The sequence below is a fragment of the Faecalibacterium prausnitzii genome (genome assembly GCF_003287495.1).
Lineage (GTDB): Bacteria > Bacillota > Clostridia > Oscillospirales > Ruminococcaceae > Faecalibacterium > Faecalibacterium prausnitzii_I.
Genome location: NZ_PRLE01000001.1, coordinates 283,188 through 340,858 on the forward strand (window position 1 = coordinate 283,188; position 57,671 = coordinate 340,858).

Genomic DNA, 57,671 nt, shown 5'->3' on the forward strand with positions numbered 1-57,671 from the left:
GTGATCCTTGACCATGGTATAGGGCATGAAGACATAGCTGCGGATCTGGTGGCCCCAGGCGATCTCATTCTGGACGCCCTTGATGTCCTCGATCTTGTCCATGTGCTGCTGCTTTGCGATCTGATACAGCTTCGCTTTCAGCATTTCCATCGCGTAGTCACGGTTCTGGAACTGGCTGCGCTGGGTCTGGCAGCTGACCACGACGCCGGTGGGCTTGTGGATCAGACGGACCGCGGAAGAAGTCTTGTTGATGTGCTGGCCGCCGGCACCAGAGGAGCGGTAGACCTGCATCTCAATGTCCTCGGGGCGGATGTCCACCTGGATGGTGTTGTCCAGCTCAGGCATCACTTCCAGCGAGGCGAAGCTGGTCTGGCGGCGGGCGTTGGCGTCAAACGGAGAGACGCGCACCAGACGGTGGACGCCGTTCTCGCTCTTGAGCAGGCCGTAGGCGTTTGCGCCCTTGACCATCATGGAAGCGCTCTTCATGCCGGCCTCGTCGCCGTCCTGATAGTCCAGCACTTCCACGCTCATGCCATGGGCAGCGGCCCACTTGTTGTACATACGGTAGAGCATCTCGGCCCAGTCCTGTGCCTCGGTGCCGCCGGTACCGGCGTGGAACGTCAGGATGGCGTTGCTGTGGTCATACTCGCCGTTCAGCATGGTCATCAGCTGCAGCTCGTCCACAGCCTTGCCCACGGCATTGACAGCTTCCTCCGCCTCGGGCACCATCTCGGGGTCGTACTCCTCGTCCAGCATCACCAGCATGGTCTCGGCGTCGTCGTACAGGCCCTGCAGTTTTTCAAAGCGATTCAGCTTGCCTTTCAGGTCGCCGACTTCGTCAAACACCTTTTTGCTCAGCTCGGCGTCATCGTAAAAGCCGGGGCGGGACATGGTATGCTCCAGCTCCTGCACACGCTTGCGGGAAGCATCAATGGCCAGAGCCTCTTCCAGATCCTTGACAGCGGTACCGTAATCGGCCAGCTGCACTTTCAGTTCGTCAGTGGTAATCATGGTCTAGTCCTCTCCTATATATTGAAACCGGTAAAAGATACAGTTTATACACAGATACTTCATTAGTATACCGAGAATCCATGGTAAAGTAAAGGGGAAAATTTACTATCATGCTGGAAATTTGAAGATTTTCACCTTTTCTTTTCCCTTTTGGGGGAGTATAATAACAGCAACTACCTTATTTTATGGGAGGAACTTATGCCGAAATATTATGGCTGCCCGTGTGAGGGCTGCGGCCAACCGCTCACCCTCCGGGACGACATCGTTGTCTGCCCCGACTGCGGCGCGCCTTATCACCGCACCTGTTACGAGAAACTGGGCCGCTGCATCCACAGCCCGGCCCACGCAGCAGGGTACGAATGGAAATTCCCGTACCAGGAAAATGAGCTGCGCACCTGCCCCAGCTGTGGCGAGCGCACCCTGCGCAGCGAAGAACACTGCCGCTGCTGCGGGGCCAAGCTGCCCCCGGAGGGTGCGGAGCAGCCCAACGACCGCGCGGAAGAAGAGCAGAATTTTGATTATGCCAGCTTCTACCGCCAGTTTGAGGAGGGCAATGTGCCCGACCCGCTCAAGGAGGCTTATCAGGCCGCCTTTGGCAAGGAAGAGCAGATGGACGGCATCTCCTGCAAGGACTGGAATGCCTACATCGGCCGCTCGGCTCCGTCTTACATGACGACCTACAGCCGGATGGAGCTGACCCACAGCAAGATTGCCATGAGCTTTTCCGCCCTGCTGTTCGGCCCGTTCTATTTCTTCTACCGCAAGGCATGGAAGCCCGCCTTTGGTTTCCTGTTTGCCGAGCTGCTGCTCTCAGCCCCTTACTTTATTGATATGCTGCAGATCACCGGCAGCAGCCTCTCCCCCGGCCTGAGCAATTCAGCTTTGCTGATGCTCTCGCGGGTGTGCTCGTTCCTGGGCTTTCTGCTGATGGTGCTGCGGGGCATGTACGGCAAATGGCTCTACCGCAAGAGCGCGGCCGCCCGCATCCGCCGCATCCAGAACGAGTTTCCGGATGCCGAGCAGCGTCGGGCCGTTCTTAGCGCACAGGGCGGCACCAGCCTGGCCGCCGTGTTTGGCAGCCTGGCTCTGCTCTTCGTTCTGGGCAGCGCTTTCACCCTGTTGCTTGGACCCAATATGCAGGCCCTGCTTGACATCGTTTCCGGCTGAGATCTCAGCTGCGCATTATAGAGAATTGTGAAGGAGTCCAAATCATGAAAAAAGTCACGAAAGCCGTCATCCCGGCTGCGGGTCTGGGCACACGCGTGCTCCCCGCCACCAAGGCAATGCCCAAGGGGATGCTCCCCATCGTGGACAAGCCTGCCATCCAGTATCTGGTGGAGGAAGCCGTGCGTTCTGGCATCACCGATATTCTGATCATCCTGGGCCGCAACCAGAGCATCATTGAAGACCACTTTGACCGCAGCCCTGAGCTGGAGGAAAAGCTGGCCGCTCCTGGCAAGGAGAAGATGCTGGAAGAGTGCCTTGGCATTGCCAACATGGCCAACATCTACTTTGTCCGCCAGAAGCAGACTCTCGGCCTCGGCCACGCTGTCAGCGTCGCCAAAGCCTTTACGGGCGATGATCCGTTCGTGGTCCTCTACGGCGACGACGTCATCTGGGGCGAAGACCCGGTCTGCGCCCAGCTCATCCGTGCTTACGAAGAGTTTGGCCGCCCCTGTGCCGGTGTCAGCGCGGTGCCCTGGGCCGATGTGAGCCGCTACTGCAGCCTGAAGACCACCCCCATCCACGACAACTACTTCTTTGTGGATGACATGATCGAGAAGCCCAAAAAGGGCCAGGAGTTCAGCAACTACTCCATCCTGGGCCGCGTGCTGCTCACCCCGGAGATTTATGACATCCTCGCCCATACCAAGCCCGGTGCCGGCGGCGAGATCCAGCTGACCGACGCCATGGCCGAGTACGCCCGCAACCACGGCGGCATGACGGCAGTGGAGTTCACCGGTAAGCACTACGACATGGGCAACAAGCTCAAGGTCGTGGAGGCTCAGGTAGAGCTGGCCCTGCAGCACCCGGAGATCGGCGAGGCATTCCGCGCTTACCTGAAAGAGTTCTGCAAGACGCTGTAAAATTTCTGATATCGAAAAAATCCTCCGACACGGGTCGGAGGATTTTTTCTTATGCTTCTTCTTATGCTTCTGTTATGCCTGGCTCGGGTGAGGCTGCGGGGGCATTTTGGTAAAGAGGGCCTTGAGCACCAGCGGCGTCAGGACCGAGGAGACCACGATGAGCAGGATGACGGCAGTGAAATAGACCGGGTCCACCACGCCGACCTCCAGGCCTTTCTGGGCCACGATCAGGGCCACCTCGCCGCGGGTCATCATGCCGACACCCACCTTGAGGGAATCGCCCCAGCTGAAGCGGCAGAGCTTTGCGGCCAGACCGCAGCCGATGATCTTGGTGATGAGGGCGATGACCACAAAGCAGACGCTAAACAGCAGGATTTCTGCCGTCAGGCCGCTGATATCGGTCTTCAGGCCGATACTGGCGAAGAAGACTGGCGCAAACAGCGTGTAGTTGCTGATATCCACCCGGCGCTCCACATAGGGGGCATCCTGAATGGAGCAGAGCACGATGCCTGCAATGTACGCGCCAGTGATATCCGCGATGCCGAAATACTGCTCCGCAATATAGGCCATCGCAAAGCAGAACGCCATGCTGACGATGGTGATACGCTGGGTGTGGGGGTTGCGGTTGTCCAACCACTTCATGGCACGGTGACACACCACACCAATGATGATGGCTGCCACAAAGAAAAGCACCGTGTTCAGCAGCACCTTGCCAAGGCCTGTGCCCGTGCCGGAGCTGGCCCCCAGCACACAGGTCAGCACCACGATGCCGATGACATCATCAATGACAGCGGCACTGACGATGGTGGTCCCGAGAAAGCTCTTCAAATGGCCCAGCTCCTGCAGGGTGGCCACTGTGATGGACACGCTGGTGGCTGTCATGATGGTACCGATAAAGAGTGCCTTATAGAACTCCGGGCTGCCCACGGCAGAAAAACCGTAGAACAAGCTGTACAGCAGCGTACCGCCGCCCAGCGGGACCGCCACGCCCACACAGGCGACGAGGGTCGCAATGGGGCCGGCCCGCAGCAGCTCTTTCAAATTGGTGCCAAGGCCCGTGGTGAACATCAGCAGCACCACGCCGATCTCCGCAAAGATCTCAATGGTATCGCTGGTGTGCACCAGGTTGAGCAGACAGGGCCCGATGAGCAGGCCCGCGATGATCTCGCCTACCACCTGCGGCGCTTTGCATTTGCGGGCCACCAACCCGAAAAACTTGGCGCTGATCATGATGATGGCGAGGTTCCGGAAGACAGAATACATGGATTTAACCTTCTTTCACACACTTTTACTCCGGCAGGGCAGCCCGGCCGCGCGCCGGTGGAGCACCACTCCTCCCTGCCCTGCCGGTTCCTTATTATAACGCTTTTGTTTGTTAAAATCAAAACAAATTTCAAAAATCCGGCAAAAAGGCGGTTAAAAATTGCATCGTGCAGGTTTCCCTATTTTTATGCAAAATTATGATACAAAACGCTTGACAATTCCGTCCGTACTTGCTATAATAAATTGCTGTCTGAACAGACACGCCGCACGGAGCGCGATGCCGCGCTCCGTGTACCCTTGGCCTCAGGACCCTGAGGCCCTCAAGTCCAAAAGGAGGTGCTACAAAATGGCAAAGTACGAAACCATGCTGATTACCAGCGCCGCTCTCGACGAGGAGGCAACTTCCGCTCTGGTCGGTAAGTTCAAGTCCCTGATCGAGGCTAACGGTACGATCGATTCCATCGACGAGTGGGGCAAGCGCCGTCTGGCCTACCCCATCAACGACGAGGAGGAAGGCGTCTACACCGTGATCAACTTCACCAGCGAGCCCAGCTTCCCCGCTGAGCTGGACCGTGTGTACAAGATCACTGAAGGCGTTATGCGCAGCCTGATCGTTGCCCACGAGGAGTAATCTTTTCGTGACCAAAAAGGAGTCCGTATTATGTTGAATGTTGTTGCCATCATGGGCCGCCTTGTGGCCGACCCTGAGCTCCGCACCACCCAGAGTGGTATCAATGTGGTCAGCTTCCGCATTGCATGTGACCGCAACTTCGCCCGCCAGGGTGAACAGCGTCAGGCCGATTTTATCGACATCGTCGCATGGCGTCAGCAGGCCGAGTTTGTCTCCAAGTATTTCCAGAAAGGCAGTCTGATTGCCATTGAAGGCTCTCTGCAGACCCGCCAGTATCAGGATAAGAACGGAAACAACCGTACCGCTGTGGAGGTCGTTGCCAACAACATCAGCTTTGCAGGCCCCAAGAGCAACAATCAAGGCGGCGGCAGCTATCAGAACGCTGCTCCGTCCTACCAGAACCAGGCCCCTGCCCGTCCGGCTGCTGTGGAGGCTGCTCCCAGCTACTCATCCGGCAGTGCAGATGATTTCGCTGTGATTGATGACAGCGATGACCTGCCGTTCTAACACACAAAACGGTCTACCGTAAAAAATCCAACAGGAGGTAATAAGCAATGGCTTTTGAAAGAACCGAAGGCTCTCGCCCCGCGCGCCCCATCCGCCGCGGCCGCAAGAAGGTTTGCAGCTTCTGTGTCGATCGCATCGACACCATCGATTACAAGGACGTGCCCCGTCTGCGTAAGTACGTTTCTGAGCGTGCAAAGATCATTCCCCGCCGTGTTACCGGCACTTGCGCTTATCATCAGCGCGCACTGACCGTGGCTATCAAGCGTGCTCGTCACGTTGCTCTGATGCCCTACGTCAGCGACTAATCTTTGATTTAAAAAATCAACCAACCCTTTCAAAATAATCAGCAATCAGCAAAGCCCGTTTTCCTGCCGACACAGGAAAACGGGCTTTTTCGTTTGCCATTTTTGTGGTATACTGAGCTCAAAAGCTTATTTTGCGGTATTTTGCAAAGGAGGAATTTTTATGAATCTTTCTTCTCATTTCCGCCGCGCGGCGGTGTTGGGGCTTTCCCTGCTGCTGGCCGCCCAGCTGGGCGTGGGAGCCTGTGCGGCCTCTGTTTTTGATGCGGCCTACTACGCTGAAACCAACCCGGACGTTGCGGCCGCCTGCGGCACCGACGAGGCCTCCCTGCTCCGGCATTACCTTTCCAGCGGCCAGGCGGAGGGCCGCAAGCCCTCGGCCCGGGGGAAGGCCGGTGATAGCCTGAAACTGACGAATGAGCAGATCGCGCTGGTATGGTCCCCTGTCCCCCTCAAGGATCTAGCCAATTACAAGAGCCTGAAAAAGAAGATGACCGATGAGCAGTACCAGGCCGCCTATCAGGAAGCCGTCAATCTGGTGCTGCCCGTAGCTCTCAGTAGCCGCGAAGAGCAGCTGACCTACATTGCCGCGGCCCTGCGGGAACGGTTTGACAGCGGCATGAGCTACTCCATGGACGCCGACCACTACAATGATCCCTATGGCTATTTTGTGCTGGGCTCTGCCTCCTGTGCCGGCTGCACCCGTGCCACCGGGCTCTGCCTGAACGTGCTGGGCATCCCCTACGAGCATGTCAACGAGAACCAGTACAGCCACCAGTGGTGCCGTGTGCCTGTGGGGGACACTTACTGGATCTGCGACGCCTACGGCCTCTACTGCGGTCCGGAGCCCGCACCCTACCAGCATCCGTATTTCCAGTAATCGCCTGATTCTGACACTACAAAAGCCGCCCGGTTTTTACGCCGGGCGGCTTTGCTCTTTTGGTACTCTCTCTTTCTCAGACGTTTGCCGTCTCGTGGCTCAGCCGGGGCGCGCCGCCTGCCAGCTCCTCCGCGGTCAGGGGCTTGACGGGCTCCTGTACCGGATTGTTGAGCCGCTCCTTCGCCACGGCCAGCATCAGCTTGATGCGGTTTTCCTGGTTGACCTTGGTGGCGCTGGGGTCGTAATCAATGGGGGTGATGTTGGACGCAGGATACAGGGCGCGGATCTTGTTGACCATGCCCTTGCCCACAATGTGGTTGGGCAGGCAGCCGAACGGCTGGGCACAGACGATGTTGCCGTAACCGCCCTGCACCAGCTCGATCATTTCCGCCGTCAGCAGCCAGCCCTCGCCCATCTTGGCACCGAGGGAGATAACGCCCTTGGGCTTCTCCACCAGTTCCTTAAAGGGGCCGGGAGCGTAGAAACCGGCGTCTGCCGTGGCTTTGAGCATGGAGCGCTCAATGCCGTCCAGATAATTGAGGAACTGGTCAATGACCACTTTGGTGCCCAGTTTGCCGCCGTACAGGACATGATCTTCGCCCATGTTAAAGGCACAATACTGCACAAAGCCCATCAGACCCGGGAAGTTGACTTCGCAGTCCTGGCTCTCCAGGAACTTCTGCAGGTCGTTGTTGCCCAGCGGGCTGTACTTGACGTAAATTTCACCGACCACGCCCACCTTGACCTTGGGCACCCGGGTAACCGGGATGGCCGCAAACTCGCGGGCGATGAGCGGGAACGTGTGCTTCATCTCCTTGGCGGTAAAGCCCTTGCCGGCCAGCAGGACACGGCCCAGACGCTCCACCCACTTGTCCACCAGCTTGTCCGCACTCCCCTTTTCGTTCTCATAGGGGGCGGTCTGGTTGCGCAGGGCGCAGAGCATATCGCCATAGAAGATGCAGGCCAGCGCGCGGCGGGCCAGCGGCAGAGTCATCTGGAAGCCGCTGTCTTTTTCCAGACCCGAGAAGTTCAGGCTGGCCACCGGGATCTCCGGGTAGCCTGCCTTGACCAGTGCCTTGCGCAGCAGGTGGATGTAGTTGGAAGCACGGCAGCCACCGCCCGTCTGGGTGATGAGCAGGGCCGTATGTTCGAGATCATATTTGCCGCTGTTCAGGGCATCCAGGAACTGGCCGATGACCAGCAGCGCCGGGTAGCAGGTATCGTTGTGGACGTACTTCAGGCCCAGCTGTGCCACAGCGCTGCCGCAGTTGCCCAGGATCTCGCACTTGTAGCCATCGTATTCCAGTGCATATTTCAGCAGCCGGAACTGGGTGACGGCCATGTTGGGGATGAGAATGGTATGGGTCTTCTTCATCTCCGGGGTAAATTTTGGATATTGATATTCCATAGGTTATCTCCTGTCCTCATCGCGCTCATCCAGAGCAGCAAACAGGCTGCGCAGGCGGATGTTGACCGCGCCAAGGTTGGTGATCTCATCGATCTTGAGCTGGGTATAGAGCTTGCCGCCCTCCTGCAGGATCTCGCGGGTCTCGTCGGTGGTAATGGCGTCCACGCCGCAGCCGAACGAAACCAGCTGCACCAGATCCATGTCTTTCTGGGTGGTGCAGTACTTGGCCGCTGCATACAGGCGGCTGTGGTAGGTCCACTGGTTCAGGACGCTGGTGGGGAATTTCTCCACCCGGTTGGAAATGCTGTCCTCGGTGACCACTGCCGCGCCGTGGCGGGTGATGAGGTGGTCGATCCCGTGGTTGACCTCCGGGTCCACATGATACGGACGGCCCGCCAGCACGATGATCCGTTTGCCCTGACGGCGGGCTTCGTCAATGATCTCGCTGCCCTTGACCCGAATTTTTGCCATGTGGGCCTCGTACTCAGCGTAGGCTGCATCGGCTGCCTCCTGCACCTCTTTCTCCGAGATGCCGCCGAAGTACTTGGGCAGAACATTTTTCGCCATCTTGTGGACGAAATCTTTCGGGCGATGGATGCCGACGTAATCGTAAATGAACTTCTTGCCCTCCAGCTCCGGGCAGTTGCCTGCCAGAACCTCGGGGTAGTAAGCCACCACGGGGCAGTTATAATGGTTATCCCCCAGCCCCTCATCGACATTGTAGGTCAGGCAGGGGTAGAAGATGGCATCCAGCTGCATCTGGCTCAGGGCCTTGATGTGGCCGTGGCTGAGCTTGGCCGGGAAGCAGGCCGTATCGCTGGGGATGGTCGCCTGACCGGCCAGATAGAGGCCGCGGCTGGACACCGGGCTGGTGTGGACGGCAAAGCCAAGCTTGGTCCAGAACGCGTACCAGAACGGCAGCAGCTCATAGAAGCCCAGGCAGAGCGGGATGCCGATGGAGCCACGCTTGCCGGGTACCGGCTTGTAGCTGGCCAGAAGCTGCTGCTTATAGGCGTAAAGGTTGAGGCTGTTGTCCTCACTCTTGCCCGTCACCGGCTTATCGCAGCGGTTGCCCGAGATGAATTTGCGGCCATCGGCAAAGGTATTGACGGTGAGCTGGCAGTGGTTGCCGCAGCCGCCGCACTTGACGCTGACCACTTTCTGGTCAAAGTTCTTGAGCTCGGCCTGGCTCATCATATCGGAGACCGTTTTGCCGTTCTTTTTGCTCTGGCGCAGACCGAACAGTGCCGCACCGTAAGCGCCCATCAGGCCCGCGATGTCGGGACGGATGACCTCGACGCCCATTTCTTTTTCAAAGGCACGGAGGACGGCTTCGTTATAGAACGTACCGCCCTGCACCACGATCTTCCGGCCCAGCTCCTCGGGGCTGGAAGCGCGGATGACCTTGTACAGCGCGTTTTTGACCACGCTGATGGACAGACCGGCCGAAATGTTCTGGATGGATGCACCATCTTTCTGGGCCTGCTTGACCGAGCTGTTCATAAACACGGTGCAGCGGCTGCCCAGATCCACGGGGCGGTCAGCAAACAGGCCGAGAGCGGCAAACTCCTTGACGTCATACCCCAGCGCCTGGGCAAAGGTCTGCAAAAAGCTGCCGCAGCCGGAAGAACAGGCTTCGTTCAGGAAGATGTTGCTGATGGCACCATCCTCGATCTTGAAGCACTTCATATCCTGGCCGCCGATGTCGATGATAAAATCGACATCCGGCATAAAGTATTTGGCGGCTGTAAAGTGGGCCACCGTTTCCACCAGACCGTAATCACAGCGGAACGCGTTTTTCACCAGCTCCTCGCCATAGCCGGTTGTGGTCACACTGGCCACCTGCAGGCCCGGGTGCTCCTTGTAAATTTTGAGCAGCTGCTCCCGGATCAGAGGCAGCGGGTTGCCGAGGTTGGGCTGGTAATTGGTGTACAGGATCTGGCTCTTCTCGTCCACCACCACCAGTTTGACGGTGGTGGAGCCGGAGTCGATGCCGATATGCACCGGGCCGCACTGGGCGCTGAACGGCACCCGGGGCACGCTGTGGGACATGTGCCGGGCATGGAACGCCTCGTACTCTTCCTTGTTGGCAAAGAGGGGCGGCTCACTGGCATAGGTTGCCGTGGCGGCGTACTCATCCAGCGCCTTGGCCACCTCCGAGAGGTTGAACGCCTTATCCGCGTAAAGGGCGGCACCCAGCGCCACATACAGCAGGCTGTTCTCAGGGCAGGTGCCCGTTACGCCCAGCGCTTCATCAAAGCTCTTGCGCAGCACGGTGCTGAACGTCAGCGGCCCGCCCAGATACAGGATGTTGCCCTGGATGGGGCGGCCCTGTGCCAGGCCGGCAATGGTCTGGTTGACCACTGCCTTATAGATGCTGGCCGCGATATCTTCCGTCCGGGCACCCTGGTTGATGAGGGGCTGGACGTCGCTCTTGGCAAACACGCCGCAGCGGGAAGCGATGGTATAAGTACGCTGTGCCTGCTCGGCTGCTTTGTTCATCTCATCGGCGCTCATTTTCAGCAACGTTGCCATCTGATCGATGAACGCACCCGTGCCGCCGGCACAGCTGCCGTTCATCCGCACCTCGGTGCCGTTGGTCAGGAACAGGATCTTTGCATCCTCGCCGCCCAGCTCGATCACGCAGTCCGTCCGGGGGACAAACCGCTTGACAGCCACACGGGTGGAGAAGACCTCCTGCACAAAGGGCACCTTGCAGCTGTCGGCCAGGCCCATGCCTGCCGAGCCGGAGATGCTGAGCAGGGCGGTCTGCCCGTGCAGCTGCTCGGTATCAATGCGGCGCAGCAGTTCCTGCGCCTTTTCCAGAATATGACTATAGTGTCGCTCGTATGTCGAATACACCAGCGCATCGTTTTCATCCAGCACCACGCACTTGATGGTGGTGCTGCCGATGTCAAGACCTACTCTCACAGTTGTTTTTCCTCCTTGAAGGATCGTGCTCCCCTGCCCTGCCCCGATGCGTGCAGGGGCAAAAAACAGGGAGGAGCCGAAGAAACACTCTCCGGCCCGCATACGGGGGTATTATAAACCAAATGGGCGGGACATTCAATCCGCAGGTTTTATTTTACACGTTAAAAATAGTAATTTCGATGCAAAAAGTTAAACATTTTGTGAATTTGCCAAAAGTGGCAGCCCATTTTTCGGCATTTTGGCAAAAAATTTTTACCATTCGCTTTTTGCATCGTTCCAATCGAAACTTTCCTGCCCACATTGATTATACTTTAACATAAAGCGAGTTCTTTTTGAATTTTTCGCTGGCTAAGATTTGGTGAAGAAAGATGGAAGAGATTGATGGGACGATCCTCCCGGGTGGTGTTCTCGGCAGTCTGGCAATGGCAGCCCTCTTCGGCGCGGGTGCAGCCAAGCGCGTGGAAACGAATCAACTTTTTATTTTACAGTTTTCCCCGTTTTTCCGCAACGCTCAAAAAGGGCAGGCGCGCGGCCTGCCCTTTTGTGGTTCTGAGTTTTTATACGCGATGCTTTGCCCGCAGCAGCAAGGTCTTCCAGCTGGGCATCTCATTGCGCAGGGTGTCCCAGGCAGGCATCGCCGTCCGGGTAGTGGCACGGATGGCCTCAAACGCCTCATCGTGGTAGTGCATCTCTTCCACGGCATGCATGGCGTGGTCGCTGGCACACAGGCGGCCCAGCGGCGTTTTCGTCATCATCAGCATCATTCTGTCCATCTTTTTGCGGCCGGGGGTGCAGGCCTCGTAGTAGCTGGTGTTCTCCGCGTCGTTTACCGGGACGCCTGCCGCCTTGAGCATCATGCAGCCCTCCCACGCCGCGTCGAGCATGAGCTTGCGCTGCTCGGCGGTGGCCTTGGTCAGGTCGCCATTGCAGGCGTAGCAGACATAGCACACGGGCAGGATCAGGGCCAGGTGGCACTTGAGCCACTCGTCCATATCGCTGTAGAACGTCAGCTTGTACTTGACGCCCGCAAACGCCGCCTGCAGCCGCTGGCGGAATGTACCGGACAGCGGCGCTGTCGCGCCGCCTACCGTCATGCCAATGCCCGCGTGGACACTGATGACCTGGCCGTTCTCCCGGCGTCCGCCGTTGTTCTGGAAGCCGAACGCGATTTTATCCGCCGGGCGCTGCATGGCCTGCAGGACAGAGCGAGCATGGGGCTGGTTGCCCACAAACACAAAAAACTCGCTCTTGTTCTGCTTGAGGACGGGCAGGATCTCCGGCAGCTGGCCTGCCTGCACCGTGACAAACACGATGTCATAGCTTTCCTCCGGGGCCAGCGTTTCAATGGTCGGCACACGGTCCACAGTCGTTTTGAGCTGGGCCCAGTGGCGGATGGTGAGGCCTTTCTGGTCGATTCGCTCTTTCCACTCGCCCCGCGCCAGCAGAGTCACCGTGTTTTTCTCGTTTTGTGCCAGCCGGTGGGCCAGCTCACAGCCCTGCACGCCTGCACCGTACACTAAGATCCTCATGGAAACGCACCTCCTGCAATGAAAGATGGTTATTTATGGAACAACGAGCTCAAAAAACCTTTTTTCTCATAGGGATGGCTCCGGGCACCTTTGACGGTATAGCCTGTCTCGGCAATGGCCGCCTTGAGGGCGTCAATGTCCAGCTCCTGCTCCGAGAGGATGACCGTCTCGCCCTTGGTGTGGGAAGAGGTCACCTTTTTGACATCCGCCGCCTTGCGGACCGTCTCATTGACATGGCTCTCGCACATGCCGCACATCATGCCATCTACTTTTAAAATCGTCTCGATCATCTGACGAAACCTCCAAGAATTTTTTGCCTCTGCCGCAGCTTTTGCAGATTGCACAAAGGCAGCAGCTTAAATTTAGGCATTTTGTTAGCAGGAGCTAACCAGCAAACCAAACAAATCGCTGTCCGGAAGCACACCGGACAGCGGCCCGCCCCGCGGCGGGATCAGAGCCTGATCTCTGCTTTTATCATACCACAGAGATGGGGAATGCGCAAGCGGTGCATACCGATCCACAGCGTAAAAATCGTCTCTTGTCAAGGGCAGTGAAACGTGGTACAGTAAACGGGCAATCGCTTCCATTTTATCGGATATGATTTTACGAGGGGTTTTATGAAACAGAACAATCGTTTTTGCGTGCTGGCACTGACCGCTGTGCTGGCACTGACTCTAACCGCCTGCTCCGAGACGACTGACGGCTCCGCCGCATCGGGCAGCACCCAGACCACGCAGCCTGCCCAGAGCACCGCCCAGCAGGACACTTCCGCCGGGACTCCCTCTGCCAGCCAGCAGACCGAGGTGCTGGGCAGCCTGACCTCCTCCGAGCTGCAGGAACTCGTCTCCGGCAGCACCACACTGGAGCAGCTGACCCAGCAGCGCGCCGAGGCTGCTGACCCCGGCACGGGGAGCACCACTGCCCTGCCGGAGTATGAGCAGCAGCTGCAGGCTCTCATCAACCAGCTCTACGCCGTCAAGGCCCGGGCCGAGAGCGGCCTGAACAACACCATCCAGTCGGCCACGGCAGAGTACAAGGCTCTGCCTGCCGCCAAGCAGACCAAGAGCCGCAAAATCGCCATCGTGATGGGCAAGGCCAGTGAGCTGAAAGCCATGGAGGCTTCCTGTGACAAAGAGGTGGACGACATCGTAAACCAGATGCGCGCCCTGCTGACCCAGAACGGCCAGAGCACCGCCCTGGCCGACGAGGCATTGGCTGCCTACAAGGCCCAGAAGAGCGAAATGGTCTCTTCCCTCACCAGCAAACTCTACGGCTGAGTGCCGAACGCGTTTCCCCTGCAATTTGTGCCGGAATATCCCCGGTACCCGTTGCAGGGGTTCTTTTTTGCCCGGAGAAATTCTGTTCCTGTCAGGCAGCCGCATTTTACAACTCCGGTCAGGCTTCTGTTCCACCCCTGCACGGTATCCGCTCCAAAATCATCGCCAGAGTTTTACTTCCGTTTGTAAATTTCGCCAATCTTTTGCATATTCCGGGTTTTTTTCCAATTTTGCTTGAATTGTGGGGACATACCGTTTAAAATTAGATGGGGTGTTAGAGCCTTTGTCTTTCTGCGTCAATTTTTAGAGAGGCGAAAGGCATGTTCCCACGTAATTTCAACTGAGAAAGGCGATGAGACAAATGGAAATGGAAGAAGAAGTGATCGACCTGAGCGAGCTGCTGCGGCTTTTGTGGAGCCATGTGCTGCAGATCGTGGCGGTGGGCCTTGTGGCGGCGGTGATCAGCTTTCTGGTATGCACGTTCGCGCTGACGCCCCGGTATCAGGCGTCCGTCAACATGATCGTCAATACCCGGCAGGATAACACGACGACCATGAGCACTGACAACATCACCTCGGCAAAAAACATGATCGACACCTATGCAGTCATCATCAAGAGCAACCTCGTGCTCAACGATGTCATCCAGCGGATGGGCCTGGACATGACCTACAGCCAGCTGGCAGACAGCATCACGGTGGGCAGCGTCAACTCCACCCAGATCATGGCCATTACGGTGACCAATGAGAACCCGGGCCTGGCGGGCAAGATCGCGCAGACGATCGCGGAGGTCGCGCCGGACGTGATCGTGGAAAAGGTCGAGGCAGGCTCCTGCAAGGCAGTGAGCGACGTGGAGATCGGCACCACGCCTGTCTATCCCCAGACCAAGAAGACCATGCTGCTCTGCGCTCTGGCCGGTATGGTAGCGGCCTGCGCTCTGCTGGTGGTCAACCACCTGCTGCACAACTACATTGTAGACGACGAAGATGTTCAGAAGAAGCTGGATCTCCCTGTTTTGGGCTTTATCCCTGAGGTGTGATGTAAGATGTGGAATCCGTTCAAACCGAAAATTGAAAACTCTGACCCCGGCCAGCGCTCCCTGCAGCTGATCTCCCAGAAAGGAATGCCCTTTGCGTATGTGGAAGCTTACAAATCCCTGCGCACCAACCTGAACTTTCTGACCAGCTCCACCGGAGCCCGCGCCATTGTGGTCACCAGTACCATGCCGGAAGAGGCCAAGAGCAACGTCTCGGTCAACCTGGCCCTGACCCTGGCCGAAGACGGCAAAAATGTAGCCCTGGTGGACTGCGACCTGCGCAAGCCCGTGCTGCACAAATACCTGAAAGCCGGTCACAATGTGAAAGGCGTTTCCAATATTGTCTCCAACCAGTGCAAGCTGGAAGAGGCTCTGCTGCGGCTGGAACAGCTCAAGATCACGTTCCTGCCCGCCGGCACGCCCCCTCCGAACCCCTCGGAGCTGCTGGGCTCGGCCCGGATGCAGCAGATGATCCAGCAGCTGCGCGCCACTTTTGATTATGTCATCTTTGACGCGCCTCCCATCTCCATGGTGACAGACGCGGCGGTCATCGGCAATCAGGTGGACGGTGCTCTGTTTGTTGTTCGTTCCAGCTACGCCCCGGCCGAGTCCGTGGAGGCCGCTGTCAAGAAGCTGAAAGACACCGGCGTAAAAGTGCTGGGTGCCGTGCTGACCCGCTATGACGCCAAGACGGCGCTCAAGGGCTCCAACTACGCTTACAACTATTATAGCTACGGCTACTCCTACGGTACCCCCCAGACGGATCCGGCGGCATCGCAAAGCCCGGAAAAGCGAAAGCACGCAAAGCCAGCCGAAAGGGTAACGAACCATGACTGATCTGCACTGCCATATCCTGCCCGGTATTGACGACGGTGCCAAAGATGTCTCGGTCTCGCTGGAGCTGCTCCACAAGGAGTATGAGGACGGCGTGCGCAACATCGCGTTCACCAGCCATTTCAACAGCGAGCGCACCACGGTGGAAGCTTTTCTGGAAAAGCGTGCAGCCGCCTACGCGCGGCTGACCGAGGCACTGAAAGAAGAGCCGATGGACTTCCGGTTCAAGCTGGGCAGCGAAGTTTACTTTTCTCCCAAGCTCTGTGAGCTGGACGCCAAGGCCCTCTGCATGGGCGACACTGCCTACATGCTCATTGAGTTTCCCACCACCCATAAGCCTCATTTTATCAAGCAGACCCTGTACGCTTTGCAGGAACAGGGCATCCTGCCGCTGATCGCGCACATTGAGCGTTACCCCTATGTGCTGGACGACCCCACCCTGCTGTATGAGTGGGTGGCCGCCGGTGCTTACGCGCAGATCAACGCCGGGGCCCTGCTGCAAGATGCAAAGCTCCGCAAGAAGCTCTGCAAATTCATCTCGTGGGGGCTCGTGCATGTGCTCTCCACGGACACCCACTCCCCGGACAAGCGCCCGCCCCGGATGGCGGAGGGCATCCAGATGCTGCAGAAGACTCTGGGCACTGAGATCGCTGACCGGATCGTCCGCAACGGTGACGAGCTGTTTGACGACCAGGAGCTGGACATCATCTCCCCGCACCAGCCCAAAAAGATGCTGGGCATGTGGATTTGATCATCTTTTGTCTTTGATTGAAAATCCGATATTTTTATTATAAACTTTGAAAAAGAGGAATTTTATTATGAACTATCCTGTTGCTTATGCCGTAATCCCCGAAGAAGAAAAGACCTACATCGTCGGCAGCGGCGATGTCCAGTACGAGAAGCTGTTCAACTACTTCATCGGCGACTTCCTGCGTGACACCGTCAAGAGTGACGTCCGCAACGCCATCTGGAACAGCGCCAAGCAGAGTTCTTTCACTCCCATTGCCAACTGGTTCAAGAACGTGGACGACATGGGTGTCATTGCACACCTGGGCTATTTCTACGGCTTCTGGCACATCTGGAGAGACGTTAAGGGCTACCTGGGCTAATTAAAAAGTAACGTATATGCAAAAGAAACAAATTTTTCAGCTCGTGCTTCTGGCTGTGGGCGCGGTCCTGGCTGCCGTGATCGGCTTCTGGCTCGTGCCGGTGAGCAATTACATCAAGGCCCGCACGGCTCCGTTGGATGAGACCATCCTGGAAGCCGAAAGCAGCACGCGGGAGGTGGTCACCATCTCGGATACCGAACTTTCCCAGCTCATCAGCGGTGAGCTGACCCTGGATGCACTGGCCGACCTGCCCGGCGTCATCACCATGGAGCCCGTCGGCACCACGGCAGATGCCGCCCAGAGCGGCGGCGCGGCCAATCGCTCCCCTGCGGACGAGACTTCCGCTTCTGCCATTGCAGAGAGCGAAGCTTCTTCGGACGCTGCTTCCCGTGAGGCACAGGCCGATGCAGAAACGCCCGCCCAGAGCAGTGCTGTCTCCGGCAGCACCGGCACTTCCGGCAATGCCAGCCTCTCGGAGGCCGCCTATGAGGGCGAAGTCAAGGCACTGGTCCAGCAGCTCTATGCCGTGAAAGGCCGGGCGGAAGGCGGCCTGAATGCCTGCATTGCTTCCGCCAAGGCAGAGTATAAATCTCTGCCGCCGGAGCAGCAGACCCGCAGCCGCAAAATTGCCATCTGCATGTCCAAAGCCGGCCAGCTCTCGGCCCTGCAGGCCTCCTGCGACAGTGAGGTCAACCGCATTGTGAGCCAGATGCGCTCGGTGCTCAAGGCCAACGGCCAGAGCACCGCCCTGGCAGACCAGGCCATGAGCAGTTACAAGAGCCAGAAGAGCGCCCGGCGGGCGGCTCTGATGAGCCAGCTTTACGGCTGAGCCGCTTTTTGATCACCCTTTGGAGGAACCAGCGTGGAACAACTCACATTTTCGCAGCACGCTGCGGCAAACGGCGGTTCCCTGCCCTGGCAGGACGCTGTGCGCCTGACGCTGCTGACCATCCAAACCATTTCGGCTCAGGCAGACCCGGAAACCACCTATCTGGATGTCTGCCCGGAGCAGATCGTACTGAGCAAAGACGCCCGGGAAGTGCTCTCCTGCGGTAAGCCCCACTCCCTGAAAGAGTGGGACGCCGCCGATGCCGCCAACCCGCAGCTGCTGCCCTGGGAGTTTTGGAACGCCTGGAGTGCCCGCACCCCGGCTGCTCAGGTCTACCCGGTCGCGGCCTGCCTGTTCGGCGCTCTGAGCGGCCACCTGCCCATGGCGGCCAAAGCCCGGCTGAACGGTGCAGCGCTTCGCACCCTGCCCGACATCCCGGACGCGCTGAACAACGTGCTCCAGAAAGGCCTTGCTCTGAACGCAGCCGACCGCTGGCCGTCGCTGGAGGCATTCCGGGCGGCTCTGGTCGATGCCACCAAAATCGAGATCGCGGTGGATGACACTCCTGAAAAAACCGACGACGCCCCCGCCCTGCAGGCAGGCCAGCTGGACCTGAGCAAGGTACGCACCGTCGATGCACCCAAGGGACCGCAGGCGGTCTACAAACCCACGGCCCAGAAAAGATCCGTCAAGCTTGGCCCCCTGCTCCCGGTGGCTGTCCTCTCGGTTGCGTTCCTGGGCGGCCTGCTGGCCTATCAGTTCACCCTGCGGGGTACCCCGACGGCGGAAGAGCTCTTCCTGCCCACGGCAACGGCCAAGACTTCCAGCAGCTCCAAAGCCGCGGAATCGGAACGTGAAGCCGCTTCCAGTGCGGCAGAGAGCGAAGCAGCTTCTTCCAGTGAGGCTGCTGCCTCCTCCCCCGCCGCCAGCGAAGCTCCGGCCAGCGCTCCCTCCACCAAGCAGGAGGAGCCCGCCAGCAGCGCGGCTTCTTCCAAGGCGGCATCCAGTGCAGCCAGCAGTTCCAAGGCCGCCAGCGCTTCCAGCAAAAAAGAGGAGAAGCCCGCTTCTTCGGCCAGCAGTGCATCCAGCACGGCTTCTTCGGAGGCTGCTGCCAGCTCTGCCGCCCCGGAAAACGTGACCCAGACGCTGACCCTTGCCGACGGCAGCAAGTTTGTGGGCAAGGTGGACGGCTCCAAGCAGACCGGCACCCTGACCAAACCCAACGGCGATGTCTATACCGGCACCTTTACGGACGGCAAACTGGAGGGCAAAGGTACTCTGAAAACCGCCAGCGGCAACAGCTATGACGGCAATTTTGCAGGCGGCCAGCCCAGCGGCTCCGGTACCATGAAGTATGCCAACGGCAGCACCTACACGGGCAGCTGGGCCGATGGCCAGCGCAGCGGCTCCGGCACGGTGAATTACGCCAACGGGGATCAGTTCTCCGGCAGCTTTGCCGCCGACCTGCGGGACGGCAGCGGCACCTACACCTGGGCCAACGGCACCACCTACCGCGGCACCTGGAAAGCAGGCGAAGCGCGGAAAGGCGGCACCTACAGCTATACCGATGCAGGCGTGAAAGAGGGCCTTTCCGCAGGCGGCAACCTGACCATGCAGGATTGAGCGCCCTGCCCTCTTGACAAATCGCCTCGGCTGTGATATTCTAAAGCTCCTAAAATATCGTGTGGATTTTTACAGTATCAAGCTATTTTTCGCCACACAATGGTGCAAAAGCCATTGTGTGGCTTTTTTGCGTCCAAACCTCTGCAGCCCCCACCCGATGAAAGGAGATCTCTTCCGTGAACAACACCTTTATGAAAGAGCGCCCGGTCTTCCCGCTTTTGATGTCCATGGCGCTGCCCAATGTCATTTCCATGCTGGTCAACTCGCTGTACAACATTGTGGACAGCCTGTTTGTGGCCCGCATCAACGAATCCGCCATGACGGCCCTCTCGCTGGTCTTCCCGGTGCAGAACCTGCTCAACGCCATTGCCATCGGCTTTGGCATCGGCATCAATGCACTGGTGGCCCTCTGCCTGGGTGCCGGGGAGCACGAAAAAGCCGATCAGGCCGCTACCCACGGCATGGCGTTTTCCCTGCTGCACGGCATCCTCGGCTCGGCCATTGCCATTGCCATCATGCCGTCTTTCCTGGGGCGCTTTACAACGGATGCCGAAGTGCTCTCCATGGGCCTGACCTATTCCCACATCGTGTTTGGCTTTGCCACGGTCAACATGGCCTCCCTGGCTTTTGAGAAGATCTTCCAGTCCGTGGGCCGGATGAAAGTGACCATGGTCGCCCTCATCGTGGGCTGTGTGGGCAACATCATCCTGGACCCGCTGCTCATCTTTGGCATCGGGCCGTTCCCTGCCATGGGCATTGCAGGCGCGGCGCTGGCCACCGGTATCGGCCAGGCACTGAGCACGGGTGTCTACCTCGTGGTGTACGCTTCCACGGAGCTGCCCGTCCGGCTGCGCCGCGCCTGCCTGAAGCTGGACAAAGAGCTGGACACCCGGCTCTACTCCATCGGCATCCCGGCCATCCTCAACCTGGCGCTTCCCTCTCTGCTGGTCACGTTCCTCAACAGCCTGCTGGCCGCGTTCTCGGGCAGCTATGTGGTGGTGCTGGGCATCTACTACAAACTACAGACATTCCTCTACCTGCCCGCCAACGGCATCGTGCAGGGAATGCGTCCCCTCATCAGCTACAACTACGGTGCCGGGGAGCACAAACGGGTACGCCAGCTCTACCAGATCACCCTCATCCTGAGCGCCGCCATCATGGCAGCGGGCACCCTTGGCTGTCTGGTGGCCTCGGAGCCTCTCATGCGGCTTTTTACCTCTACCCCGGAGACGGTGGAAGCCGGAAAAATTGCTCTGCGGATCATCTGCCTGGGCTTTGTGATCTCCGCCATCTCCACCACCTCTTCCGGCGCGCTGGAGGGTCTGGGCAAGGGCACGCAGTCGCTGGTGATCTCCCTGTGCCGCTACATCGTCTTCATCATGCCGCTGGCCTGGGTGCTCTGCCGACAGTTTGGCCCTGTGGGCGTCTGGAACGCGTTCTGGGCCACGGAAGTGCTCTCCGCCATCGTTTCCCTTATCGTCTACAAAAAGAGCGTCTGACACGTTTTCCGTATCCGCAAAAAAGGCTCCGGGCCTGCACTCCCCTTTCACAGGGAGGCAGGCCCGGAGCCTTTTCCATTTCAGCCCAAGGGCTGGTTTTTATTTGGTGTGCTGCTCGGTGCTCTGGTCATCCGATTCAATCGGCGTATCCAGTTCCTCCACGGGGGCAGCGTTCTTTTTGGCCTTACGGGCCTTACGCTTGTGGATCAGCTTCCGTGCGAGGAATGCTGCCACCAGCAGCGCGGCTACCGTGCCGCCGCAGAGCTCCCAGAGCGGGATGCCCTTGGGCACAAAGGCCATGACGATCTCGGTCCCGGCAGCCGTAAAGGTGATGTAGCTGCCAAAGGTATCGGTAGGCACTTTGATCCATTTGCCATCCTGCTGGACATAGACGCTGCCCTGCTTGCCCTGCGGCAGATAGCGGATGGTGTGGGTCTCCTGCCCGTCGTCCGAGAAGTCCAGCAGCCACTGCTCGGTGGCATTGGCCACGCCGGACGGCGTCTGGGAGGTAGCGCTCAGGGCATTGGAGCCGCCAAACAGGCCATCTACATAGAAGATCGGACGGCCGTTGATGCGGACATCAATGCTCTTCAGTGCCGGGGTGTAAGAGGTGTACAGCGCCGTGACCACGGTGTCCAGATGGAGGTCATCCAGCACCGGGGTGCTCCACTCGGCAAAGTAACCGTCTTTCTGGGGCAGCTCGGGGTAATCCGCCTCGGCAAACGATGCACCGTAAGCAAAGGTGCGCTGGTCCACGATGTGGCCGTCGGCCATAAAGGTCAGCGTCAGCTTCTGGAAGCCCTTGGGCGCGCCCTCCAGTGCCCGCATGGTATCGTAATCAATGGGCTCTGCCTGACCGGCACGGCTGATGCGGTCAACGCCGCGCAGGGTATCGGAGACAAACAGGTTCCCCGTGAACGTACCATCCTGGCCGCCGGAAATGGCGCCCCAATACTGACCGTCGGTGTTGCTGCTGCTCGTGGAGAGGGCCACTTCGGAGTCATCCCCGTCATCGTCCGGCTCATGGATATCCACCATGGCGCGGTTATCCTTGATGATGCAGCTGTTGCCGGTCAGGACACTGTCCGCGCCCTGGCCCACGATGCCGCCAATGTACTTGCTGCCGGTCAGCTCACACTTGGCCCAGTTGGAGATCAGCTTTGCGGAGGAACGGCCTGCAATGCCGCCCACCTTGTTGTTGCCATCCACTTTGCCGTAAGCTTCGCAGCCCGTGATGTAGCCCAGATCCATCTCGCCGCAGATGCCGCCTGCCGCCTCTTTCTTGGAGGTAACGGTGCCCTCGTTGACACAGTTCATGACCACCGCGCTGACGGTGTACTCGGTGCGCAGGAGCGAACGGTTCTCATCCTTATCGTCGTCTTCGGGGTCAAGGGTGTTTTCCACCGCCATGGTACCCGCGATGCCTCCCACATTCATGTCGGCTTCCACGGTACCGCGGTTGGTGCAGCCCTCGATCTTGCCCTCGTTCTGGGCCGTCAGGTTCTCGGACTCATCTTCAAAGATGTTCTTGCTGCCGGGGTCGCTGATCTCTTCCACAGCATCCAGCAGCAGGTTGGAGACCACATTGATCTGGTCGTTGATGGAGCGGAGGTTGCTGGTGAGGGTGTTGCTGGCCGAGAGCATATCCCGGTTGAGGGTGCTCATCTGGTCGGTCATGTTCGTCACAGCGTCAAACAGTTCATCCTTGGTCGCGGTCATCTCGGAAGAGGGGCGCGGCACATGGATGGGATCCTGCTCCGCCAGCCAGTGGACGATATCCGCCGCCTGGCTGGTCATGCTGGTCAGGCCGCTCATACCCTCCGCCATGATGCCGAGGCTGGCGGACATGTGGCCCAGCGTTGCGCTGGTGAGGGCGGAATCCGTCTTGAGGATATCCAGAGACTTGTCAAAATCATCCGCAGCCTTGCCCAGATCCTGTGCGGCATCGCTCAGGGAATCCAGACCCGCCTGAATGGAGGCATTGCCGGAACTGATGTTGCCGGTGTTGAAGCCCAGCTTATCCAGAATATCTTCCAGATTGCCCAGCTGGTCGCTCACATTGCCAAGCGCGCCGGACATGCTGGTAAGGGCAGAGGCCATCTGGGGATTGCCCTGCTCCGAAACGAGGTTGGCGGTGTTGCCCAGCAGCGCGCCGATCTGCGTGGCCAGGCCTGCCATATTGCCCACGGCGCGGGTGACCTGCTTGCCGGCGGAAGCCAGCTGGCCGTCATCAGCCAGCAGCGTGGCGCTCCGCAGCAGACCCAGGCCGGTGGTCAGCAGCTTCATCTGGCCGCTCATGCCGGAACCCAACGAGAGGATGCTCATGGCGGAATTCGCTACCTGCAGCAGGGAGATGGCTGTTTTGATGTGATCGTCCACCGCGTCACCGGACACGCTGGAATAGCCGCCCAGAATGGTGCTGATGGCGCTGCTCAGGCCGCTGTCATCCTTGCCCGGCAGCGAGGCGATCAGGTCGTCCAGGCCCTTGCTGATCTGCTCCAGACCCTGTTTGCTGGAATCCAGCGCGTCGCTGGCCTTGTGCGCGCCGGAAGAAGCCTTGGCCAGTGCCGTGGAGGCGGTCAGCATCTCGGCTGCCATCTCCGCGGTGACCCACTTGAGCTGGCCCACGGCGGTGGTCATCTGATCCAGTGCGTCGACACCCGTGTCCATCACGGGCTCCAGCCGGGTAAATGTATCGGAGATGAGGTCGCCCGTGCGGTCTACCTCGTCCGCCACTTCGTCAAAGTAATCGCCTCCCTGCTCCTGCAGACGGCGGGCTGCCTGCACGGCAGTGTCCATCTGAGAGTTCAGGGTGTTGAGGTCGGTATTGAGGAGGCTGGTGCTGCCGTCCATGTCATCGGCCGCGCCGTTAACCATGGTGTGCAGCGTGTCCAGCTCGGTGCGCAGACGGTTGATGGTGCTCTGGTCCAGGTCCAGCTCCACATAGGGCTCTGCCTGGCCGGCAATGCCGCCCACGTCCTTGCGGCCCTGTACCAGGCCCTGGTTGACACAGCCGGAGATCAGGCCATCGGTCCGGCCCACGATGCCGCCCACGTTATAGCCTACATGGGCATAGCCCACGTCGCCCGCGTTGGCACTGCTGAGAATCAGGCCGGAGGAGCGGCCTGCAATGCCGCCGGTATCCGAGGAGACATTGGAGATGTTATTGCTCAGGTCATCGCCCATATCTTTCTTGACCAGCTCCAGCAGGGTGGCCGGGAGGCCCTCCATATCGAGGGCGGACTCCTGATACTCGGAGTTGACGGCACCCACATTGGTGCAGCCGGTGATGACACCGAGGTTGTAGCCCACGATGCCGCCGGTGGCATACGCACCGCTGACCATGGCACGGGAGGTGCTGTGGTCGATGGTTCCGCTCGTCTCATTGCGGCCCACCAGACCGCCCGCCTCCTCCTCGCCGTGGACAGCACCGGAGAACGTGCAGTTGATGATGGTGCCGTAGTTGGTGCCCACCAGACCGCCTGCGGTCTTCTGGGTACCAGCGGGATTGACCACACCCTTGATGGTAAGGTCCTGAATGGATCCGCCCTCTTCCAGGATGCCGAAGAAGCCGGCTGGAGAATAAGCCCCCACGAGGCTGACATCCGAGATGGTGTGGCCGTTGCCCTTGAACGCGCCGCTGAACGACGCAACGGGGGCCCACTCCGTATCCTCCAGCGAGAGGTCTTCCTGCAGGATCACGGTCTTGCCTTTGGACCACTGATCAAAGCCGCATTTGTCGGCAAAGGCCAGCAGGTCCGAAACACTGTTGATGTAAATGGTATCCGTCGGCGCGGTGTCGGCCGCAAATACCGGCAGCGCCGCCGAAGCCGCCAGCACCAGTGCCAGCAGCGCAGCGGTCAGGCGGTGCAGCAGCCGGGTGCTGCCCGCCGCAGACTCATTCGTCCGCATGGGAGTCGTTTTCATCCTGCACCTCCTGTGAGATTTTACCAGAAAGAACGGTAAGATGTACGTTTCCATCCACAATGGCGTTCATGGTACCGGCCACGGAGCCGTTCACCTCGCCCTGCACCATGCCATTGACACGCACCCGGCCGCTGGCCGTGTTGGTGTGCAGCACCACATGATGCATGGAGAACGAAGTTTTATCCACCAGCTTGCCGCCCACCAGCAGGATCTGCGGCAGGACGAACAGCACCAGGAAGATGGAGATGATGGTACCGCGGCCCAGGCACTGGCCGATGCCCACGATGCAGGCATCGGACGTCATCTGACCGATCAGGGTACCGGCCACCGTCATGATGGTGCCGGAGGTGAGGATGGTGGGGAACGCAAAGTTCAGCGTCTCGATCATGGCCGTCTTATGGTCCATCTTATCCCGCAGCTCGTTGTAGCGGGTTGCAATGACGATGGCGTAATCGATGTTTGCACCCATCTGGATGGAGCTGACGATCAGGTAGCCCATGAAGTACAGCGGCGTGTGGATAAACGCAGGGACGGAGAAGTTGACCCAGATCGCGCCCTCGATGACGAGGATCAGCAGGATGGGCATTGCCACTGACTGGAACGTGAACAGCAGGACGATCAGGACGATCAGCACGGAGACCACGCTGACCACGATGTTGTCGATGGCAAACGACTTCTGGAAGTCGTACTCGTTGGTGGCGTCGCCCGCCAGATAGATGTCGCCGTCCGGGTAATACTTCCGGGCGATGGTGCGCATCTGGTCCGTGAACTCATACATTTCATCCCCGCTCTGGAGGCTGGGGTTCAGGTAGACCAGAATACGGTTGTAATCCGCGCCCTGCAGCTGGGCCTTTGCGCTCAGCATCTGGGTCTGGGCATCATGCAGGTCGTCGATCTGATCCTGGTCCAGGCTGACAATGCCGGAATCGACCTCGTCACAGACGTAGAGGAACATATCAATGAGCGGCACACTGTAGTTGGAGAAGTTGCCAATGACCTGGCCGTACTCATCATTTTCCAACGCGTAGCCTGTGTAGACCACTTGGGCCAGCTCGTAATCCAGGCCCGCCATCTCAGAGAACTGGCGGGAAGTGAGCCGGTCTTCCAGCATGTAGCCGTCCATGGCCTCGATGTTGGAAAGGCCGCGGGTGTGGTCCACCTCATCGTGGCTTTCCAGTTCTTTGATCATGGCTGCTTCCACCCGGTAATCGTCGTTCTTTGGTACGACGAGAGCCACCAGGTTGGACTTGGTAAAGTTTTCGTCGATCATGTTATCGGCGATCTGCGTCTCATTCAGCACTGGCGTCTTGATCGGGCCGTAGCCATAGGCGTAGGGGCACTGTGTCTGGAAATGGTAGGCAAACACCAGCACCACTGCAAAGACGATGGGAACGATCTTGCGGGTTTTGTAAGCATAGCGGCCCACGAACGAGATCTTGGGCACAAAGTTGCGGTGCTTGGTCTTGCTCATGTAAGGGCCAAACAGCATCAGCAGGCCGGGCATGACCACGAAGACCGACAGCATGGAGAACAGGATGGCCTTGATCAGGCAGATGGCCATATCCGGGCCGATCTTGAACTGCATGAACAGCATGGCCACCAGACCGCCGATGGTGGTCAGGGAGCTGGAACTGATTTCCGGGATACTCTTGGCCAGCGACTCGATGACCGCCTCTTTCAAGGGCAGGGTCTCGTGTTCTTCTTTAAAATGGTTGCAGAAGATGATGGCGTAGTCCAGCGAAAGGGCCAGCTGCAGAATGTTCGTGACCGAGTTGGAAACGAACGAGATGGTGCCCAGCAGGAAGTTGGTGCCCATGTTGAGGATCATGCCCACCACGAAAGTGAGCAGCAGCACGGGAACTTCCGCATAGGTCTGGGAGGTGAAGATCAGCACAACCACAATGATGATGGCAACATACACCATGATGACATTGACTTCACGCTCAATCGTCTCCTCCTGCGTATTGCCCAGCGAGGTGGAAACGTAGATATCGTAGTCTTTCAGGTACTCCTTGACGCTTTCCAGCGTTTCCAGGCACTGGTCGTCGTCCTCGGGGTAATCGAATGTGATGGAGTACAGCGCCGATACATTATTATAATGGGCGGTGGTATCATCGTACTCGATCATCTGGATGCCCCTGAGGCCCGCCAGCTCGTCGTTCAGCTGGTCTGCCTCGTCCGGCGTGATGTTTGCCACCATGACATCGGCAGAACCGTAGGTGGTAAACTCTTTCTCCATAATGTCCAGGCCCATGCGGGTCTCGCTGGTCTTGGGCAGATAGGTGGTCAGGTCGCTTTCCACCTTGACCCAGCTGCGGGAGAAGATGGTGAAGACGGCCCCCAGAATGACGATGAGGAACACAAGGTTGCGCCGCTCAACAATTTGCAGCGCGAGCTTGTGCATAAAATCGTTTTTGGGCTGTTCCTGCTCGGTCATCGTGTTCCCTCCTCTCGGCAAATTGGGGCCTGGGTGAGTATCCCCGGGCCGCGCGGTTCTTCGGCAGCTGATACGGCCTTTTGCAGCCGTGACAGTTTCTTCATAGGGTGCCTCCTATTTGTGAATTTGCAAAAGAAAAGCAGACAAAATTTGTACAAATGTAATATTAACCCAACTTTTTTTAAAAAGCAAGCGACAAAAACGGCAAAATGATGAAAAAGGATGGCGAACAAAAATCTTTTGCCATACGTTTGCCTCAGGCGTTTTCGCCCTCTGCCACCCTGCACAAACCGCCTGCACCGGGCTCTTTTTTTCTTGTACCGAATGCCAAAGAGTGTTAACAAATTTTGACAGGGCTTGAAATCCATAGCGAAGTGGTATAGTATAAGGCCAGAGAGTAATCCTACCGCATCACTCGGGATTCAATCCCAAGCCATGCAGTCCCTGATATCATTTGGAGGTGTATTCCATGAGCAGTCCCCTGCTGGAAGTCAAAGATCTGCAGGTTACCGTAGGCGAGGAGCAGAAAGTGCTTCTGGACGGTTTGAACCTGACCATTTATCCCGGTGAGACCCATGTTCTGATGGGCCACAACGGTGCCGGTAAATCCACCCTGATGAGCGCCCTGATGGGCGACCCCCGTTATACCGTTACCCGCGGCCAGATCATTTTCAAGGGTCAGGATGTGACCCACGAGCCTGCCGATGTGCGGGCAAAGCTGGGCATGTTCCTCTCGTTCCAGACCCCCGAAGAGATCCCCGGCATCACGCTGGAGAATTTCCTGCGCACGGCCCAGAACGCCATTACCGGCAAGCCCGTCAAAGTGTTTGCGTTCCGTAAGGAGCTGGCCCAGCAGATGGAAGCGCTGGGCATGGATGAGAGCTATGCCGACCGCTATTTGAATGTGGGCTTCTCCGGCGGCGAGAAGAAGAAGAGTGAGATTTTGCAGCTGCTGATGCTCAAACCCTCTCTGGCCCTGCTGGACGAGACGGACTCCGGCCTGGACGTGGATGCCGTGAAGACGGTGGCACAGGGCGTGCGCGCTTACCACAACAAGGACAACGCCCTGATCATCATCACCCACAACGCCAAAATCCTGGAGGGCCTGCATGTGGACTACGTCCATGTGCTGGACGACGCCCACATCGTGCGCACCGGCGACGGAAGCCTGGTCAATGAGATCATCGAGGAGGGCTTCCGCGCGCTGAAGGAGGACGAAGCCAAATGAGAGCCTTTGAAACAGAAAAGACCGACGTTGCCGAGGTGGACCGCAGCATTTACGACATCAAGGACAAGCCCAACGCTGCCTTTGAGGTCAATTCCGGCCTGACCCCGGAGATCGTCGAGAAGATTTCCGAGGAAAAGAATGACCCCGAGTGGATGCGCATTTTCCGCCAGAAGAGCCTGCGCATCTACAACTCCATGCCGGTGCAGAACTGGGGCCCCTCCATCGAGGGGCTGGACATGAGCAATATCGTCACTTATGTCCGCCCCAAGACTGAGATGCGGGGCAAGTGGAGCGAGGTGCCCGACGACATCAAAAACACGTTTGAGCGGCTGGGCATCCCCAAGGCCGAGCGGGCTTCGCTGGCTGGTGTGGGTGCCCAGTATGACTCCGAAGTGGTCTACCACAACGTCAAGGCCGAGGTGGCCGCACAGGGCGTGGTTTACACCGATATTGAGAGCGCCCTCAACGGCCCCTATGCCGAAATGGTGCGTACCCACTTTATGAAGCTGGTGCCCCCTACGGACCACAAGTTTGCCGCCCTGCACGGCGCGGTCTGGAGCGGCGGCTCGTTCGTGTATGTCCCGGCGGGTGTCAGTGTGGAGATCCCGCTGCAGTCCTACTTCCGGCTCAACGCGCCGGGTGCCGGCCAGTTTGAGCACACCTTAATTATTGTGGACAAGGGCGCTTACCTCCACTTCATTGAGGGCTGCTCCGCTCCTAAATATAATGTAGCCAACCTTCACGCAGGCTGCGTGGAGATCTACGTTGGTGAGAACGCCCGGGTGCGCTACTCCACCATTGAGAACTGGTCCAAGAACATGTACAACTTGAACACCAAGCGTGCCAAGGTGGAAAAGGGCGGCACCATCGAGTGGGTGTCCGGCTCGTTCGGCTCTCACACCTCCTGCCTCTACCCCATGAGCATTCTGGCGGGCGAGGGTGCCCGGATGGAGTTTACCGGCATCACTTTTGCGGGTGCCGGACAGGATCTGGACACCGGTGCAAAAGTGGTTCATGCTGCTCCCAACACCAGCTCCCACATCACCACCAAATCCATTGCGCGGGACGGCGGCGTCTCCAACTTCCGCAGCTCTGTCACCGTGCTGCCCAATGCCACGGGCTCCAAATCGGCTGTCTCCTGCGAGAGCCTGATGCTGGATGACCGCTCCCGCTCCGATACCATTCCGGAAATGGACATTCGCTGCGATGCCGTGGATGTGGGCCATGAGGCCAAGATCGGACGCATCAGCGAGGAAGCCGTCTTCTACCTGATGAGCCGCGGCCTCTCGGAAGAGGACGCCCGGGCCCTCATCGTGGGCGGCTTTGCAGAGCCCATTGCCAAGGAGTTGCCCGTGGAGTACGCCGTGGAGATGAACAACCTCATCCATCTGGAAATGAAAGGCAGCATTGGCTGAAAGGAGGCCGGGAACGATGAATGATTTAAACATGAACCGCCTGCCTGTCCCCACCTGGAACCAGTGCGGTGTCAATTCCGCCCCCAAAGCGGCGGCACTGCCCGCTGTCCCGGCGGACGACTGGGGCGAGGTGAACCTTGCCTTTACCCTGCCCGCCGGTGTGGGGGAAGCCGAAGAAGATTTTACCACCTTTGCCGAGAGCGGCATGGGTGCAGAGACCGATGCATTTTTGCTGGGGAACGCCAATGTCCGCTCGGCCCTCACTGTGGCCGAGGGCGTGGAGGTAAACGACCCCGTCCAGTTTGAAGTCACACTGGACGCCGCCCACCCCACGGCCCTGAGCGTGTTCTCGCTGGACGCAAAAGCCCACAGCAGCGTGACGCTGGTGCAGGTGGTGCGTGGCGACGCCGAAAACGGTGTGGCCGCTTCCCTCACCCGCATCCGCACCGGAGAGGGTGCCCATGTCAAACTGGTACAGATTCAGCTGCTGGGCAGCAAGGCCCGCCGCTGGAACGCCGTGGCCGTGGAAGAGGGCCCCGGTGCCAAAGTGGAGCAGGTGCGTGTGGAGCTGGGCGGAAGTCTTTCCGCCTGCGGCACCCGCGCCATGCTGGGCACTCCCAAAAGTGAATATGACCTGGACGCCGTCTATTTTGGCGGCGAGGATGCCGTGCTGGATTACAATGATGTCTCCGTCCACACTGCCAAGGACACCCTGTGCGAGATGCACACCGCTGGCGTCCTGACCGGCAATGCCGATAAGATCCTGCGCGGCACCATTGATTTCCGCCGGGGCGCCAAGCGGGGCGTCGGCCATGAGAGCGAGGATGTGCTGCTCTTCAGCCCCCACGCCCGCAACCGCACCGCTCCCCTGATCCTCTGCGGAGAGGAAGAAGTCGAGGGCCAGCACGCGGCCTCCATTGGCCGTCTGGACGAAGCAAAACTCTACTATCTGCGCTCCCGTGGCCTGAGCGAGGCCCAGGCCCGCCGCCTGATGGTAGACGCCCGCTTTGCCCCCGCCATTGAAAAGATCCCGCTGGAAGCTCTGCGGGAGGAAGTACGCGCCGAAGCAGCAAGGAGGCTGGATGAGACATGCTGACCACACAGAACAACCCTTGGGTGAAAGATTTCCCCATTCTGGCCGCTGACGAAAACGGCAATCGGCTGGTCTATCTGGACAGCGCCGCCACCACCCAGCACCCCCAACAGGTGCTGGATGCCGTGCTGCACTACTACCAGAAAGACAATGCCAACCCCCACCGGGGCGTGTATGAGCTGGCCATGCGTGCCACCGACGCCCACGAAGGAGCCCGCCACCGGGTGGCGCGGTTCTTTGGGGCCGAGGATGATGAGATCGTCTTCACCCAGAACACCACCGAATCCCTGAATCTGGTGGCCTATAGTTATGGCCTGCATTTCCTGCATGAGGGCGACGAAATCGTGATCTCTGTGGCCGAGCACCACTCCAATCTGGTGCCCTGGCAGCGGGTGGCGAAAGCAACGGGTGCCAAGCTCGTGTACCTCTACCCCGGCCCGGACGGCCACCTGACCGCCGAGGAGCTGGACAAAAAGATCACTTCCAAGACCAAACTGGTCGCCATCGGCATGGTGTCCAACGTGCTGGGCCTGCGTGCCCCGGTGGAAGAGATCGTGGCACGGGCCCACGCGGTGGGCGCTGTGGTGGTGCTGGACTGCGCCCAGAGCGCCCCGCACATGCCCGTTGATGTCAAAAAGCTGGATGTGGATTTTGCGGCCTGCTCCGCCCACAAGCTCTACGCCCCCATGGGCATGGGAGCCCTCTATGCCCGCAAGGAGCTGCTGGATAAGATGCCCCCGTTCCTCAGCGGCGGTGACATGATCGGTGCCGTGCATGAGCACACGGCCACCTGGGCCGAGGGCCCCCGCAAGTTTGAGGCGGGCACCCGGAACGTGGGCGGTGAGGTCGGCTTTGCAGCCGCACTGGATTATATGGACGCCATTGGCTGGGATGCCATGATGGCCCACGAGCATGCCCTGCTGGAGCGAATGCTCAAGGGAATGGCCTCCATGCCCTGGCTGACCGTCTACGGCGAGCCCGTGGCGGACAAGCGGTTCGGCGTGGTGTCGTTCAACGTGCAGGATGTCCACCCTCACGATGTCGCCACCATCCTGGATGCAGGCGGTGTGGCCATCCGTGCTGGACACCACTGTGCCCAGCCCCTGATGGATTTCCTGGGCATCGGCTCCTGCTGCCGGGCAAGTCTTGCCCTCTACAACACGGAAGAAGATGTGGACGCCCTGCTGAATAATCTGGAAAACGTACGAAAGGTGATGGGCTTATGAACCTGAACGAGCTCTATACACAGATCATTACCGAGAACAGCCGCAGCAAACAGAACCGCCACCCGGTGGAGGGTGCCACCCACAGCCTGGAGGGCGTCAACCCCAGCTGCGGCGATGACATCACCCTGCAGCTCCGGGTCATGGACGGAAAGATCGAGGATGCCGGCTTCATCGGCACCGGCTGCGCCATCTCCCAGGCCTCTGCTTCCCTGATGATCGACCTGGTCAAGGGCCGCACCGTGGAGGACGCCCGCCGCCTCATCGGCCTGTATTTTGATATGATCAAGGGCAAAATCACGCCGGAGCAGCTGGATGATCTGGAAGACGTGGCCGCCCTGCAGGGCATTGCCCATGTCCCCGCCCGCGTCAAGTGCGCCGTGCTGGCCTGGCACACGCTGGAAGAGGCACTGGACGGCGAGGGAAAAATTTGATTTCCGGATACGCAAAAATGAGAGGACTTGCGAGCCCTCTCATTTTTTATATAGAGACATCAAAAACCGCCCTGCTGTGTACCAGACAGCAGAGCGGCGTGCGCGCACTGAAGTCACCCAACCGCACTGTCCCGCATCCGCTGGCCTGTTGCCGGGAACATTCCCTCTAGGGCCGAGTCAAAAAAGCCCCGGAAAGTTTCGATTTTTCGAACCTTCCCGGGGCTTTCAAATTATTCTTCGATTACTCGAGCTCGGTAAGTTCAAATTGCAACTAAACAGATTTGTTTAGTATATCTATCTTTGGATGTTCACTTTTCCATGAGATTGTTGTGGTAGATGTGGCTTGCTGATTTTTTAGTATCAGGATAGTATCACACAACCAGCGGGATCTCTGTGAATATTATAGCAGATATTTTTCCTAATATCAAATATTATTTGCTATCATCCTCTGCCATTGAACTTCCACCAATCCCAAAGAATTTATCAAAGAAGCTCTTCAGTTTATCGATCACGCCTTGCTTTTTCTGCGCACGGCCACCGCCGCCAAAGCGAGAAACAGGCGGCATCAACTTGTCAATATCCGTACCAACAGTCTTGATTTCGCCATCACGGAACGCATTGGCCAGATACTTGCGTGTCTCCGGCTCCTTCAGCTTTTCCTCTTGGATGATCTTTGCAAGCTCTTTCTCCCGCTGTTCGGACACATAGGTGTTCCACTCTGCCATCACGTCATCCACATCGTTGACCCCTGCAATAAAGGTTTCAATCAGTTGCTTTTTGCTGCGCAGTTCCGGGCTGGCATCAATCGCCTTGCGAATCGTGATGAGCACCTCTTTGTCATCGCAATGGGTGTCATGGTACTTTTTGACCAGCATCAGAATGTAGTCAATGTTAATTTCGACCTGCCGAATCAGTTCCACCTCGAACACCACATCATCCGTGATGTCCTCTTTGGTTTCATCGTGCTTCTTGTTGCGCCATTCGTCCCGCAAATCCTGATAGCGGCCCAAATAGTCCTGCAAATCCCGTTCAGAGATCATCTCGTTGCCCTTGAAATCATCAAAGGAGGACAGCAAGTTCCGCATCCGCAGCAGTGCACCAAACAGCACGATAAAGTCCTTCTGGTTCTGCTCTCCGACGATCTGCGGCTCTGTCAGCGGGAACTTCTGTGTCAGGTCATCGATCATATCCGTATAGCCCTGATGGTATTTTCCCTGCTCGTCCGTATAACCGTGGTAGTAGTCCGCATATTTGCGCAACAGAACGATGCCACCCGCATTTTTATCTCCAAACAGCGAAATTGCCGCATCCACCCGCTTTTGCAGGTTGCGGAAGCAGACGATATTGCCAAAGGTCTTGATGCTGTTCAGGATACGGTTTGTCCGGCTGAACGCCTGAATCAGACCGTGCATCTTCAGGTTCTTGTCCACCCAAAGGGTATTCAGGGTCGTGGCATCGAAGCCCGTCAGGAACATATTGACCACAATCAGCAGGTCAAGTTCCTTGTTCTTCATGCGAAGCGATACATCTTTATAGTAATTCTGGAAACGTTCGCCATCGGTGGAGTAGTTCGTGTGGAACATCTCGTTGTAATCCTGAATGGCTGCGTCCAGAAAATCCCGGCTGCTCTGGTCGAGGTTGGAGGTATCTTCCGGGTTTTCCTCGTCCAGAATGCCATCCGTTTCCGCTTCATTGGCTCCATAGCTGTAAATGGTAGCAATGCGCAGCCGCTTGGTTGGGTCTGCCGCCATCTGTTTTTTGAACTCCTGATAATACAGCTTTGCCATCGGCACAGAAGCCACGCAGAAAATCGAATTAAAACCGCTGACGCGCTGTTTTTGCTTGATTTCCTCCACCGCACCACGCTGGACAGAGGCCACCTCTGCCACATTCGTCAGCAGATTAAACTCATACGATTTGTCTCCCCGATAGGTTTTCTGGTCGAAGTGGTCAAGGATGTACTTGGTCACCAGCGAAATACGCTTGGGAGCCATGAATGCCTTTTCCCGGTCAATGTCCCAAACCTGCTTGTCATCCATATCTGGCTCTGCATCCATCGTCTTGATGTAATCTACACGGAATGGCAGCACATTCTTGTCGTTGATGGCATCCACGATGGTGTAGGTGTGCAGTTGGTCGCCGAACGTCTGCGCTGTGGTGAAATAGCGTGGATCGGTGGAGCTTCCTGCGTTGACTGCAAAAATCGGCGTTCCAGTAAAACCGAACAGGTAGTACTTTTTGAAGTTGTGAACGATAGCACCGTGCATATCACCGAACTGGCTGCGGTGGCACTCGTCAAAGATGATCACAACGTGCTTCTGGTAGACTTCATGCCCCGGATTTTTCTTGATAAAGGTCGCCAACTTCTGGATGGTGGTAATGATGATATGCGCTTCCGGGTTTTCCAACTGGCGTTTCAGAATCGTGGTGCTGGTGTTGGAGTTTGCCGCTCCCTTCTCGAAGCGGTCATACTCTTTCATAGTCTGGTAGTCCAAGTCCTTGCGGTCTACCACAAACAGCACCTTGTCGATGTAGGGCAACTGCGATGCCAGCCGTGCCGTTTTGAAGGAGGTCAGCGTCTTGCCGGAGCCAGTGGTGTGCCAAATGTAGCCGCCGCCCTCGATGCTGCCATACTTTTTGTAGTTGTTGGCGATCTCGATGCGGTTCAATATCCTCTCGGTTGCCGTGATCTGATATGGGCGCATCACCATCAGCATCTTTTCTGAGGTAAAGATGCAGTACCGGGTCAGTACGCTCAGGATCGTGTGCTTTGCAAAGAATGTCCGGGTAAAGTCGATCAGATCCGTCAGCACGCGGTTGTTCGCATCAGCCCAGTAGGAGGTAAATTCAAAGCTGTTGCTGGTCTTTTCCTTCTTGATCTTGCCGTGTTTGGCGTCCTTGATGGCATTGTAGCGGGTGCTGTTGGAGTAGTACTTGGTATTTGTGCCGTTGGAGATCACGAAAATCTGCGTATACTCGTACAAACCGCAGCCCGCCCAGAACGAATCCCGCTGGTAGCGGTTGATTTGGTTAAATGCCTCCCGGATGGCCACCCCGCGCCGCTTTAGCTCCACATGAACCAGCGGAAAGCCGTTGACCAAAATCGTCACATCGTAGCGGTTATCATGCCGTGCGCCGTCTGCCTGCTTCACTTCATACTGGTTGATGACCTGCAGGCGGTTGTTGTGGATGTTCTTTTTGTCGATCAGCGTGATGTTTTTGGAGCTGCCATCATCCCGGTGCAATACCTGCACATTGTCTTCCTGAATCTTCCGAGTCTTTTCAGGAATATGCTCGTTGGGGTTGGCAATTACATCACTGAAAAACTGCTGCCACTCCGTATCGGAAAACTGGTAGTGGTTCAGCTCTTCCAGTTGGCTGCGGAGGTTAGCAATCAGTTCATCCTCGGTATGCAGCGGCAGATAGGTATAGCCCTGCTCGCACAACAGCCGGATAAACTCTTTTTCCAGTTCCGCCTCGCTTTGGTAGCTGTCAGAGCGCACCTTGGAGGGTTCATAGGTGGCAGCAACGGTATCTTCATTGGTAGCCGCAACGATATTGAAAAAGGACATTTCTATCACCTTATACTTTCAAGAACTCCATTTACCGCCTTAAAAAGTTCATATTGATCGTCCAACTGCTCAACAATTTTCAAGCCGTGCATCATATTACAACGAATTCTGTAAATTGACATTAGGCAACCAAGAACTATATACTCTTCTTTTTGAGCTAAAAAACCTTCCATCGCTTTTCTCTCTTCCGGCTCTGTTTTCGGTCTTTTAGCGTTATCCGGATATAATGCTGTCCTTACATATTCTTCAATCATCTGTTCAAACAAGAACCTTCTTTGCTCAAATACTTCTGCCAAATCTTTTTGACTCTGAAAATCAATTTTCACATACGGGGCAACCTTTTTAAGTTCTTTATAATTACATTCATTATGGCAAAATTCTTTTTCAAACCAGTTCCATAAAATCGCGAATTTTCCAATTTCCAAAACCGTTTGGTCTTTTAATTCAAAATCTCTAATTTTCATAATCTCTCCTTAAAGCTCAACAGCTTATCCCGATAATACTCATACTGCTTTTGCCTTGCCTCAATCTCCGCGGGCAGGCCGCTGGTCAAATCATTGCAGATTGCATCAAAGCGATCAAGGATAGAAACAATCCGTTTTTGTTTTTCAATCGATGGGAGATCAATTTGCAAACTTAAAATTCTTGTTGAGTTCAAATCTCCACGTGCACCCTCCTTTTTCGCAAGAAGTTCTTCCTGCTTTGCACAGATGCAGTAATACACATATCTGTACAACGCCATCTCCGGGTCAACTTCAAGATTCAAACAATGCTGGTTTGTTGTCAGCGGAATTTTATTAATTGCACATCTTCCAGCAGTCGCGCCCGAAATTGCAACTATTACGCAGTTCTCTGGAATCCACTTTGCCGCAGAATTTTTTACTGCACTCTCCGTAATGAAGCACTCCGTCTTGCAAATATCCCGGAATACCACTTCCTGCGTCCTCAGCCAAGGAATATTCCCGTCCTCGTAATATTCTGATACGCCTTTTTTCGGTGTTCCGCCAGAGCAGCTGTTCTTTACTACATCTTGCAGAGAAACAACCGCATAGCCAAACACATACTGCAAGAGCTTAATCAGTGCTCTGCTCTGCTCTGCTCTGCTCTGCTCTGCTCTGCTCTGCTCTGCTCTGCTCAAAATTGTGTTACCAGTTTCTGCAAATGTCAAGAGCTTATCTCGGTAATACTCGTACTGCTTCTGCCGGGCTTCAATTTCAGCAGGTAGGCCAATATTGAGGTCAGAGCAAATCTTCTCAAAGTTATCTAGTACTTCGACTAAACGTTGCTGTACTTCTAATGTTGGAATAGGAATTTTAATTGCTTTTAATTCTTCAACCGAAGGAACATTCTTTATTGCACCGCCTCTTGCCACACTATTCAATATTTTTGATATTGTGTTATCAAAAAAGTATTGCAAGTAAAAAACATTGATTCTACTTGTAGGGGTTAATTTTAATAACGCTTGATTTATCACGCCTTCCGGCGCATTTTCAGGAATCACAAATGTTTTCCCAATCGTTCCAGAACAGCTAACAATCATTTCCCCCGGACGAACTGCAAATCTCTTTAATTCCTCGTATTTTTGCTTATCAATATAATACCTAAACTCCAGCTTGCGATATATAGCATGTTGCTGTTCATAAACCGCATAACCTGTTGGTTTAAATATTTCCTTTTTCAATGCTCCGCCAAAGGGGCCTCGCACAAATCTGCAAATATTGCCAAGTGTTTCCACAACCACATCATCCTTAGGAGTCAACAATTTATCCCTATAATAGCCATATTGTGTCTTTCTGGCTGTAAGCTCCGCTGTAAGCTCCATTAGAAGATTAGTAAATCCATTCAAAATACCTACAATTTCACTTTGAACTTGCATTGGTGGAACCGGTACTGACACTCTTTTCAGTGAATCTACCGTCATAGACACATTTGCTCCACCTTTCATCAGCGGAACAAGTAACGTATCTTTTTTATAGTTCAGATACTCAAACAGAAATTTTGCACTAAGATAATCTTCATCGTTCGGAGTTACTCCACAAAGAATGTTTCCAAGTGCAAATTTTCCTTCTTGATAGTACACACTATTTAAGCTAGCTACGCCATGTCCCCGAGATGAAATTAGTGGAATGCAAACGGTCGGTTTATCAAATTGATATGTACTGCACGTTCTACGTTCACTTGTCGTTACAACTAATGGATATTCTCCGGGTTCAGCCTTCTGAATCGGGGTTTTTCCTTTAACAAGCGTACAACACTCTTCCAATCTCTTATACTCAACACCATCCGGGCAAAGTTCCCGAATCAGTTCATCCAGTTTACTCATCTTTTTTCACCAGCCTCAACTATCTTCCTTGCTTTTTCTCCCAATCCATCAAGTTTTCTTCCGCCAGCTATATCAATTCCTGCGCATTCGTCATGTTCTGTATCAAACACTAGTATTTCACATAGCGTAACGAAATAGATATATCTATATTTCTTTACTCCTACATTGATAGAGTTTACTGCCTGTATGAGCTTTGGAATCATCCAACTATCAATAACTTCTTCCGAGTAAACATACAAATCATATCCTTCTAATTCCGCATAATTGCCACTATTTAGTTTTCTTATTTTTTCTTCATATGCTTCAAGAAATCTTTTACAAGGAGTGTCTTTTATATTTACATCATTGAAATCGCCATCATACATATAGGATTCAGATGGATATGCCATCCCATACTTCGTGTAGCGATATCCCATTTTTTTCAATCTCTTGCGTCTACGCTCTTGGGATTGTTCGTTCACATACGGCATCATAGCCGCTAAGTTTAATGCCTCTCGCTCTTCTTTTGGAATTACAGAGGTCACTTCTATACCAATATTATGTTTCAAATCTCTCAAATCTGGCTTATCGCTTAATTGTAGATTTTCATATCTGTTCGGAAAGATTTTTTCCAAAATCAGTTTAGCGTAACATTCATCATACGACAATCTCGTATGCGGGGGTAGCGGCTCGTTTTCTCTGATTTTTCCCACAGCTTTTCGCCTCCACCTAGGTCACTCTGTACCAATAGTTTCCTCCAAGTACCTATCAAAATCGCTCTGGTAAAGTCTGTCCTGCACCACACGATACTTTTCAAACTCCGTTTCGGCGTGCATCTTTGCAAGCTGTGCCGAGATTTTGCCTGCGTCCTTCAGCACTTCCAGATCATCCGCCTGCAAATAGATGTCCAGCCGCTTGGCCCAGTCCTCCATGGTCATAGGGATATGACGGCGGGCACGGTTTTCCGCCAAATCGAGGTATGCCGAAACAATCAGCTCCATGGACTTCATTTCATCTTCGGTCAGGTAGTTTTTCGCCACCGAAACATCGCTCTTTTTAATTTTGCCGTTGGGAGCGTCCTTCCATGTGTGAAGCCCCATGTGCGGCTTTTCGGCATCGGCACGCTCATAGATCAGTTCTGCCGCCGTATGGCGATGCACGGCATAGTGCATCTTGTTCTGTACCTTCGCAAAGAACTCTTTTGTGGTCAGCGCATTGCGGTCATAATCCAGCGAAGTAGCGTAAATGTCAGTGAGTTTCTGATAGAAGTTGCGCTCCGAAATGCGAATCTCCCGGATGCGCTCCAACTGCTCTTCAAAGTATTTCTTGGTCAGGACTGTGCCGCCGTTTTTCAGGCGCTCCTCATCCATTGCCCACCCCTTGATGGTGTACTGCTCCACGATCTGATTTGCCCAGACACGGAACCGCACCGCCCGCTGGTTGTTCACCTTGAAGCCGACCGCAATAATCATTTGCAGATTATAGTGGTTCACGCTGCGAGTAACCTGTCGGCCACCCTCATTTTGAACTATTCGGAATTTCCGAATAGTTGCCGCTTCGTCCTGCTCATGGTCAGCATAAATCTTTTTGATATGCTCATTGATGGTCGGAAGCCCCACATCGTAAAGGGTCGCCATCATCTTTTGCGTCAGCCAGATGTTTTCATCCTCGTAGCGCATCTCAATGCTGTCCTTATCCTCGCCCGTAGAGGCAACAAAGGTCAGGTATTCCGCCGCAGAAGAACGTACCAATGCAGAATCTTTCTTTTCGTTTTCCATTTCAGCCCTCGATTTCTGCCACGATCTGGTCAATGGCGGCCCGCAGTTCGTTTTCTCGTGCTACGATTTGCGCAATTTCAGCGTTCAGCTTTACAATGTCGATCTTCTCACGGGTATCCTTGGCTTCCACATAAGTGGAAACCGACAGATTATAGTCATTTTCCTGCACCTCGAAATACTCTGCCAGATGGGAGAAGTGTGCTTCTTCTGCCCGCTGTGCAAAGGTGTCCACTATTTTGTTAATGTTCTCCGGGGTGAGTTTGTTGTTGTTCGTCACCTTGACGCACTCGGAAGAAGCATCAATGAACAGCACCTTATTGTCCGTTTTGCCCTTTTTCAGCACCATGATGCAAGTTGCAATGCTGGTGCCGAAGAACAGGTTGCTCGGCAACTGGATGATGCAGTCAATGAAGTTGTTGTCCACCAGATACTTGCGGATCTTCTGCTCTGCACCGCCACGGTACATGATGCCGGGAAAACAGACGATTGCCGCCGTACCGTTGGAAGCCAGCCATGCCAGCGAGTGCATAATAAAGGCCAAGTCTGCCTTGCTCTTCGGAGCCAGCACACCAGCTGGAGCAAAACGCGGGTCATTGATGAGCAGCGGATTTTCGTCACCGGCCCACTTGATGGAGTACGGCGGATTCGATACGATCAGCTCAAAGGGTTCATCATCCCAGTGCTGCGGATTTGTCAGCGTGTCCTCACAGGCAATGTCGAATTTGTCAAATTCAATGTCGTGCAGGAACATATTGATGCGGCACAGGTTGTATGTTGTGATGTTGATTTCCTGCCCAAAGAAGCCGTTGCGCACGGCATCCCGTCCCAGCACCTTTTCTGCCTTCAGCAGCAGCGAACCGGAACCGCAGGCAGGATCATAGACCTTGTTGATTTCCTTCTTGCCTACCGTACCCAGCCGGGTCAGCAGTTCCGAAACATCGGCAGGCGTAAAAAACTCACCGCCGGACTTGCCCGCATTGCTGGCGTACATGGTCATCAGGTATTCATAGGCATCGCCAAAGGCATCAATGTCATGCTCTTTCACATCGCCAAGATTCATATCTGCCACGCCGTTCAGCAGTTTCACGAGCTTCTCATTGCGCTTGGCAACAGTCGCACCCAGCTTATTGCTGTTGACATCGTAATCATCGAACAACCCTGCAAACTGTCCCTCAGAGGAGCTGCCCTTTGCGGATTCCTCAATGTGCCGGAAGACTGTTTCCAGCGTTTCATTGAGGTTTTCATCGTTGGCTGCTTTTGCCCGCACATTGCAGAACAACTCACTGGGCAGGATGAAGAACCCTTTTTCCTGTACCAGCCCTTCCCGTGCCTGCTCTGCCTCTGCATCAGACATATCTTCATAGCGGAAGTCCGGGTTGCCTGCATCAATTTCGCCCTGATTGATATAGCTGGCAATGTTCTCCGAAATATAACGGTAGAACATCGTACCGAGAACGTAGCTCTTGAAATCCCACCCGTCCACTGCGCCGCGCAGATCATCCGCAATCGCCCAGATTGCACGGTGCAGCTCTTCGCGTTCCTGTTCTTTTTTGGTGTCTACCATTTTTATTTCCTCCATCAAATGCAGATTCCCGCATTGTTTTCTTTCATTTTAACATAGTAAATGTACCACTATTGGTACACCATGGTGTTTTTCCCAAAAAGGATATACTTTCCCTTTATACTATCCTAGTAAAGCGTACCACAGCTTTTCCGTGATTGCAAGCCGATAAAAATTTCTATTGCATTTTTCAGCGAGATAGTGTACACTTTTTTCAATCTTGTCCACTATCTGCATCTCAGACGGTGTTTCGTATCAGTAAGCATCTACGGTTTTGGAGGGAAACAAATGAAAGTGAAAAAGACCAAACTGCCCGAAAATCTGTATCATTACACCAGCCTCATCAAGTATCGGATGATTCTTGCAACTGGGAAATTGCTTCTGACACCTTCCAATCTGAAATATGACAACGCCACACTCCATGACGAACCACTCTTTTTTAATGGGCAGAAAATTGGTTATAAATCCGTTGACAAATATGAAAACTATCACCCTGTCGTCTGGCTGACTGCCAATGACCATGCTGGTGCCAAAAATACCGGCCTGTCCAACGACAAAATCATGTGCCGCATTACCATCAGGACCAATGGTAAAATCTGGCGGTATCTGCCTTGGCGCACTTTCTGCGACAAGTACAACGCTGACCGCAGCGTTGCCTCAACCCTCAAACAAACCGCTAATGACTACCTGAACTGGTATGTCTGTGAATCTGAGATTCCAGTTGCGGACTTTGCAAAGGTCGAGTTTCTGGCTGAAGATGGCACCTACAAAGACGAGAAAGACATTCCCGGATTTGCTCTGACGGATATTGCCCCGGAACTTTTTGAGTAAAATATCACTTATATGTACAGACCCCCGCCAACATCCGCTGGCGGGGGTCTGCTATCCTATCTTACAGTTCTACGCTGTTCTGTCTGTTCTTCTTCTGGCTTCTATCCGCGGTCTGCTCCCGCTCCCTTATAAGCCCAATGACCTGCTGCATCTTTTCGGCACCGAAATAGTTCCATACTCGCCCGAAATCACGTTTCATCGCATAGAGCTGCTCATTTTCTGCCTTCACCTCTTTCAGCCGCTGGCTTAGATGATGGGTAGCTTTCTTCTCGTCCTGATAGAAGTGCAGATACTTATCCCGCTCATCCTTGACCTCCCAGTACTTCCGATGGAGGGCAAAGAGTACCTTCACCAACTTCTGGATCAGCGGCATGGCCTTCTTCTCCCGATAGCTCTTGGCGGTCTCAAATGTGGCTGCTTCTGGCACCCATTCTTCTGGCCGCTGGGAGTATTGCGCTGACAGGTTTTCCAAACCTTCCATAATGGGAGCCAGCTTGTTCAGCTCCCGGCTCTGCTTCTGGTAGGTCTGCTCCGCTTTCTGCACCCGCTGCTCGGCAGCGTCTACGGCTGTCTGTACCGTTTCCAGCTGCTCCTGCATCTCAGTCAGGTCGGTCTGGCACTCCTGCTTGGCAGCTTCCAGAGCCGCCACTTCTTTACTGCGCTCCTGCTTTTTGAAGTCCAGCACAGACAGGTGCTCTTCGTGGGTGCTTTTCTGTTCCCACTCGATGCCGTGCCTCTCCATCACGGCAGCAATCTGCTCCTTCTCGGCGTTGATCCACTGGTTCAGCTCGGATTCCCGTTTGGAGCCACCTGCAAAGCCCAAGGCCTTCAGAGCCTGCTTCAGGGAAACCTTGGTCTCCAGTCCTTTGCCCTTCCAGCCAGACACATACGGCACAAAATCGATGTGCAGATGGGGCGTGGCTTCGTCCATGTGGAGGAACGCTCCGAACACCCGCAGTGTCTGGTTACGTTCTTGGAAGCCCTGCATATACTCGTCCAGCAGTTCCTTTGCCAGTGCGCCGTTCTCGGTCAAGACACCCATATCATCTTTGTTGCCGATCTGGACGATCAACTCATGGAAGAGCTTTTCCTGCTTGCCTGTCCGCAGGTGCTCATAGTAGTCGTTGATACAGCGGTCCTTGCGCTTCTGCTTGGCATTGTAACGTTCCACCGCCTCGTCAAACAGTTCGTGGTACACCTTCTGAATCGGTTCATCCCGGTACACAACATTCAGGCTGCTGCGCTCCGGGTCTACGTTTTCAGCGGTGAAACTTCTCCGGTTATGGTTGAGGGAGCCGGGACCCCGCATTGCGGAAATAGTTCTTTTCAATCGCACGTCCTTTCTCTGTGGAAGTAACTGGTGCCGGACACGGCATAGGCTTTGTTACTTTCGTCGAAAGTAACGCAAAAGCACTTTTGACAGACGTTCCGTCCATCAAAAGATGCCTTTGCGCCCTGCCGGGGGCTTCCGTCTGCGGACGGGGTTTCGCTGTACCTCGCCGCTGCCCGGTCCAACACCACCTTCCTGCGTGATTGCATTCACAGGAGCGTGACACGCTCCTGTACTTTGCCAATAGAGGGGCTCACCAGCGGAAGCTTTCTGGCACGCCTCGTCTGTCCAGATACTCCTGCCGAGCCTGCTCCCGCTGTTCCTCGGTGGGTGCTGTCTTGTACTGGGCATACAGCTCATGCCGCAGCATCGCATCCAATTTTTGCTCCAGACCCTGCTCAATGACCTCTTCGTACTCATTTTCGCCGCTCAAATGATAATGCAGCAAGGCGACGAAAAGTTCCTGTGAAATCTGCACATTTTTCATCATTATCACCATTCCGTGTCGGTTGTGTCGATTGTGTCGGTATTTTACATAGTAGCAAAAATACCGTCACAACCGTCACGAATCGTCACGCCCCAGAATTTTCCAGCGTTAATTTGACCACTCTACCCTCATGGGTGCGCTTGCTTTCGTACCGAATTCCATAATCGTTGTAGAGCCTGTCGGCACTCACGTTCAGCTTCCGGGTCAAGATGTTTGCCTGTATGCTCACACCAGACAGACGTTCCAGCAGCTCCGTGGGCGTACCGCTCCACTCTGGCTGTTCCGGGCTGAGCATCTTTGCCACCGCTTCCAGAAGCGGGTCGGGCGGCAGCTTCCAAAGTTCCGTTTCGGCTCCTTGAAACTCCCACACGCAGCGTTCCCGGTCAAACTCCAATATCAGCTCCTGATCCGGCTGGTCACGCCCCACGATGTCCAGTAGTGCGGTGTTGTCCGTGCGCCGCTTCTTCTGCATGATGAACGCGCCATCCGCTGCACCCAACAGACCGTTGGTGCCGGAGATCATATCAAAGCTGTCCTCGGCTTCCATCTTCCGGGTGTGATGAACCACCAGCAGGCAGATGCCGTACCTGTCGCTGAAAGTTTTCAGTTTGGTCACGATCTCGTAGTCGCTGGCGTAGCTGTATCGGTCACCGCCGATCTCCCGCACCTTCTGCAGGGTGTCGATGATGATGAGCCGTACATCCGGGTGCTCCCGGATGAATCCTTCCAACTGCTGGTCAAGTCCCTCGCTCACGGACTTAGCTTGCGTTGCGAAGTAGAGATTGCTGGTCTCCTCTACCCCGAACATCCGGGAGAGCCGCCGCTGCAGCCGGGCGTAATCGTCCTCCAATGCAAGGTAGAGGACGGTGCCCTGATGCACCTCGTACTCCCACAGCGGAAGCCCCATCGCCACATGGTAGGCGAGCTGCCCCATGAAGAAGGACTTGCCCACCTTGGGCGCACCTACGAAGAGGTAGGTGCCACTGTACAGCAAGTCGTTCACGATGGGTTTCCGAGGTTGATACACCGTGTCGTACAGTTCGGTCATTGATATCGTGTTCAGCCCGAAATTGTTTGACTTTTTCGCGGCTTGCAGATTGATTTGCTTGTCCGAATTTGTTATAATATTGGTGGTAATTTTATCAGACGACTGTACCGCATCTGCGCCAACAGATGCACCCGGTACGGTCGTTTTTCTATTGTCCGTCATTCGCATTCCTCCTTAAGTCCGTTCAACGTCAGGGCTACCATTTGCAGGGTCTCCAGCAAGTCCGGCGGAACCTCTTCATCCACGGCCAGCCGCTGCAATTCCTGATAGATCAGCCTCATCTGGTCTCGCAGGGCTTTGTAGACCCTTGGGTTGCCTACCACGGTGATTTCCCGGTCGGTCAAGCGGCGGATGATATACTCCTGTTTGGTCAGCCCGGAGAGCTTTACTTTGGCTTCCAGAACCTCGTCCTCTTCCGGGGACATTCGGAAGGCTACCACCTTGTTCCGCCAGCGGCCTTGCTGGTCGAGCACTCGTTCCATCTTCATCCTTCCTTTCGTTCCATGTCCAGCTTCTGCGCCATCTCCTGCTGCTTTGAGGGGAAGAGGTGGGCGTACTTATAGGTGATGTCCACACTCTCATGCCCTACCCGGTCAGCGATTGCCAAAGCCGAGAAGCCCATTTCAATCAGCAGCGACACATGGGAGTGCCGTAGGTCGTGGATTCGTATCCGCTTCACCCCGGCCTCCTTGGCTCCCCTGTCCATCTCGTGGTGCAGGTAGCTCTTGGTCACCTCAAAGATTCGCTGGTCTGGCTGGACTTTGTAGAGGGATTTCAGATAGTCTCTGATCTCGTCCGTCAGAAACTGCGGCATCTGGATGACCCGGACGCTCTTGGGTGTTTTCGGGTCGGTGATCACATCCCGGCCTTTCAGCCTTTGATAGGATTTGGTGATGGAGAGCAGCCCCTTGTCCAAGTCGAAGTCTGCCGGGGTCAGAGCCAGCAATTCGCCCTCCCGGATGCCACACCAGTAGAGGACCTCAAAAGCGTAATAGGATTGCGGCTTGTCCATCATGACTTCTGCGAATTTGAGGTACTCTTCTTTTGTCCAGAAAAGCATTTCCTTGTGCTTTTCCGACCCCATGCACCCGGCTGTGGCTGCTGCGTTTGATTTCAGCCCGTAGAACCGGACGGCGTGGTTCAGAATGGCACTGAGCTGTCCATGGAGCGTCTTGAGGTAGGTCGGCGAGTAGGCCTTGCCGTTTTTGTCCCGGTAGTTCAGCATCTCGTTCTGCCATGCGATCACATCCCGCGGCTTGATCTCGCTGAGCCGCTTTTCTTTGAAATACGGTAAGATTTTCGTTCGGATGATATGCTCCTTGGTAAACCATGTGTTTTCCCGGAGTCGCTTCTTTTTGTCCGTGATATAAATTTCCACAAAGGCTTCAAATGTCATGGTCAGGTCTGCCGCCTGCTGAAGAAGGAACTCCCGCTCCCACGCCAGAGCGTCCTTCTTGGTGGCAAACCCCCGTTTCAGCTTCTTCTGCTTCACACCTTGCCAGTTCTCGAAGTAGAAGGAAGCGTACCATGTGCCTTGCCTGCTGTCTTTGTAGGCTGGCATCTTATCACTCCTCTCCTGCCCCGTAGATCTTCTCCTGATAGTACCTCCTGCTTACACGGCCTCCCACGGTCGTGTAGCCCTTGGCTCTCAGTTCCTCGTTCCACTGGGCAATCATCTTGTACGCCAGACCCTGCGAGATGTCCAGCTCCTTTGCCAGCTCGTCTGCCTTGATAAAAATGCTATTTGCCATTTTTTGTCCTTTCCTTGTCGGTTTCGTTTCGGTGCCGCTTCATCCTCGCTGACTTCCGGCAGGCATATCCCCTTTGCGGTGCTGTGCCGTCCCCTTACGGAGCGCTCGCTTCCTTTCGGAAGGTCTTGGCGGTTTGGGTCAGTTTGGCGGTCATTCAATTTTACTAAGCATTTTTGCTTATCTTTTTGTGTTCTCATTATACTAAACACATTCCGTTAAGTCAAGAGGTTTTCGGGTAAAATCTTAAACTTTTTTGTTTATTTTCTATTGCACCTCCTGTTTTTCTGTGCTATACTGGGTTCAACAAATATGTTTAAGTCAGGAGGCAATCGCATGGCAGTCGGTGACCGCATCAAACGTGCCCGTAACCTCCGAGGTATGACCCAGAAAGAACTGGGCATTGCCATCGGGTTTGAGGAGAAGAGCGCAGACATCCGTATCGCACAATACGAAAGCAACACCCGCACTCCTAAAGAAGAGTTGCTCCGCAAGATTGCGGAGGTGCTGGACGTGAACTACCGTTCCCTCTATGAGCCGACCCTGTACGCCGCAGAGGATGTGATGTACACTCTGTTCGAGCTGGACGAGCACTACCCCGGCACCCGGCTCTACGAGGTCACAGACACCACCGACCCAGATTTCCCGGAAAAGCACATGGCAGTCAGCTTCCGCTATCGCCTGCTGGATGAGTTCTTAAAGGAGTGGCAGCTCCGCAAGAAGCAGCTCCGGGAGGGCGAGATCACCAAGGAAGAGTATCTGGAATGGAAGCTCAACTGGCCTCAGACTGCCGACGGCTGCGGCCGGTACGAGCCGAAGAAAAAGTGGCGTAAAGAATAAAAGACACAAAAATGCCCTCTGAAAAACTTACCGTTTCTCAGAGGGCATTCTCATGTCTCTCTTTATGAATAATCGCCTGATAGTATCAAAGCAGTATCACAGAGTCTTTTGGCTCTCAAAATATTGCATTGCATCAATACTTTTCAGGGTTTGCGGATTACTCGAGCTCGATCGTTGCCGGCGGTTTACCGGTGCAATCGTAGAAGACGCGATTGACATGCTTGACTTCATTGACGATGCGGCTGGTGACAGTACCCAAGACGTCCCAGGGCATGTTATAGCTCTCAGCAGTCATGAAATCGGTGGTAGTGACGGCGCGCAGGGCCACGGCGTAATCATAGGTGCGTTCATCCCCCATGACGCCCACGCTGCGCATGTTGGTCAGAGCTGCGTAATACTGATTGATTTCCTTGTCGAGGCCAGCCTTGGCGATTTCCTCGCGCCAGATGGCGTCGGCATCCTGCACGATGGCAACCTTTTCGGGGGTCACTTCGCCGATGATGCGGATGCCCAGGCCGGGGCCGGGGAACGGCTGACGGCTCACCAGATACTCGGGCAGGCCCAGCTCACGGCCAACCTGACGGACTTCGTCCTTGAACAGGTTGCGCAGGGGCTCTACCAGCTCCTTGAAGTCCACGGTGTCGGGCAGGCCGCCAACGTTGTGGTGGCTCTTGATGACGGCAGATTCGCCGCCCAGGCCGCTCTCGACCACATCCGGGTAGATGGTGCCCTGTGCCAGGAAATCCACCTTACCGATCTTCTTGGCCTCTTCCTCGAACACACGGATGAACTCCTCGCCGATGATCTTCCGCTTGCGCTCCGGCTCGGTGACGCCTGCCAGCTTGCTGAAGTAGCGCTCGCGGGCATCCACGCAGATGAAGTTGATATCAAAGCCGTTGGCATTGCCCGGGCCAAAGACGGCACAGACTTCCTCTTTCTCGTTCTTGCGCAGCAGGCCGTGGTCCACAAAGACGCAGGTCAGCTGCTTGCCGATGGCCTTGGCCAGCATGGCAGCCAACACGGAGGAATCGACACCGCCGGACAGGGCGCAGAGCACTTTTCCGCTGCCGATCTTCTCCCGCAGAGCTTGCACATTGTGCTCCACAAAAGAGTCCATCTTCCAGTCGCCGACGCAGCCGCAGACATTGTACACAAAGTTGCGGAGCATCTTCTTGCCCTCAGCGGTGTGGAGCACCTCCGGGTGGAACTGGACAGCATACAGGCCCTTGGCCTCGTTTTCCGCAGCTGCCACCGGGCAGTTGACGGTGTGCGCCGTGACCTTGAAGTCCGGAGCTGCCTGCTCAATGTAGTCGTTGTGGCTCATCCAGCAGATGGTGGAAGGCTGCACGTCCGCAAACATCTTGCTGCTGTTGTCTACAAAAACTTCCGTCTTGCCGTACTCACGCTCCGGAGCGCGGCAGACATGGCCGCCCAGCAGATGCATCATGAGCTGGCTGCCGTAGCAGATTCCCAGCACCGGCACGCCCCAGGAGAAGATCTCGGGGTCGATGGTGGGCGAATCCTCCAGATACACGCTGTTGGGTCCGCCCGTAAGGATGATGCCCTTGGGATTCTTGGCCTTGATGGTGGCAAGGTCGGTCTTATAGGAATAGATTTCACAGTAGACATTGTTCTCGCGGACACGGCGCGCGATCAGCTGATTGTACTGGCCGCCAAAGTCCAGCACGATCACGGTTTCATGCTGCATGAATGTTCTCCTCCCTGCTGTTTCACAAATGGTTGATAGATATTGTTAGTATAGCACATCTGCCAAAGAAAAGCGACATCTTTTGTGAAAGTTTTCCGAGAAATCCGCAGTTTCGCTCCAGACACCCGCTTTTGGGGCGTTTGCGGGCACATCATGCCGTTCTTTCATACCATTTCTCCGGAAGTTGCATGGTGAAAACCTTGATTTGCGGCAAAGAATTTTTTATACTTTGAATCAGAATCTCAACACACGGGGCCGCGTCCAAAAGTGAGGAGAAGTATCACGGAGGGCATCTTTGGTGCTGAGGGCCTGATGCTCACCTCCATCTTCCTCATCCCCCAGCGGATGGCCATGTGGTCAGTGGGCGTGAGCTACTTTATGCAAGGTGCCGGGGCTGCCCCCACCACTCCGGAAGAAAAGCGTGCTCACCGGAAAGCCGTTATCCTCAAGACCATCCGGCATCCCTGCATCGTGGCCGTTTCCACGGCGCTCTCCCTCATCACCACCCCGCTGTGGTGCCTGGTGGCATAAAACAATCTTTTAAAAGGCTCTTTCTGCCGCGGCAGAGAGAGCCTTTTCGTTTACCCTTGTTGAATCTTCTTTACCAGTTCGAGATACGGCCCAGCGTATTTTTCATACAGCGGCTGAACCAGCTCGCGGAAGCATTCCTTTTCCTCGTCCGAGAGCTGAATTTCCCGGCAGCCCGCGGCCAGTACCGTCTTGCGGGCGGCGGCCTCCTGCTGGGTCCAGAGTTCCCGCTCATACCGGGCGGACTCCCGGGCACACTCCCGGAGGACACTGCGGTATTCATCCGGCAGCTTTGCCCAGGTCTTGCCGCTGGCCAGCTGAATTTCCGGCACACGGCTGTGCTCGTCCACCAGATAATACCGGGCCACCTTGTAGTGTTCCATGGCCAAGTAGGCAGGCCAGTTGTTCTCGGCCGCATCAATTTTATCCGTTTCAAAGGCGGCATAGACGTCACTGTAGGCCAGTGTCACGGGGTCACCGCCCAGCAGCTTGACCATATCAATGACCACATTGGCGTCCTGCACCCGGATGGTCATGCCCTGCAGGTCTTCCAGGCTGCGGAGGGACTTGTCGGAGTAGAACGAGCGAGCACCCGCGTCGTACCAGCTCAGGCCCACCATATCCCGCTCTGCAAACACCCGCAGAAACTCTTCCCCAATGGGCCCGTCCAGCACCCGCCACATGTGGGCGGCATCCTCATAAAGGCAGGGCAGCTGGAGCACGTTCAGCTTGGGCAGGTCAGCTGCCAGCACCGAGAGGGAGAGCCGGGCAAAATCAATGCCGCCAATGGACAGCTGCTGCCAGACTTCCTGCTCCGTGCCGTATTCCCCGCCGGACTTGACCTGAATGACCACCTTGCCCCCGGTGCGCTCTTTGACCAACGCCGCAAACCGCTCCGCGCCCTGGGTGGTGGGGTAATCAGCGGGCTGGTTGTCCGCATAGGTCAGCACAAAATCCGGCGTGACAGTCTGTTCTTTGCTCCCGCAGCCCGCCAGCAGGCAGACCAGCAGGCAGACCGCCGCCAGCAGCCAGAATTTCCTGCGCATGGTTATCACCTCAAGGATAGTATAGCGCATCCGGGCCGGGCTGTGCAAGCCTGATTCTGCGGCTTGAAGATCTCCCGTCCCCGGTACACCTCCCGGAAATCCCGCGCGGTGAACCGCATCCCCTCAAGCGTACAATGAAATAAAATAAGATTTTGCTGCCAAGAGCACTGCTCTTGGCAGATTTTTTACGCAGCAAATGCCATCTGGCACTTTTCCATTGGCGTAACAACACCAAGATTGCGCTGTACCCGCTGGGTGTTGTATGCATTCATGAGTGTGGTGCTAAAGATTTATGGCAGTAGCACATTGCTTTTATACAAATAAAAGTGTACAATAATAACAACTTTGCAAGCAATCCCCTTCAAGGAATCAACTGGAACATGGGTGGAGACTGTACCTGTTAAGCGGAATTGTTTGAATGAATTCAATTCAACATAAAAGACAATTGCTCATTTGTGAGTAGGAGGAATATATGATGTTTGATTGTGGTTTACAGAATATTTTCCGGCTGAAAAACGGACAGTCCCGTTCCATCAACTGGGAAAACCGGAACGGAGAAAAAGGAAAAGGCGGCATGGCATACAGCGATCTTGGTCCGTCCAGAAAAGGTTCCCCGTGTATCCCGAAAATAGAAGCAGGAGAGACCGTAACACTTGGTGAGATCCAGGGAGAAGGCATGATTCAGCACATCTGGATCACCGTTACAGACCGTACCAGTGAACGTAACCGTTATGTTCTGCGGGATCTTGTTCTGCGCATGTACTGGGACGATGAGGAATTCCCATCCGTTGAATGCCCGCTTGGCGATTTCTTCTGCTGCGGCTTCGGTGTTTCCTACCAGGTAAACTCAGTCCCGATTGCTGTCAATCCGACCCGTGGTTTCAACAGCTATTTCCCGATGCCGTTCCGTAAAAACGCCCGTATTACCATTGAAAATCAGTGTGATGAGCCGATTCCGGCCTTCTTTTATCAGATCGACTATTGCCTGACAACGGTTCCGGAGGATGCTGCCTATTTCCATGCCCAGTGGCGTCGTCAGCGCATAACGGAAAAGGCAAAAGACTACGTTGTCCTCGACAACATCAAAGGGAAAGGCCAGTACGTTGGAACTTATCTTGCGCTTACCAGCCTCGAACGCTACTGGTACGGAGAAGGTGAGATGAAATTCTACATCGATGGAGACAAGGATTATCCAACTATTTGCGGAACCGGAACAGAAGATTACTTCGGCGGTGCATGGAGCTTTGCAACACAGCAAAATGGCCAAACCGTTGAAAATCAGTACTGTACTCCGTATCTTGGCTATCCTTACTACTCTAGCCACGATACCTTCCTTCATAATGATTACCACAATGATGATCAGATGCCACAACGCAGCTTCTACCGCTGGCACCTTCTTGATCCTATCCTTTTTGAGAAGGACCTTAAGGTAACTCTGCAGCAGATTGGTGCCAGTCACGGAGGTCTTTTTGAACGTCAGGATGATGTCGCTACCACAGCTTACTGGTACCAGACGCATCCTCATGTACCATTTGCGCCACTCATGCCCAGAAAAGAGCGCTGGCCAAGATGATTTTTGACGCTTTTCCTATTTTATATGTTTCATGACTTTGCATATCGGCTACAAGAGTCCGTTCCGAACAAATCTGCTTCCAACGAATTTGTCCGGAAACGGGCTCTTTCTTTTTTATATGGTATTCAAAAAGCAATCTAGATTACAGAGATCCGTCTTTTCACAAGCCTTTCACATTTTCCGTTCATTCTTTAAGGTTCCTTTACAATACAATATTTTAACGAAGATCAAGTTATAGATTGACAAGAGGACGCACACACGATAAACTTTATATAGTATCATGTGGATTAAAAGGAGCCTCAACCGTGAGTGTCAAGTATACTACCCCTGCCCAGCACAAGAGCAACCTCCGCAATGTGTATGGAACCTTTGCCATTGAGGGCATGACCATCAGCAAAGATACACGCAGCAACCTTGATCGCATTGGCAGCGGTCAGGCCAGCTATCAGCAGGTCGTGAAAGAACTGCGTGCAAAGTACGCGAAGAAAGGCTGATTATGTTCTCAAAGTATGATGTCTACACCACAGTACAGTCCATGTACTGCTATTTTCCCTTGCGCTTTTGCTGGAAAACAGGTATAATATTCTCTGGATAAAAGGGAGTAAGGGGCGTACTTTAGTTGAAAAACGGGTGCGCTGTGCTGCAGCGACACCCCCGGTAGAAATGCCCGATGCAGTACCGGATGCTTGAGACTTTTATCACATTTTCCCGTTTTGGGCTGGATGTGATAAAGGTCTTTTTTTGTGCCTCTGCCGCTATTATTAAAAAGGAGAGATATTATGCTGATCCCTGTTCTGTTATTTATCGTGGGTCTGCTGTGCCTGATCAAGGGCGGCGACTGGTTTGTGGACGGTGCCACCGGCATCGCCCGCCGCTTCCATGTGCCGGAGCTGCTCATCGGTGCCACGGTGGTGTCCATCGGTACCACCCTGCCGGAGGTCATGGTGTCCACCACCTCTGCCCTCACCGGTCATGGCGAGATCGCCTACGGCAACGCCATCGGCTCGGTCATCTGCAACGCTGCACTGATCGCCGCCATCACCATTGCGGTGCGCCCGGGCAAGGTTGACCCCAAGAGCCTACGCACCCCGGTGGCCTTCTTCTTTGTGGCTGCCGCTTTCTATGCCGGTGTGGCCTACACCACCGGCTCCTTCACCCGCCCGGTGGGCCTGATCCTGCTGGCCATGTTCGTGGCTTACATCGTGTGCAACGTGCTGGCTATGAAAAATGCCCCCGCCCCGGAAGAGGAAGAGCAGGCTGAGGAAGGCTCCTTTGCCAAGGAGTTGGGGCTGCTGGCCATCGGCGCAGTGCTCATTGCTGTGGGCGCTGACCTGCTGGTGGACAACGGCACCCTCATCGCACAGGCGCTGGGCGTGCCGGAGTCGGTCATTGCGCTGACCTTTGTGGCACTGGGCACCTCGCTGCCGGAGCTGGTCACCGCCATCACCTCGCTGGCCAAGGGGCACGGCGCGCTGTCGCTGGGCAACGTCATCGGTGCAAACGTGTTCAATCTAGTGCTGGTCAGCGGCGTGTCTGTCACGCTGGCACCCTTCAGCATCCCGCAGAACTCCACCATCGCAGGCATGAACGCCTCGCTGGTGATGGATATCCCGGTCATGTTTGCCGTGATGCTGCTGCTCACCCTGCCCGCTCTGATCAAGGGCAAGCTGAGCCGCCCGCAGGGCATTGCACTGTTGTGCATCTATGCCGCCTTCTGCGCCGTGCAGTTCAGCATCTGATCTGTTGTAAACGTAAAATATTTAAGGCTGCTGCACAGGGTTTTGTGCAGCAGCCTTTTTATGTGGGATGATTTTGAATGCGCTCCGCGATATCTTCCCCCGGTGGGTGAAAGCTTAAGCGGTGGCGGTACAGTTCCCGGCTGACCCGTAAAGTTTCCGGGCGTGTCCGCTCTCCCCTTGGGAGAGCGGACACGGGAGCGCCTGAGAGGGTAAAAAAAGTGGGTCAGAAGCGCCAATAGGCGTTTCTGACCCACAAATAGAACGATATTTTTGTTTTACAGCTGGCAGGCGGTATCGTAGCCGGTGCGGATGGCGTTGGAGATATCCGCAGCCTTGCCGGCGGCATCGCCAATGGAATACACCGGGATGCCGGCAGCTTCCAGCGCAGCAGCGTCAAATTCGTTGGAGCGTGCGCCCATAGCCAGCACGATGTAATCGCAGGGGATGGTCACCTCTGCGCCGTCCTTGTTCTCGCAGACGACGGCGTCCATGCGGAACTCCTTGACCTTGTGGCTGGGGTACTGCTCCACGCCGTAGGTCTTATAGTTTTCCAGCAGGGTGGGCAGAATGGTGGTGCTCTCGCCTGCGGCGATCTTGTCCATCATCTCGATAACGGACACTTTGCAGCCGCGGGCAGCCAGATACTCTGCGGTCTCGCAGCCCACCATGCCGCCGCCGATGACGGCAACCGTGCCGTACACCTGCTGCTCACCGGCCAGCACCCTCCAAGCGTCGGCAACGTTCACGCTGTCGATGCCGGGGATGCGGGGTGCGGCGCTGTGTGCGCCCACAGCGTTGATGACGGCCTCGAAACCGGCATCCTTCAGCTGCTCTGCGGTGCGGGTCTGACCCATGCACAGGTGCACACCGGCGTTGCAGACCGCGTGGATCAGGTCCTGTGCGGCGCGGCGCATCTCCTCCTTGCGGGGAGGTACGCAGGCAATGTTCAGCTGGCCGCCCAGAGTGGTGGTCTTTTCAAACAGGGTCACGTCATGGCCGCGCAGCGCTGCCACACGGGCGGCTTCCAGACCGGCAGGGCCGCCGCCGAGGACGGCGATCTTCTTTTTCTGCGCTGCGGGCTGGATGCTGCGGGTGTTCTCGTAGCCGTTCTCCGCGTTCAGCACGCAGGAGAGGAACTGACGGTTCTGGATGGCATCGGTGCAGCCCTTGTTGCAGCTGATGCAGCGGCGGATATCGCAGGCCTTCCCGGCAGCGATCTTGGTGCCCCAGTCGGGGTCTGCCAGCAGCGGGCGACCCATGGCAACCATGTCGGCCATGCCGCTCTCGATGACACGCGCAGCCATTTCGGCATCCACGATACGACCCACGGCGCTGACCGGCACATTGACGGCCTTTTTGATGTCCCCGGCGATTTTGACGAAGAAGCCGTAGGGCTGTACGCCCATGGGAGGAATGGTGTCGGCCATGTTGCCGGTGTGGTTGGCCTGCGCAACGTGGAGCATATCCACGCCGTCCTCTACCAGCCACTGGGCAAACTGCACGGCGTCGGCTTCGTCAATGCCGCCCTTGCCGCGCTGCGGGGTGACGATGGACAGCTTGTAGTCGATGACCATATCCGGCACAGCCTTGCGGATGGCGCGGGTCAGCATGCGGGCAAAGCGGACGCGGTTCTCCAGACTGCCGCCGAACTTATCGGTGCGGTGGTTCATGCGGGTGGAGCACAGGCAACCGTTCAGGCGGTCGCCGTGGATCTGGATCACGTCCACACCGGCCTTCTGTGCACGCACTGCGCAGGCGCACATCTTATCGATGATGGCCATCAGCATCTCCTCGCTGACCTCATCGGTGAAGAACATCATGTCGTGATGCAGGCGCTGACGCATTTCGTCAAACTTCTTCTGCATGAACAGGCTGTTGATGGCGTCCACGTCGTACTCCGGGTGGAAGAGCTGGACGCCCAGCTTGGTGCCGTAGGCGTGTACGCTGTCGGCCAGTGCCTTGAAGGCAGGGATCTGGCTGTCGTCAAACAGCTTGGGGGTGGGAGAAAAGCTGTTGATGGGTGCCACATCGCCCATAACGATGTAGCCCACGCCGCCCTTTGCCAGACGGGTGTAGAAGCCCATGTCCTGCTCACTGATCATGCCGTTTTTCTCGTAGCCGGTGGTCAGCGGGGGGAACATGATGCGGTTTTTAAAGGTCTGTCCGCCCACCTCGATGGGCTGCAGAATCACGTTTTGCATACGAAAACCTCCTTGCAGATACGCTTTGCTTTACAGATTTGCTTTGATGAATGCTGCGGTCTTTTCCTCCACGGCGGCACGGGCTGCCAGCGTGGCAAAGTTGTGGCCGCCGCCTGCAATGGTGTCCACATCGGGTGCGGTGTACACCTGTGCGTAACGGTTGCAGGTGCCCTCGTCCACCAGACGGTCATCGTCGGCGCGCAGCAGCAGCACCGGGCCGTTGTAGCCCTTGGCCTCGGTAAAGGGGTCGGGGTGCTTTGCCATCTCGTAGTTAAAGGCCATCTTGTAGCACAGACCCTCCATGTCGGCGTAGTCCTTGCCGGTCTGCATAATGCCGTCGGCGCGCTGGGCGCAGCCGAACCACATCCCGGCGCCCGGGCACAGCAAAATCAGGCCGTGGGGCTGGATGACCGGTGCGCAGGAGGCAGCAATGTAACCGCCCATGCTCTGGCCGGAGAGGAACAGCTTTTCGCTGTCCACATAGGGCTGTTCAGCGGCCCATGCAAAGATATCCTGTGCATCGGTGTGCAAGCCGTCAAAGCTCATATCCTCGAACTCGCCGTCGCTCTCGCCGTTGCCGTAGAAATCGAACCGGGCGCTGCCGATGCCCTGCGCTGCCAGAGCGCGGGACAGATGGGTGTACATGGACTTGTAGCCGCTGCAGCTGCCGGCAAAGCCGTGCAGATGCACCACAAAGGGTACCTTGCCCTCGGTGTCGGGCAGGGTCACGATGCCGCGCAGGGTGTGGCCATTGCGGTTTTTAAACTGAACCTGTAAGATTTTCATGGTTTACTTGCTCTCCTTTGCGGCGCGGCGAGCCTTCAGCTCGGTCAGCATCTCAGCAGTCTTCTGCTTGGTCAGGGGGTAGA

50 protein-coding genes and 1 pseudogene (2 of these 51 cut by a window edge) are annotated in these 57,671 nt (G+C 55.9%); 25 read left to right on the forward strand and 26 right to left on the reverse strand.

The genetic code is table 11. The annotated features are described in order from the left end of the window. Positions 1 to 1,011, reverse strand: partial view of a peptide chain release factor 2 gene (prfB, locus tag C4N22_RS01410; protein WP_022257063.1) — the 5' portion only. It extends 111 nt beyond the left edge of the window; the window shows 1,011 of its 1,122 coding nt (coding positions 1–1,011); it begins with the start codon at positions 1,009 to 1,011; its stop codon lies beyond the left edge, outside the window. Between the two features lie 198 nt (positions 1,012 to 1,209). Here prfB and C4N22_RS01415 point away from each other — a divergent pair, with 198 nt between their 5' ends. Both C4N22_RS01415 and C4N22_RS01420 read left to right on the forward strand, forming a co-directional pair. Further along, on the forward strand, positions 1,210 to 2,178 hold the full coding sequence (locus C4N22_RS01415) for an RING finger protein (protein ID WP_022257062.1): 969 nt from the start codon (positions 1,210 to 1,212) through the stop codon (positions 2,176 to 2,178). A 44-nt stretch (positions 2,179 to 2,222) separates the two neighbouring features. Then, positions 2,223 to 3,098, forward strand: a complete 876-nt coding sequence (locus C4N22_RS01420) for a UTP--glucose-1-phosphate uridylyltransferase (RefSeq protein WP_112147731.1) — start codon at positions 2,223 to 2,225, stop codon at positions 3,096 to 3,098. A gap of 72 nt (positions 3,099 to 3,170) precedes the next feature. Here C4N22_RS01420 and C4N22_RS01425 read toward each other — a convergent pair whose 3' ends face one another. Next, positions 3,171 to 4,361 (reverse strand): cation:proton antiporter, encoded by a 1,191-nt coding sequence (locus C4N22_RS01425; protein WP_112147734.1) that lies wholly within the window; start codon positions 4,359 to 4,361, stop codon positions 3,171 to 3,173. Between the two features lie 346 nt (positions 4,362 to 4,707). Between C4N22_RS01425 and rpsF the strand changes: the two genes are divergently transcribed. The 4 genes from rpsF to C4N22_RS01445 all read left to right on the forward strand — a co-directional run bounded on the left by rpsF (position 4,708) and on the right by C4N22_RS01445 (position 6,681). Continuing rightward, positions 4,708 to 4,992, forward strand: a complete 285-nt coding sequence (gene rpsF, locus C4N22_RS01430) for a 30S ribosomal protein S6 (RefSeq protein WP_112114795.1) — start codon at positions 4,708 to 4,710, stop codon at positions 4,990 to 4,992. Between the two features lie 30 nt (positions 4,993 to 5,022). Continuing rightward, entirely contained in the window at positions 5,023 to 5,499 is a 477-nt protein-coding gene (locus tag C4N22_RS01435) for a single-stranded DNA-binding protein (RefSeq protein WP_022256535.1), read from the forward strand. 47 nt (positions 5,500 to 5,546) lie between these two features. Beyond that, positions 5,547 to 5,804 (forward strand): 30S ribosomal protein S18, encoded by a 258-nt coding sequence (rpsR, locus tag C4N22_RS01440; protein WP_022256536.1) that lies wholly within the window; start codon positions 5,547 to 5,549, stop codon positions 5,802 to 5,804. 160 nt (positions 5,805 to 5,964) lie between these two features. After that, positions 5,965 to 6,681, forward strand: coding sequence for a hypothetical protein (locus C4N22_RS01445; RefSeq protein ID WP_112147735.1), 717 nt, complete (start codon positions 5,965 to 5,967; stop codon positions 6,679 to 6,681). 76 nt (positions 6,682 to 6,757) lie between these two features. Here the strand turns inward: C4N22_RS01445 and C4N22_RS01450 are convergent, their stop codons facing one another. From C4N22_RS01450 to C4N22_RS01465, 4 genes are all read right to left on the reverse strand, one after another. Beyond that, on the reverse strand, positions 6,758 to 8,089 hold the full coding sequence (locus C4N22_RS01450; RefSeq protein WP_112147737.1) for a 2-hydroxyacyl-CoA dehydratase: 1,332 nt from the start codon (positions 8,087 to 8,089) through the stop codon (positions 6,758 to 6,760). A gap of 3 nt (positions 8,090 to 8,092) precedes the next feature. Continuing rightward, positions 8,093 to 11,020, reverse strand: coding sequence for an acyl-CoA dehydratase activase (locus C4N22_RS01455; protein WP_112114792.1), 2,928 nt, complete (start codon positions 11,018 to 11,020; stop codon positions 8,093 to 8,095). Between the two features lie 557 nt (positions 11,021 to 11,577). After that, positions 11,578 to 12,549: a ketopantoate reductase family protein gene (locus C4N22_RS01460; protein WP_112147739.1), complete on the reverse strand. Its 972-nt coding sequence runs from the start codon at positions 12,547 to 12,549 to the stop codon at positions 11,578 to 11,580. A gap of 29 nt (positions 12,550 to 12,578) precedes the next feature. Continuing rightward, positions 12,579 to 12,839 carry a heavy-metal-associated domain-containing protein gene (locus C4N22_RS01465; protein WP_112147741.1) on the reverse strand — a complete coding sequence of 87 codons (261 nt, stop codon included), beginning with the start codon at positions 12,837 to 12,839 and terminating at the stop codon, positions 12,579 to 12,581. A 327-nt stretch (positions 12,840 to 13,166) separates the two neighbouring features. Here C4N22_RS01465 and C4N22_RS01470 point away from each other — a divergent pair, with 327 nt between their 5' ends. The 8 genes from C4N22_RS01470 to C4N22_RS01505 all read left to right on the forward strand — a co-directional run bounded on the left by C4N22_RS01470 (position 13,167) and on the right by C4N22_RS01505 (position 20,753). Beyond that, complete coding sequence (locus tag C4N22_RS01470) at positions 13,167 to 13,826, forward strand: hypothetical protein (protein ID WP_112147743.1); 660 nt, start codon at positions 13,167 to 13,169, stop codon at positions 13,824 to 13,826. Between the two features lie 361 nt (positions 13,827 to 14,187). Beyond that, on the forward strand, positions 14,188 to 14,862 hold the full coding sequence (locus C4N22_RS01475; RefSeq protein WP_242980916.1) for a YveK family protein: 675 nt from the start codon (positions 14,188 to 14,190) through the stop codon (positions 14,860 to 14,862). Between the two features lie 6 nt (positions 14,863 to 14,868). Continuing rightward, on the forward strand, positions 14,869 to 15,696 hold the full coding sequence (locus C4N22_RS01480; RefSeq protein ID WP_112147748.1) for a CpsD/CapB family tyrosine-protein kinase: 828 nt from the start codon (positions 14,869 to 14,871) through the stop codon (positions 15,694 to 15,696). Next, complete coding sequence (locus tag C4N22_RS01485) at positions 15,689 to 16,444, forward strand: tyrosine-protein phosphatase (RefSeq protein ID WP_022256545.1); 756 nt, start codon at positions 15,689 to 15,691, stop codon at positions 16,442 to 16,444. Before C4N22_RS01480 ends, C4N22_RS01485 begins: the two co-directional genes overlap by 8 nt. Positions 16,445 to 16,511: 67 nt before the next feature. Beyond that, a complete protein-coding gene (locus C4N22_RS01490; RefSeq protein ID WP_022256546.1) occupies positions 16,512 to 16,802 on the forward strand; it encodes a hypothetical protein in 291 nt (96 codons plus the stop codon). Between the two features lie 16 nt (positions 16,803 to 16,818). Continuing rightward, positions 16,819 to 17,631, forward strand: coding sequence for a hypothetical protein (locus C4N22_RS01495; RefSeq protein ID WP_112147750.1), 813 nt, complete (start codon positions 16,819 to 16,821; stop codon positions 17,629 to 17,631). 33 nt (positions 17,632 to 17,664) lie between these two features. Next, positions 17,665 to 19,254: a hypothetical protein gene (locus tag C4N22_RS01500; protein ID WP_112147751.1), complete on the forward strand. Its 1,590-nt coding sequence runs from the start codon at positions 17,665 to 17,667 to the stop codon at positions 19,252 to 19,254. A gap of 176 nt (positions 19,255 to 19,430) precedes the next feature. Further along, positions 19,431 to 20,753 (forward strand): MATE family efflux transporter, encoded by a 1,323-nt coding sequence (locus C4N22_RS01505; protein ID WP_112147752.1) that lies wholly within the window; start codon positions 19,431 to 19,433, stop codon positions 20,751 to 20,753. Between the two features lie 99 nt (positions 20,754 to 20,852). Here the strand turns inward: C4N22_RS01505 and C4N22_RS01510 are convergent, their stop codons facing one another. Beyond that, positions 20,853 to 24,680, reverse strand: a complete 3,828-nt coding sequence (locus tag C4N22_RS01510; protein WP_242980917.1) for a GLUG motif-containing protein — start codon at positions 24,678 to 24,680, stop codon at positions 20,853 to 20,855. Then, positions 24,652 to 27,117 (reverse strand): efflux RND transporter permease subunit, encoded by a 2,466-nt coding sequence (locus C4N22_RS01515; RefSeq protein ID WP_112147753.1) that lies wholly within the window; start codon positions 27,115 to 27,117, stop codon positions 24,652 to 24,654. Before C4N22_RS01515 ends, C4N22_RS01510 begins: the two co-directional genes overlap by 29 nt. A gap of 469 nt (positions 27,118 to 27,586) precedes the next feature. Here C4N22_RS01515 and sufC point away from each other — a divergent pair, with 469 nt between their 5' ends. Genes sufC through sufU form a run of 5 tightly spaced genes read left to right on the forward strand, consistent with a single transcriptional unit; the run spans position 27,587 to position 32,510 of the window. After that, positions 27,587 to 28,345: a Fe-S cluster assembly ATPase SufC gene (gene sufC / locus C4N22_RS01520; RefSeq protein ID WP_022256552.1), complete on the forward strand. Its 759-nt coding sequence runs from the start codon at positions 27,587 to 27,589 to the stop codon at positions 28,343 to 28,345. Next, complete coding sequence (gene sufB, locus C4N22_RS01525) at positions 28,342 to 29,760, forward strand: Fe-S cluster assembly protein SufB (RefSeq protein WP_112147754.1); 1,419 nt, start codon at positions 28,342 to 28,344, stop codon at positions 29,758 to 29,760. Before sufC ends, sufB begins: the two co-directional genes overlap by 4 nt. 16 nt (positions 29,761 to 29,776) lie before the next feature. Further along, the gene (locus C4N22_RS01530) at positions 29,777 to 30,856 is read left to right on the forward strand and encodes a SufB/SufD family protein (protein WP_112147755.1); all 1,080 of its coding nucleotides are present in this window, start codon (positions 29,777 to 29,779) and stop codon (positions 30,854 to 30,856) included. Further along, positions 30,850 to 32,079 (forward strand): aminotransferase class V-fold PLP-dependent enzyme, encoded by a 1,230-nt coding sequence (locus C4N22_RS01535; protein ID WP_112147756.1) that lies wholly within the window; start codon positions 30,850 to 30,852, stop codon positions 32,077 to 32,079. Before C4N22_RS01530 ends, C4N22_RS01535 begins: the two co-directional genes overlap by 7 nt. Further along, on the forward strand, positions 32,076 to 32,510 hold the full coding sequence (gene sufU, locus C4N22_RS01540) for a Fe-S cluster assembly sulfur transfer protein SufU (RefSeq protein ID WP_022256556.1): 435 nt from the start codon (positions 32,076 to 32,078) through the stop codon (positions 32,508 to 32,510). Before C4N22_RS01535 ends, sufU begins: the two co-directional genes overlap by 4 nt. Before the next feature lie 431 nt (positions 32,511 to 32,941). Here sufU and C4N22_RS01545 read toward each other — a convergent pair whose 3' ends face one another. The 7 genes and pseudogenes from C4N22_RS01545 to C4N22_RS01570 form a co-directional block, all read right to left on the reverse strand. Beyond that, on the reverse strand, positions 32,942 to 36,082 hold the full coding sequence (locus tag C4N22_RS01545) for a type I restriction endonuclease subunit R (RefSeq protein ID WP_112147757.1): 3,141 nt from the start codon (positions 36,080 to 36,082) through the stop codon (positions 32,942 to 32,944). Positions 36,083 to 36,087: 5 nt separating this feature from the next. Beyond that, positions 36,088 to 36,546 (reverse strand): hypothetical protein, encoded by a 459-nt coding sequence (locus C4N22_RS01550; RefSeq protein ID WP_097777951.1) that lies wholly within the window; start codon positions 36,544 to 36,546, stop codon positions 36,088 to 36,090. Further along, the gene (locus tag C4N22_RS13195; protein ID WP_431602973.1) at positions 36,543 to 37,142 is read right to left on the reverse strand and encodes a restriction endonuclease subunit S; all 600 of its coding nucleotides are present in this window, start codon (positions 37,140 to 37,142) and stop codon (positions 36,543 to 36,545) included. Before C4N22_RS13195 ends, C4N22_RS01550 begins: the two co-directional genes overlap by 4 nt. Positions 37,143 to 37,346: 204 nt before the next feature. After that, positions 37,347 to 38,405, reverse strand: a pseudogene (locus tag C4N22_RS13200) (restriction endonuclease subunit S); the annotation flags it as partial. Further along, positions 38,402 to 39,097, reverse strand: a complete 696-nt coding sequence (locus tag C4N22_RS01560) for a hypothetical protein (protein ID WP_112147758.1) — start codon at positions 39,095 to 39,097, stop codon at positions 38,402 to 38,404. The gene C4N22_RS01560 and the pseudogene C4N22_RS13200, both read right to left, overlap by 4 nt. A gap of 21 nt (positions 39,098 to 39,118) precedes the next feature. Beyond that, positions 39,119 to 40,162 carry a virulence RhuM family protein gene (locus tag C4N22_RS01565; protein WP_112147759.1) on the reverse strand — a complete coding sequence of 348 codons (1,044 nt, stop codon included), beginning with the start codon at positions 40,160 to 40,162 and terminating at the stop codon, positions 39,119 to 39,121. A 1-nt stretch (position 40,163) separates the two neighbouring features. Then, the gene (locus C4N22_RS01570; protein ID WP_112147760.1) at positions 40,164 to 41,726 is read right to left on the reverse strand and encodes a type I restriction-modification system subunit M; all 1,563 of its coding nucleotides are present in this window, start codon (positions 41,724 to 41,726) and stop codon (positions 40,164 to 40,166) included. Between the two features lie 285 nt (positions 41,727 to 42,011). Between C4N22_RS01570 and C4N22_RS01575 the strand changes: the two genes are divergently transcribed. Beyond that, positions 42,012 to 42,554, forward strand: coding sequence for a hypothetical protein (locus C4N22_RS01575; protein WP_015538526.1), 543 nt, complete (start codon positions 42,012 to 42,014; stop codon positions 42,552 to 42,554). A 61-nt stretch (positions 42,555 to 42,615) separates the two neighbouring features. Here the strand turns inward: C4N22_RS01575 and C4N22_RS01580 are convergent, their stop codons facing one another. From C4N22_RS01580 to C4N22_RS01605, 6 genes are all read right to left on the reverse strand, one after another. Further along, the gene (locus tag C4N22_RS01580) at positions 42,616 to 43,884 is read right to left on the reverse strand and encodes a plasmid recombination protein (RefSeq protein WP_347476076.1); all 1,269 of its coding nucleotides are present in this window, start codon (positions 43,882 to 43,884) and stop codon (positions 42,616 to 42,618) included. A gap of 253 nt (positions 43,885 to 44,137) precedes the next feature. Next, positions 44,138 to 44,371 (reverse strand): complexin-2, encoded by a 234-nt coding sequence (locus tag C4N22_RS01585; protein WP_097778380.1) that lies wholly within the window; start codon positions 44,369 to 44,371, stop codon positions 44,138 to 44,140. A gap of 85 nt (positions 44,372 to 44,456) precedes the next feature. Then, a complete protein-coding gene (locus tag C4N22_RS01590) occupies positions 44,457 to 45,581 on the reverse strand; it encodes an AAA family ATPase (protein ID WP_112147762.1) in 1,125 nt (374 codons plus the stop codon). After that, positions 45,578 to 45,907 carry a plasmid mobilization protein gene (locus C4N22_RS01595; protein ID WP_112147763.1) on the reverse strand — a complete coding sequence of 110 codons (330 nt, stop codon included), beginning with the start codon at positions 45,905 to 45,907 and terminating at the stop codon, positions 45,578 to 45,580. Before C4N22_RS01595 ends, C4N22_RS01590 begins: the two co-directional genes overlap by 4 nt. Continuing rightward, positions 45,904 to 46,980: a site-specific integrase gene (locus tag C4N22_RS01600; RefSeq protein ID WP_112147764.1), complete on the reverse strand. Its 1,077-nt coding sequence runs from the start codon at positions 46,978 to 46,980 to the stop codon at positions 45,904 to 45,906. Before C4N22_RS01600 ends, C4N22_RS01595 begins: the two co-directional genes overlap by 4 nt. 4 nt (positions 46,981 to 46,984) lie before the next feature. Beyond that, entirely contained in the window at positions 46,985 to 47,170 is a 186-nt protein-coding gene (locus tag C4N22_RS01605) for a hypothetical protein (RefSeq protein WP_015538532.1), read from the reverse strand. A gap of 333 nt (positions 47,171 to 47,503) precedes the next feature. On the opposite strand from C4N22_RS01605, the gene C4N22_RS01610 reads away from it, so the two are divergent. Further along, entirely contained in the window at positions 47,504 to 48,007 is a 504-nt protein-coding gene (locus C4N22_RS01610; RefSeq protein WP_097838603.1) for a helix-turn-helix domain-containing protein, read from the forward strand. 157 nt (positions 48,008 to 48,164) lie between these two features. Here C4N22_RS01610 and guaA read toward each other — a convergent pair whose 3' ends face one another. Then, positions 48,165 to 49,715, reverse strand: coding sequence for a glutamine-hydrolyzing GMP synthase (gene guaA / locus C4N22_RS01615; protein ID WP_112147765.1), 1,551 nt, complete (start codon positions 49,713 to 49,715; stop codon positions 48,165 to 48,167). A gap of 267 nt (positions 49,716 to 49,982) precedes the next feature. Between guaA and C4N22_RS01620 the strand changes: the two genes are divergently transcribed. Next, positions 49,983 to 50,246: a hypothetical protein gene (locus C4N22_RS01620; protein WP_146746500.1), complete on the forward strand. Its 264-nt coding sequence runs from the start codon at positions 49,983 to 49,985 to the stop codon at positions 50,244 to 50,246. A 50-nt stretch (positions 50,247 to 50,296) separates the two neighbouring features. Here C4N22_RS01620 and C4N22_RS01625 read toward each other — a convergent pair whose 3' ends face one another. Further along, positions 50,297 to 51,289 carry a TRAP transporter substrate-binding protein gene (locus C4N22_RS01625; RefSeq protein ID WP_112147767.1) on the reverse strand — a complete coding sequence of 331 codons (993 nt, stop codon included), beginning with the start codon at positions 51,287 to 51,289 and terminating at the stop codon, positions 50,297 to 50,299. A gap of 472 nt (positions 51,290 to 51,761) precedes the next feature. Here C4N22_RS01625 and C4N22_RS01630 point away from each other — a divergent pair, with 472 nt between their 5' ends. From C4N22_RS01630 to C4N22_RS01640, 3 genes are all read left to right on the forward strand, one after another. Continuing rightward, positions 51,762 to 52,862: a glycoside hydrolase family 172 protein gene (locus tag C4N22_RS01630; RefSeq protein WP_347476077.1), complete on the forward strand. Its 1,101-nt coding sequence runs from the start codon at positions 51,762 to 51,764 to the stop codon at positions 52,860 to 52,862. Positions 52,863 to 53,167: 305 nt separating this feature from the next. Further along, a complete protein-coding gene (locus C4N22_RS01635) occupies positions 53,168 to 53,356 on the forward strand; it encodes an antitoxin VbhA family protein (RefSeq protein WP_112147769.1) in 189 nt (62 codons plus the stop codon). Positions 53,357 to 53,641: 285 nt separating this feature from the next. Continuing rightward, entirely contained in the window at positions 53,642 to 54,601 is a 960-nt protein-coding gene (locus C4N22_RS01640; protein ID WP_112147770.1) for a calcium/sodium antiporter, read from the forward strand. A 275-nt stretch (positions 54,602 to 54,876) separates the two neighbouring features. On the opposite strand, the gene bilR is transcribed toward C4N22_RS01640, so the two are convergent. The 3 genes in view from bilR to C4N22_RS01655 are tightly spaced (at most 30 nt apart) and all read right to left on the reverse strand, a layout consistent with a single transcriptional unit that may run on beyond the window. Then, positions 54,877 to 56,802: a bilirubin reductase, long form gene (gene bilR, locus C4N22_RS01645; protein ID WP_112147771.1), complete on the reverse strand. Its 1,926-nt coding sequence runs from the start codon at positions 56,800 to 56,802 to the stop codon at positions 54,877 to 54,879. 30 nt (positions 56,803 to 56,832) lie between these two features. Then, positions 56,833 to 57,588 carry an alpha/beta hydrolase family protein gene (locus C4N22_RS01650; RefSeq protein ID WP_097793439.1) on the reverse strand — a complete coding sequence of 252 codons (756 nt, stop codon included), beginning with the start codon at positions 57,586 to 57,588 and terminating at the stop codon, positions 56,833 to 56,835. A gap of 3 nt (positions 57,589 to 57,591) precedes the next feature. Continuing rightward, positions 57,592 to 57,671: the 3' portion of an MFS transporter gene (locus C4N22_RS01655; RefSeq protein WP_112147772.1), read on the reverse strand. The gene runs 1,309 nt beyond the window's last position; only the last 80 of its 1,389 coding nucleotides appear in the window; the start codon falls outside the window, past its right edge; it ends in the stop codon at positions 57,592 to 57,594.

Coding starts and splice junctions, on each gene's coding strand:
- rpsR (WP_022256536.1), top strand. CDS start 5,547: ATGGCTTTTGAAAGAACCGAAGGCTCTCGCCCCGCGCGCCCCATCCGC.
- C4N22_RS01585 (WP_097778380.1), bottom strand. CDS start 44,371: ATGAAAAATGTGCAGATTTCACAGGAACTTTTCGTCGCCTTGCTGCAT.
- C4N22_RS01575 (WP_015538526.1), top strand. CDS start 42,012: ATGAAAGTGAAAAAGACCAAACTGCCCGAAAATCTGTATCATTACACC.
- C4N22_RS01530 (WP_112147755.1), top strand. CDS start 29,777: ATGAATGATTTAAACATGAACCGCCTGCCTGTCCCCACCTGGAACCAG.
- C4N22_RS01570 (WP_112147760.1), bottom strand. CDS start 41,726: ATGGTAGACACCAAAAAAGAACAGGAACGCGAAGAGCTGCACCGTGCA.
- C4N22_RS01600 (WP_112147764.1), bottom strand. CDS start 46,980: ATGCCAGCCTACAAAGACAGCAGGCAAGGCACATGGTACGCTTCCTTC.
- C4N22_RS01415 (WP_022257062.1), top strand. CDS start 1,210: ATGCCGAAATATTATGGCTGCCCGTGTGAGGGCTGCGGCCAACCGCTC.
- C4N22_RS01565 (WP_112147759.1), bottom strand. CDS start 40,162: ATGGAAAACGAAAAGAAAGATTCTGCATTGGTACGTTCTTCTGCGGCG.
- C4N22_RS01545 (WP_112147757.1), bottom strand. CDS start 36,082: ATGTCCTTTTTCAATATCGTTGCGGCTACCAATGAAGATACCGTTGCT.
- C4N22_RS01425 (WP_112147734.1), bottom strand. CDS start 4,361: ATGTATTCTGTCTTCCGGAACCTCGCCATCATCATGATCAGCGCCAAG.
- C4N22_RS01420 (WP_112147731.1), top strand. CDS start 2,223: ATGAAAAAAGTCACGAAAGCCGTCATCCCGGCTGCGGGTCTGGGCACA.
- C4N22_RS01590 (WP_112147762.1), bottom strand. CDS start 45,581: ATGACGGACAATAGAAAAACGACCGTACCGGGTGCATCTGTTGGCGCA.
- C4N22_RS01435 (WP_022256535.1), top strand. CDS start 5,023: ATGTTGAATGTTGTTGCCATCATGGGCCGCCTTGTGGCCGACCCTGAG.
- sufC (WP_022256552.1), top strand. CDS start 27,587: ATGAGCAGTCCCCTGCTGGAAGTCAAAGATCTGCAGGTTACCGTAGGC.
- C4N22_RS01495 (WP_112147750.1), top strand. CDS start 16,819: ATGCAAAAGAAACAAATTTTTCAGCTCGTGCTTCTGGCTGTGGGCGCG.
- C4N22_RS01485 (WP_022256545.1), top strand. CDS start 15,689: ATGACTGATCTGCACTGCCATATCCTGCCCGGTATTGACGACGGTGCC.
- C4N22_RS01630 (WP_347476077.1), top strand. CDS start 51,762: ATGATGTTTGATTGTGGTTTACAGAATATTTTCCGGCTGAAAAACGGA.
- C4N22_RS01535 (WP_112147756.1), top strand. CDS start 30,850: ATGCTGACCACACAGAACAACCCTTGGGTGAAAGATTTCCCCATTCTG.
- C4N22_RS01445 (WP_112147735.1), top strand. CDS start 5,965: ATGAATCTTTCTTCTCATTTCCGCCGCGCGGCGGTGTTGGGGCTTTCC.
- C4N22_RS01515 (WP_112147753.1), bottom strand. CDS start 27,117: ATGACCGAGCAGGAACAGCCCAAAAACGATTTTATGCACAAGCTCGCG.
- C4N22_RS01550 (WP_097777951.1), bottom strand. CDS start 36,546: ATGAAAATTAGAGATTTTGAATTAAAAGACCAAACGGTTTTGGAAATT.
- C4N22_RS01475 (WP_242980916.1), top strand. CDS start 14,188: ATGGAAATGGAAGAAGAAGTGATCGACCTGAGCGAGCTGCTGCGGCTT.
- bilR (WP_112147771.1), bottom strand. CDS start 56,802: ATGCAAAACGTGATTCTGCAGCCCATCGAGGTGGGCGGACAGACCTTT.
- C4N22_RS01450 (WP_112147737.1), bottom strand. CDS start 8,089: ATGGAATATCAATATCCAAAATTTACCCCGGAGATGAAGAAGACCCAT.
- C4N22_RS01490 (WP_022256546.1), top strand. CDS start 16,512: ATGAACTATCCTGTTGCTTATGCCGTAATCCCCGAAGAAGAAAAGACC.
- C4N22_RS01640 (WP_112147770.1), top strand. CDS start 53,642: ATGCTGATCCCTGTTCTGTTATTTATCGTGGGTCTGCTGTGCCTGATC.
- C4N22_RS01465 (WP_112147741.1), bottom strand. CDS start 12,839: ATGATCGAGACGATTTTAAAAGTAGATGGCATGATGTGCGGCATGTGC.
- rpsF (WP_112114795.1), top strand. CDS start 4,708: ATGGCAAAGTACGAAACCATGCTGATTACCAGCGCCGCTCTCGACGAG.
- C4N22_RS01595 (WP_112147763.1), bottom strand. CDS start 45,907: ATGAAGATGGAACGAGTGCTCGACCAGCAAGGCCGCTGGCGGAACAAG.
- guaA (WP_112147765.1), bottom strand. CDS start 49,715: ATGCAGCATGAAACCGTGATCGTGCTGGACTTTGGCGGCCAGTACAAT.
- C4N22_RS01460 (WP_112147739.1), bottom strand. CDS start 12,549: ATGAGGATCTTAGTGTACGGTGCAGGCGTGCAGGGCTGTGAGCTGGCC.
- sufU (WP_022256556.1), top strand. CDS start 32,076: ATGAACCTGAACGAGCTCTATACACAGATCATTACCGAGAACAGCCGC.
- sufB (WP_112147754.1), top strand. CDS start 28,342: ATGAGAGCCTTTGAAACAGAAAAGACCGACGTTGCCGAGGTGGACCGC.
- C4N22_RS01650 (WP_097793439.1), bottom strand. CDS start 57,588: ATGAAAATCTTACAGGTTCAGTTTAAAAACCGCAATGGCCACACCCTG.
- C4N22_RS01510 (WP_242980917.1), bottom strand. CDS start 24,680: ATGAAAACGACTCCCATGCGGACGAATGAGTCTGCGGCGGGCAGCACC.
- C4N22_RS01605 (WP_015538532.1), bottom strand. CDS start 47,170: ATGGCAAATAGCATTTTTATCAAGGCAGACGAGCTGGCAAAGGAGCTG.
- C4N22_RS01625 (WP_112147767.1), bottom strand. CDS start 51,289: ATGCGCAGGAAATTCTGGCTGCTGGCGGCGGTCTGCCTGCTGGTCTGC.
- C4N22_RS01470 (WP_112147743.1), top strand. CDS start 13,167: ATGAAACAGAACAATCGTTTTTGCGTGCTGGCACTGACCGCTGTGCTG.
- C4N22_RS01610 (WP_097838603.1), top strand. CDS start 47,504: ATGGCAGTCGGTGACCGCATCAAACGTGCCCGTAACCTCCGAGGTATG.
- C4N22_RS01480 (WP_112147748.1), top strand. CDS start 14,869: ATGTGGAATCCGTTCAAACCGAAAATTGAAAACTCTGACCCCGGCCAG.